The 57,671-nt window shown below is 58.8% G+C and carries 42 protein-coding genes and 1 tRNA gene (2 of these 43 running past the window's edge); 18 read left to right on the plus strand and 25 right to left on the minus strand.

From position 1 onward, the window contains the following. A protein-coding gene (locus ETAA8_RS32270) for a hypothetical protein (protein ID WP_145098922.1) crosses the window boundary here: on the plus strand, window positions 1-1,847 show its 3' portion. Its footprint begins 6,364 nt before the window's first position; 1,847 of the gene's 8,211 nt are visible here — the last part of the coding sequence; its start codon lies off the left edge, out of view; the stop codon is at window positions 1,845-1,847. Window positions 1,848-1,850: 3 nt separating this feature from the next. Here the strand turns inward: ETAA8_RS32270 and ETAA8_RS32275 are convergent, their stop codons facing one another. Further along, window positions 1,851-5,162, minus strand: coding sequence for a PAS domain S-box protein (locus ETAA8_RS32275; protein ID WP_145098926.1), 3,312 nt, complete (start codon window positions 5,160-5,162; stop codon window positions 1,851-1,853). Window positions 5,163-5,313: 151 nt separating this feature from the next. Between ETAA8_RS32275 and ETAA8_RS32280 the strand changes: the two genes are divergently transcribed. Beyond that, window positions 5,314-8,235, plus strand: a complete 2,922-nt coding sequence (locus ETAA8_RS32280; RefSeq protein ID WP_145098929.1) for a c-type cytochrome — start codon at window positions 5,314-5,316, stop codon at window positions 8,233-8,235. Between the two features lie 30 nt (window positions 8,236-8,265). On the opposite strand, the gene ETAA8_RS32285 is transcribed toward ETAA8_RS32280, so the two are convergent. From ETAA8_RS32285 to ETAA8_RS32320, 8 genes are all read right to left on the minus strand, one after another. Continuing rightward, window positions 8,266-9,000 carry a class I SAM-dependent methyltransferase gene (locus tag ETAA8_RS32285; protein WP_145098932.1) on the minus strand — a complete coding sequence of 245 codons (735 nt, stop codon included), beginning with the start codon at window positions 8,998-9,000 and terminating at the stop codon, window positions 8,266-8,268. Window position 9,001: 1 nt separating this feature from the next. After that, window positions 9,002-10,573, minus strand: coding sequence for an arylsulfatase (locus tag ETAA8_RS32290; protein ID WP_202921404.1), 1,572 nt, complete (start codon window positions 10,571-10,573; stop codon window positions 9,002-9,004). A 10-nt stretch (window positions 10,574-10,583) separates the two neighbouring features. Continuing rightward, a complete protein-coding gene (locus ETAA8_RS32295) occupies window positions 10,584-11,735 on the minus strand; it encodes a mechanosensitive ion channel family protein (protein ID WP_145098938.1) in 1,152 nt (383 codons plus the stop codon). Window positions 11,736-11,798: 63 nt separating this feature from the next. After that, window positions 11,799-14,402, minus strand: coding sequence for an alpha/beta hydrolase-fold protein (locus ETAA8_RS32300; RefSeq protein ID WP_145098941.1), 2,604 nt, complete (start codon window positions 14,400-14,402; stop codon window positions 11,799-11,801). Between the two features lie 133 nt (window positions 14,403-14,535). Continuing rightward, on the minus strand, window positions 14,536-15,132 hold the full coding sequence (locus tag ETAA8_RS32305) for a hypothetical protein (protein ID WP_145098944.1): 597 nt from the start codon (window positions 15,130-15,132) through the stop codon (window positions 14,536-14,538). 738 nt (window positions 15,133-15,870) lie between these two features. Beyond that, window positions 15,871-15,944, minus strand: a tRNA-Arg gene (locus tag ETAA8_RS32310). Window positions 15,945-16,075: 131 nt separating this feature from the next. Next, the gene (locus tag ETAA8_RS32315) at window positions 16,076-17,386 is read right to left on the minus strand and encodes a DUF1501 domain-containing protein (protein WP_145098947.1); all 1,311 of its coding nucleotides are present in this window, start codon (window positions 17,384-17,386) and stop codon (window positions 16,076-16,078) included. A 58-nt stretch (window positions 17,387-17,444) separates the two neighbouring features. Beyond that, window positions 17,445-19,160, minus strand: a complete 1,716-nt coding sequence (locus ETAA8_RS32320) for a DUF1553 domain-containing protein (RefSeq protein WP_145098950.1) — start codon at window positions 19,158-19,160, stop codon at window positions 17,445-17,447. 253 nt (window positions 19,161-19,413) lie between these two features. Between ETAA8_RS32320 and ETAA8_RS32325 the strand changes: the two genes are divergently transcribed. Continuing rightward, complete coding sequence (locus ETAA8_RS32325) at window positions 19,414-20,856, plus strand: hypothetical protein (RefSeq protein WP_145098953.1); 1,443 nt, start codon at window positions 19,414-19,416, stop codon at window positions 20,854-20,856. Window positions 20,857-21,193: 337 nt separating this feature from the next. Next, entirely contained in the window at window positions 21,194-23,230 is a 2,037-nt protein-coding gene (locus ETAA8_RS32330) for a sodium:solute symporter family transporter (protein WP_145098956.1), read from the plus strand. Window positions 23,231-23,259: 29 nt separating this feature from the next. Here ETAA8_RS32330 and ETAA8_RS32335 read toward each other — a convergent pair whose 3' ends face one another. After that, window positions 23,260-23,898, minus strand: coding sequence for a hypothetical protein (locus ETAA8_RS32335; RefSeq protein ID WP_145098959.1), 639 nt, complete (start codon window positions 23,896-23,898; stop codon window positions 23,260-23,262). Window positions 23,899-24,162: 264 nt separating this feature from the next. Here ETAA8_RS32335 and ETAA8_RS32340 point away from each other — a divergent pair, with 264 nt between their 5' ends. Beyond that, window positions 24,163-24,900: a metallopeptidase gene (locus tag ETAA8_RS32340; protein ID WP_145098962.1), complete on the plus strand. Its 738-nt coding sequence runs from the start codon at window positions 24,163-24,165 to the stop codon at window positions 24,898-24,900. After that, window positions 24,900-25,913 carry an extracellular solute-binding protein gene (locus tag ETAA8_RS32345; protein WP_145098965.1) on the plus strand — a complete coding sequence of 338 codons (1,014 nt, stop codon included), beginning with the start codon at window positions 24,900-24,902 and terminating at the stop codon, window positions 25,911-25,913. The genes ETAA8_RS32340 and ETAA8_RS32345 overlap by 1 nt, the downstream gene beginning before the upstream one ends. Window positions 25,914-25,931: 18 nt before the next feature. On the opposite strand, the gene ETAA8_RS32350 is transcribed toward ETAA8_RS32345, so the two are convergent. Next, window positions 25,932-26,210 (minus strand): DUF4177 domain-containing protein, encoded by a 279-nt coding sequence (locus ETAA8_RS32350; protein WP_145098968.1) that lies wholly within the window; start codon window positions 26,208-26,210, stop codon window positions 25,932-25,934. Window positions 26,211-26,480: 270 nt separating this feature from the next. Here ETAA8_RS32350 and ETAA8_RS32355 point away from each other — a divergent pair, with 270 nt between their 5' ends. After that, window positions 26,481-26,873 carry a 4Fe-4S binding protein gene (locus tag ETAA8_RS32355; protein WP_145098971.1) on the plus strand — a complete coding sequence of 131 codons (393 nt, stop codon included), beginning with the start codon at window positions 26,481-26,483 and terminating at the stop codon, window positions 26,871-26,873. Between the two features lie 345 nt (window positions 26,874-27,218). Beyond that, window positions 27,219-28,301 carry a hypothetical protein gene (locus ETAA8_RS32360; RefSeq protein WP_145098973.1) on the plus strand — a complete coding sequence of 361 codons (1,083 nt, stop codon included), beginning with the start codon at window positions 27,219-27,221 and terminating at the stop codon, window positions 28,299-28,301. On the opposite strand, the gene ETAA8_RS32365 is transcribed toward ETAA8_RS32360, so the two are convergent. The 4 genes from ETAA8_RS32365 to ETAA8_RS32380 all read right to left on the minus strand — a co-directional run bounded on the left by ETAA8_RS32365 (window position 28,285) and on the right by ETAA8_RS32380 (window position 31,999). After that, the gene (locus ETAA8_RS32365; RefSeq protein WP_145098976.1) at window positions 28,285-28,773 is read right to left on the minus strand and encodes a metallophosphoesterase family protein; all 489 of its coding nucleotides are present in this window, start codon (window positions 28,771-28,773) and stop codon (window positions 28,285-28,287) included. The two genes, ETAA8_RS32360 and ETAA8_RS32365, sit on opposite strands and share 17 nt — an antisense overlap. 29 nt (window positions 28,774-28,802) lie before the next feature. After that, on the minus strand, window positions 28,803-29,150 hold the full coding sequence (locus ETAA8_RS32370; protein ID WP_145098979.1) for a hypothetical protein: 348 nt from the start codon (window positions 29,148-29,150) through the stop codon (window positions 28,803-28,805). A 97-nt stretch (window positions 29,151-29,247) separates the two neighbouring features. After that, window positions 29,248-30,732: an NAD(P)/FAD-dependent oxidoreductase gene (locus ETAA8_RS32375; protein WP_145098982.1), complete on the minus strand. Its 1,485-nt coding sequence runs from the start codon at window positions 30,730-30,732 to the stop codon at window positions 29,248-29,250. Between the two features lie 145 nt (window positions 30,733-30,877). Further along, window positions 30,878-31,999 (minus strand): hypothetical protein, encoded by a 1,122-nt coding sequence (locus ETAA8_RS32380; protein ID WP_145098985.1) that lies wholly within the window; start codon window positions 31,997-31,999, stop codon window positions 30,878-30,880. On the opposite strand from ETAA8_RS32380, the gene ETAA8_RS35085 reads away from it, so the two are divergent. Then, complete coding sequence (locus ETAA8_RS35085) at window positions 31,998-32,165, plus strand: hypothetical protein (protein ID WP_202921405.1); 168 nt, start codon at window positions 31,998-32,000, stop codon at window positions 32,163-32,165. The genes ETAA8_RS32380 and ETAA8_RS35085 overlap by 2 nt on opposite strands. 180 nt (window positions 32,166-32,345) lie before the next feature. Here the strand turns inward: ETAA8_RS35085 and ETAA8_RS32385 are convergent, their stop codons facing one another. Beyond that, window positions 32,346-33,449, minus strand: a complete 1,104-nt coding sequence (locus ETAA8_RS32385; protein ID WP_145098988.1) for a glycosyltransferase — start codon at window positions 33,447-33,449, stop codon at window positions 32,346-32,348. Window positions 33,450-34,035: 586 nt separating this feature from the next. Next, complete coding sequence (locus ETAA8_RS32390) at window positions 34,036-36,978, minus strand: TlpA family protein disulfide reductase (protein ID WP_145098990.1); 2,943 nt, start codon at window positions 36,976-36,978, stop codon at window positions 34,036-34,038. Window positions 36,979-37,501: 523 nt separating this feature from the next. Here ETAA8_RS32390 and metG point away from each other — a divergent pair. Then, the gene (gene metG / locus ETAA8_RS32395; RefSeq protein WP_145098993.1) at window positions 37,502-39,580 is read left to right on the plus strand and encodes a methionine--tRNA ligase; all 2,079 of its coding nucleotides are present in this window, start codon (window positions 37,502-37,504) and stop codon (window positions 39,578-39,580) included. Between the two features lie 25 nt (window positions 39,581-39,605). Here metG and ETAA8_RS32400 read toward each other — a convergent pair whose 3' ends face one another. Next, on the minus strand, window positions 39,606-40,709 hold the full coding sequence (locus ETAA8_RS32400) for a HEAT repeat domain-containing protein (protein WP_145098996.1): 1,104 nt from the start codon (window positions 40,707-40,709) through the stop codon (window positions 39,606-39,608). A 101-nt stretch (window positions 40,710-40,810) separates the two neighbouring features. Between ETAA8_RS32400 and ETAA8_RS32405 the strand changes: the two genes are divergently transcribed. Beyond that, entirely contained in the window at window positions 40,811-41,536 is a 726-nt protein-coding gene (locus ETAA8_RS32405; RefSeq protein ID WP_145098998.1) for a lipoate--protein ligase family protein, read from the plus strand. Window positions 41,537-41,641: 105 nt separating this feature from the next. After that, entirely contained in the window at window positions 41,642-42,166 is a 525-nt protein-coding gene (locus ETAA8_RS32410; RefSeq protein WP_145099002.1) for an adenine phosphoribosyltransferase, read from the plus strand. Window positions 42,167-42,180: 14 nt separating this feature from the next. On the opposite strand, the gene ETAA8_RS32415 is transcribed toward ETAA8_RS32410, so the two are convergent. Continuing rightward, window positions 42,181-43,416, minus strand: a complete 1,236-nt coding sequence (locus ETAA8_RS32415; RefSeq protein WP_145099005.1) for an alpha/beta hydrolase family protein — start codon at window positions 43,414-43,416, stop codon at window positions 42,181-42,183. 213 nt (window positions 43,417-43,629) lie between these two features. On the opposite strand from ETAA8_RS32415, the gene ETAA8_RS32420 reads away from it, so the two are divergent. Further along, window positions 43,630-44,409, plus strand: coding sequence for a hypothetical protein (locus ETAA8_RS32420; RefSeq protein ID WP_145099008.1), 780 nt, complete (start codon window positions 43,630-43,632; stop codon window positions 44,407-44,409). Between the two features lie 104 nt (window positions 44,410-44,513). Further along, window positions 44,514-45,308 carry a thymidylate synthase gene (locus ETAA8_RS32425; protein ID WP_145101160.1) on the plus strand — a complete coding sequence of 265 codons (795 nt, stop codon included), beginning with the start codon at window positions 44,514-44,516 and terminating at the stop codon, window positions 45,306-45,308. A 70-nt stretch (window positions 45,309-45,378) separates the two neighbouring features. Here the strand turns inward: ETAA8_RS32425 and ETAA8_RS32430 are convergent, their stop codons facing one another. Further along, window positions 45,379-46,932, minus strand: coding sequence for a UxaA family hydrolase (locus tag ETAA8_RS32430; protein WP_145099011.1), 1,554 nt, complete (start codon window positions 46,930-46,932; stop codon window positions 45,379-45,381). A 300-nt stretch (window positions 46,933-47,232) separates the two neighbouring features. Continuing rightward, entirely contained in the window at window positions 47,233-48,390 is a 1,158-nt protein-coding gene (locus ETAA8_RS32435; protein ID WP_145099013.1) for an N-acetyltransferase, read from the minus strand. Between the two features lie 302 nt (window positions 48,391-48,692). On the opposite strand from ETAA8_RS32435, the gene ETAA8_RS32440 reads away from it, so the two are divergent. Beyond that, a complete protein-coding gene (locus tag ETAA8_RS32440) occupies window positions 48,693-49,712 on the plus strand; it encodes an NAD-dependent epimerase/dehydratase family protein (protein ID WP_145099016.1) in 1,020 nt (339 codons plus the stop codon). 34 nt (window positions 49,713-49,746) lie between these two features. After that, window positions 49,747-50,769, plus strand: coding sequence for an NAD-dependent epimerase/dehydratase family protein (locus ETAA8_RS32445; RefSeq protein ID WP_145099019.1), 1,023 nt, complete (start codon window positions 49,747-49,749; stop codon window positions 50,767-50,769). Window positions 50,770-50,794: 25 nt separating this feature from the next. On the opposite strand, the gene ETAA8_RS35510 is transcribed toward ETAA8_RS32445, so the two are convergent. Next, complete coding sequence (locus ETAA8_RS35510) at window positions 50,795-53,914, minus strand: amidohydrolase family protein (RefSeq protein ID WP_238397630.1); 3,120 nt, start codon at window positions 53,912-53,914, stop codon at window positions 50,795-50,797. 175 nt (window positions 53,915-54,089) lie between these two features. Between ETAA8_RS35510 and ETAA8_RS32455 the strand changes: the two genes are divergently transcribed. Next, a complete protein-coding gene (locus tag ETAA8_RS32455) occupies window positions 54,090-54,968 on the plus strand; it encodes an RAD55 family ATPase (RefSeq protein ID WP_145099022.1) in 879 nt (292 codons plus the stop codon). 9 nt (window positions 54,969-54,977) lie between these two features. Here ETAA8_RS32455 and ETAA8_RS32460 read toward each other — a convergent pair whose 3' ends face one another. Together ETAA8_RS32460 and ETAA8_RS35090 are read right to left on the minus strand one after the other, a co-directional pair. Then, window positions 54,978-55,634 (minus strand): class I SAM-dependent methyltransferase, encoded by a 657-nt coding sequence (locus ETAA8_RS32460; protein WP_145099025.1) that lies wholly within the window; start codon window positions 55,632-55,634, stop codon window positions 54,978-54,980. A gap of 232 nt (window positions 55,635-55,866) precedes the next feature. Beyond that, complete coding sequence (locus ETAA8_RS35090) at window positions 55,867-56,286, minus strand: hypothetical protein (RefSeq protein ID WP_202921406.1); 420 nt, start codon at window positions 56,284-56,286, stop codon at window positions 55,867-55,869. Window positions 56,287-56,339: 53 nt separating this feature from the next. Here ETAA8_RS35090 and ETAA8_RS32465 point away from each other — a divergent pair, with 53 nt between their 5' ends. Further along, window positions 56,340-57,437, plus strand: a complete 1,098-nt coding sequence (locus tag ETAA8_RS32465; RefSeq protein ID WP_202921407.1) for an FAD:protein FMN transferase — start codon at window positions 56,340-56,342, stop codon at window positions 57,435-57,437. A gap of 47 nt (window positions 57,438-57,484) precedes the next feature. Here ETAA8_RS32465 and ETAA8_RS32470 read toward each other — a convergent pair whose 3' ends face one another. Then, window positions 57,485-57,671 carry the end of an NfeD family protein gene (locus ETAA8_RS32470; RefSeq protein ID WP_202921408.1) on the minus strand. It continues 1,349 nt past the right edge of the window, so only the last 187 of its 1,536 coding nucleotides appear in the window; its start codon lies off the right edge, out of view; its stop codon occupies window positions 57,485-57,487.

The raw sequence follows: 57,671 nt of genomic DNA on the forward strand, positions 1-57,671 counted from the left end.
AGTATCTTGATATCATCCTGCCGCCCAACGCCCGACTCTGGACGGCAGTCGTCAAAGGCCAGCCCGTGAAGCCGGTCGAACATGCTCCCCCAGTTGCCGGCGAGATGCGGATTCCGCTCATCAAAACGCCGACCGGCAGCGGCGATTATCTCGTCGAGATCAAGTACGGCGGCTCGGTCGGCAAGCTATCGACGCTGAGGCCCATTAAGTTCCCGCTCATCAGCACGCGGGGAATCAACATCGAACAGAGCCAGGTGCAACTGCTGCTCCCCGAGTCGTTCAATTGGCCCTACTTCGGCGGCACCATGAAGCAGGTAGCCAGCGAGAACGAACTGGAAGAAGGTTTTCAATCGTATTTTCAGCGGAAGGTGAATGAAGCGAAACAGGCATTGCAAAGCGACGATTTGAACGTGCAGATTCGCGCTCAGGCGAATCTCACTGGCCTGATGCAGACCTGGCAATACAACACCTACTCGCGCAGCGCCAACAACCTGGGTCAGACCAAGTTGGCAATCGACAATTATCAGGAATTGCAGTCTGCCCAGGAAGAAGCGCAGGTTCAGGTGCAGGAGCAACTTGAGGGTCTCGACATTGCCGATAATCGCGGCCGGCTCAACGACGCCTGGATGGATAAGAAGGTTGCCCGCAGCAAAAACGTGGTCACGCAGCTGGGTCGAAATTTCGATCAGAGCCTGCGACCGCAAACAGAATCGTCCGGTCCTGCCGACAGCAAAAAGCAGAGCGAGCTCGCCTACAATCCGCAATTCCTCAAAGGGAACATGCTGGATACCGAAGAATCGAACGAAAAAGCATTGGAGGAAGAAGCGAAGAAGTTCGCCGCCGCCTTGCCAAAAATTCAAAACGGGAAAGAGACCGATCCAGCGACGAAAGCACCAGGCAAGCCCAGCAATGCCCCCGGTCAGCAGCAGCAAGGACGGGTTGTGCGTGGCGGCAAAGGCGTCCCTGCGCCAACCGAAGCCGCACCCGCACCAGTTGTCGTCGAGCTAAAAGACCTCGATGCTAACAAAGCGCTGAAGAATGACGCCGATCAGAACTTCAGCTATCGCTTTGGTAACACGCGCGAACTTGGGCGCCAGTCGGGAGTTCAACCTGGCGACCAGTCGGGTGGAGGCAGGCAAGGCCAGGGACAGTCCGGCAGTTTCAACAACAACGATCAGATGCGCCAGCGGGACAACGCCAATCGCTATCAACAAAAGCTGCAGCAAGATGTGCAAGAGCAAGCAGCCCAGCAGTTGCAATTGCCGAACCAATCCGGGGCTGGGCAGACCTATAACGGACAGCCAAGTCAGCTGGGATCGGTGCTAAATCCGGAAGCGGATCGCCGGAACCAACCAGGCTTTGGTGGTGCGATGCCAGGTGGCGGTGGAATGGGTGGCGGTGGAGTCATCGGCAACGCGATGGCCGGTGAACGCGGAACGATCAACCTGCCAGTGGTCGATGCGTTTGGTGCCAGCGCCGTTTCGGGGCTCGCCAGTTTGGAGATCAAACTTCCCGAGCGCGGCCAGGTGTTTCTCTTCACTACGCCGCGCGGAGCAATCGAAATCACTGCTCAGCCCGTGTCTTGGGACTTGATTCGTCGCTGGTCGAGCCTGGCGATCTTGGCTGCCGTGATTGCCGTGGGCCTGATCGTCTATCGCATCTGCCGGCAACTACCCGTTCGCCGCGCAACCGGAACAATGGCGTTCGCCATTCTGTTGATCCTCGGTGGCCTGCTGAGCATCATCCTGCAGGTCTTGCCCGTGGTCGGCCTGCTCCTGCTGATTGCCGGCATCGTGCTCGTCGTCCGCCGCGCGCTCGATCGGCGAGCTGCGGTGGCTGCTCAGTAAGGACTATTTGTTACCCGTTCTTCCCACCAGCGTGGCCACAGTCGCCATGAGTTCCCGTGGATCAACGGGCTTAGTGATGTGCGTTTGGAAGCCCGCAAGTAGTGCCTGCGTCCGATCTTCAGCCCGTGCGAAGGCCGTGAGCGCAGCTGCGGGCATGGTGATTCCTTGGGCCCGCACCCGGCGCATCAATTCGTAGCCATCGAGTTCGGGCATGCCGATGTCACTCACGATGACATCCGGCGTTGCTGTACCAAGCAATTGCAGGGCTGCTTCACCACTTGGGGCCAGCAGTACTTCGGCCTGGCAATCGGTGAGAATGCGGCGGGCGAGTTCGCGGGCATCGCGCTCGTCATCGACCAGCAGCACCTTCACCCCTTGCAAATTCGGCTGCACCCAAGCAGCCTGACTCTTGACCGCCGCACTCGGTGTTCGCGCGCGGTCTGCTGGCTGCAGCGGTTGCACATCGCGACTCAGCGTGAGCGAAACTGGGAGCAGCACGGTGAAAGTACTGCCGCGACCTTCTCCTTCGCTGGCGACGTGAATGGAACCGCCGTGCAACTCCACCAGTTGCTTGACAATGGCCAGGCCGAGCCCCAGTCCGCTAAAGCTTCGCGAGATCGAAGCATCTGCTTGCCGGAATCGTTCAAAGACGTGCGGCACAAACTCAGGCTGGATGCCAACGCCACTATCGGCCACGCTGATCTCGACATGGCTATCCACACGCCGCAAGATCACTTCGATCTTTCCCGCAGCGGGCGTAAACTTGATCGAGTTACTCAGCAGATTCCAGACGATCTGCTGCAAGCGGTGAGGATCGCCTGCGATTGGCCCCGCGTGACTATCGAGGATGGTGCGCACAACGATTCGTTTCGCCTCGGCACTGTGACGGACGGTATTGATGGCTGCCGTGATGACCGTCGGCAAGTCGACGGTCTGCACATCGAGCCTGATCTTGCCGGAGATAATGCGGCTCATATCGAGCAGGTCGTCGATCAGTTGAGCTTGAATGCGGGCGTTACGCTCGATGGTCGCGAGACCTTCCTTTGCTTCGCTGCCAGCGATATCGGCATGCTGCAAGAGTTGAGCCCAGCCGAGAATAGCGCTCAGTGGGGTTCGCAATTCGTGACTAAGCGTGGCGAGAAACTCGTCCTTCATGCGGCCGGTTCGTTCCGCTTCCGAGCGGGCGGCCCGTTCTGATTCGAGAAGTCGCTGGTTCTGCTCCACGAGCATCCGCTGGTCGTGATTGTCGGTGCAATTGCCGACCCACTCTTTCACCGTGCCATCGGCCAGTAGCACCGGCGCACCGCGAGCAATCACATAGCGATAAACGCCATCGTGCCGCCGCAACCGATATTCGCATTCGTACATCTGTCGAGTCACAATCGCCTCACGCCAAATCCTCGAGGTGCGCTGCTGATCGTCGGGGTGAATCGCGCTCAACCAACCAAAGCCACGGCACCCCTCCCAACTCTGCCCCGTGAAGCCGCACCAAGAGGGATTCTCTCCGACCATATTTCCGTCGGGATCGGTGAGCCAGACCACCGACGAGACCGTATCGACGAACGTGCGATACCGCTGTTCGCTATCGCGATAGTGCCGCGTGACGCGCGCCCGCTCGATCGACTCCCAACAGCGCGTCGCAACCGCCTGCACAATCTGGATTTCATCGTTCGTCCAAACCCGCGGCTGCGTTTGATGCACGGCCATCGCGGCCACGAACTTGCCCGCTTTATGCAGCGGAATGCAAATCACGGCCTGGATTTCCGCAGCGCGATAGGCCGCCACATCGACGGTCGGCACATGGCTATCGATGTCGTACACCACGTACGGCTGATTGCCCTGCATCAACCGGATCGCTTCGGCACCGAAGTCCGAAAACCGCATGCGGCCAACGAGACTTTTGGTGCCGCGGGTGAAATTGCCGGCCAGCAGCATGGCATCCTGGTCCGCCTCAATCTCCGCGTAGGCGCAGCGATCCACGTCGAGGAATTCGCCGAGTAGTTGCGCCGAGGTCGCCATGATCTCATCGGGATTAATCAGCGGACGAACGGTATCGCTCAAGTGCATCAAGAAGCGGAGGCGATCTTCCGCACTCTTTTGCTCGGAAATGTCTTCGACGATTCCCATCAAGCGCAGTAACTGACCGCTGGCATCGAACAGCGGCGACAGTGTCGCCCGCGCCCAGACGATGGTGCCATCGGAGCGGATGTAGCGCTTTTCGAACGAAGCGCGGTGAGCCGTCTTTTCTGCGATTTGCCGAATCGCTTCGATGCCGATTCGTACATCCTCTGGATGCGAGTAGTGCGCGGAAGTAACGCCGACAACTTCTGATGTGTTACGCCCGACGATGCGGCAAAACGTTTCGTTCGTGCGCGTGACCACGCCGAACGTATCGAACTCGACCATGCCGACTGCTGCCTGGTCGAAAATCGCGCGAAACCGGGCTTCGCTCGCGCGGAGAGGTTCCTCCGCTAGTTTTCGCTGCGTGATGTCGCGGGTCGATCCAGCAACCACCACCACTCGCCCGTCGAGATCGAACACCGGACGAAAAATGTATTCGAAGTAACCGGATTCTCCCGCTGCGCCGGTGAACGCGGTTTCGTCGGCGAGCCCTTCCCCAGTGGCAAAGACCTGCTCGATTTGCTGCTGTAGTTTGGCGGCGAGCTCGGGTGGATAATTGAGGTCAAAGAAGTTCTTGCCGACGATCTCTGCGGGGCGCATCGCCAGCAAATCGGCCAGCGGCTTGTTGGCATACAGAAATCGTCCCGCGCGATTGAACGTGTAGGCAAAATCACTGATCGACGAGAGGGTCGTCTCATAGACATTCGCTTGCTGGGCAATCTCGTTGACCAACTGCCGCCGCGATTGTTCGGCCAGATGATGTTGGGTGAGGTCAACGCCGTGGGCAAAGATGCCGGTTACTTGCCCACGCTCATCGCGCAGCGGCTGATAGACCAGGTCAAGCCGAATCTCAACGGGCTGCGCGTCGTCGCGCTGATGCAGAAATGCTTGCAGATTTGTTCCCGAAAAAACTTCTCCGGTGGCATAGACGCGGTCGAGTAGTTCGAAATAGCCTTGCCCGGCCAATTCAGGGAACGCGTCGCGCACCGCGCGGCCAATCAACTGCCGCTGCCCCACGAGCGACCGGTAAGCATCGTTGGCGAGTTCGAAAACATGATCGGGACCGCGCAGTACGGCCATGAACGAAGGGGAGCGGCGGAATACTTCGGCCAGGACTTGATCGTGGTCAACGGCCGTGGGTTGATCGGTACCCACCGCCGGCCACCGGGGAACCTGTGCAGAATCGGGATGCATTACCACCTCAATGACAATCACTGCCCGCAGCCGAATTAGCTCGTTGCTTCGCCTTGCGCCTCGCCACTCGCTAGACTAACAAAAACTCGCAGCCTACTGCAGTCATTGGCGCGAACGAGGGACCAGTTCTACGGCGATAACGGGTATCCGCATGCGTTTGATTCTGCTTTGTTCACTGCTGATAGCAAGTTGCGGGCTGGTAAACCTCAGTCCGAGTGTAACGCTGGCAGCCGAACCGCCGCACTGGATCTGGTCATCTGTTGATCAGCCAGACAAGCCTGTTTTCACACGTCGCCTGCACCTCACCAGTCCGTTTCAGACAGCCCAGCTCCAATTCGCTGCCGACTTTTGCCAGGCCACGGTCGAAATCAATGGCCAGGCGGTTCTGAGCGTCGCACCTTACTGCCAAACGCAATCGCTCGACGTTACGCGCTGGCTCCAGCGCGGCGAAAACGAACTTGTCATTCGCGCCCTGCCTGTCGAAGGCCCGTCAGCAGTCGCGCTATCGCTGGCGGTGCAGCAGCAGAACGAGACAACCTACCTCATTACCGACAAAGAGTGGCAAGCGACTGACCTGGGTGCTGTGTTGCCCGAATTGTGGGGAACGGGCCGCCGCAGCATCGCGCTCTCGCCATTCGAAAACTACGAACAGTGGCAACAAGCGAAGACCGATTCTCCCCACAAAGCGGCTCCCAAATTCTGGACGGTGCCGGGCTTCGAAATTCAGGAACTGCGCGCTGCCAGGCCGGACGAAGGCTCCTGGATCAGCTGCGTTTTCGACTCGCAGGGCAAGTTGCTCATTTCTCGCGAGGATCAAGGACTGTTGCGAATGACGCTGGCCGCTGATCGCCAGTCGATTGCCAACGTAGAGCCCATCCCTTCGACGCTGAAAGAAATTCGCGGACTGGTCCGCGTGGGCGATGACTTGGTTGCCAATGCCAACAACTCCAAAGGAATGTATCGCTTTCAAATCGCCGCTGATGAGACGGTGCAAGCGGAGACCGAACTGCGGCAATTTCCCGGCAACGTTGGCCACGGACGAAACGACCTGGTGGTTGCAACGTTGGACGGCAAGCAAGTCATCTATTCCATCCAAGGGGACTCGGTCGATGTGCCGCGCGAGAACATTCGCGACTACACCTCTCCCCTGACAGAATCGAAGCGGAAAGAACAAAAGCGCGAAGGATTCTTATTGCGCACCGCTCCGCCCGGCAAGAATTGGGAACTACTCTCCGCGGGCCTGCGCAATCCGTATGGCATCGACCTGGATCAAAAGGGTGAACCTTTTACGTTTGATGCCGACAACGAGTTCGACATGGGTATGCCCTGGTATCGTCCCACGCGCATCTTGCATTTGCTTACTGGGGGCGATCATGGCTACCGCGAATCGACCGGCAAGTTTCCGCCGCGCTTTCACGATCAGCCCGACCATACGCCGCCGGTCATCGATATTGGCCGCAGCTCACCGACCTCGGTCATGTTCGGCTATCAGCTGAAGTTTCCGCAGCCGTATCGTCAAGCGCTCTTCGCGCTCGACTGGACTTACGGCCGTGTGATCGTCGTGCATCTCGCCCCGCGCGGTGCAACTTGGCGCGCCGCGACCGAGCTCTTTTTGCAAGGGCGACCACTCAACGTCACCGATGTCACTGCGGGATCTGATGGCGATATGTACCTGATCACTGGCGGCCGCAAGACGCAGTCGGCCCTTTATCGAGTGCGGTTTGTTGGCAAGCAAGCGAATGCGGCGATCGAATTGGGTGCGCACGAAGAGGAAGCGAGAAAGTTCTCGCACGAGCAGCGCCAGAAGTTCGCTTCGCTACTGCATCCCGACAAGGCCTCGCCAGCGGGAGCGCCGCGCGACGTCGTCGCTCCGCCGGAAATGGCGAGTGCCGATCCCCTCGTCCGCCAGGCTGCTCGTCTGGCTTATGAAACACACTATTTTGACCCCAACGGCAAACCTATTCGAACGCCGGAGACTCTGCCCGATTTGCTCGCCGCCGCCCGCACAAGACGGCCGGATGACGTGCCGAGAATTCTCGAACGTGTGAAACTCTGGAAGTGGCAGGAGAGCGATCTCTCGTCGCAATTTATCTGGGTGCGGATCGTACAACTCTGCCACGAGACCAGCCCGGACGCAGTCGAATCTCGCAAAGTCGATCTACTCAGTCCGCTGCTTGTTCTCTGCCGGGAACTTGAGGCTTCAACCACCAAGGAGGTGGCTCCCGAAGGAACCAGCGACGAACTGCGCCGCCGCGTGGCACTCTTGATGGGGGAACTGGGGTCCAAGTCACTGCCCGCCTTCGCTGCCCGCACCTTACTCAACAGCAGCGTGCAGGAGGACCAACTGGCCGGCTTGCTAGCGCTGCGCAACGCGCGCGAGGGATGGACGCCGGAGACGCGGCGCAGCGAACTGGTCGCATTGAACAACGTCTCGCGGATGGTCGGCGGCGCAGGCTTACCTCCGTTCGAGAAATGGCTCCGGCCGCAGATTCTCGCCACCCTCAGCGAGGAAGAGAATAAGGCCTTTGCCGACTTGCTGGAGCCACAGCCCGTTACGGTGGAGCCTTTGCCACCACCGCGCAAGCATCTGCAGAAATGGACCCTGCCGGAACTAGTGAGTGTTTACGAAGACGATGCTTCGCTGGGAGATGCCAAGCTGGGCGCAGTGATTTTTCGCGATGCTCTCTGCGTTCGTTGCCATCGCGTTGGCCTGCGCGGTGCTGCCGTGGGCCCCGAGCTAACGCAAGTCAGCCGGCGATTCAGTCGCCGCGATATGCTCGAGTCGATTCTGTCGCCGAATCTCTCGGTGGCCGAGAACTATCGCATGGAAACCATTCTCACCGAAGATGGCAAGGTGCACAGCGGTCGTGTGGTTGCAGAAGGTGACTACCGCTCCGAGAAGCTGGTACTCAATACCGATCCGTTGCGGCCCGAGTTAATCATCGAGATCGACAAAAAGCAAATCACCGATCATCGTGCTACGCAAACCTCTCCCATGCCCAGCGGACTGCTCGACAGCTTTACCCGCGATGAGATTCGCCACCTGCTCGCATACTTGTTGGCTGGGCAATAGCGCCGACGCGATCGCTGAACATCGAAGAAGTCACGACTTGCTGATTCCAGGGTGAATCCAGGCCGAGAATCCCGCGATGCCGTAGTTGGGAAAGTCGTAGCGCCGGTGCAGCACGCGGACCATTCCCTGGCCGGTCGTTTGCAGGGCCGCTTCCACGCCCGGAAAGTGCTCATCGTGGTCGTCCATGATGAACAGCGCCGGCCCCGTTAGGCGTCGGCGAAAGTAGCGCAGTTCCATTTCGACTGCTTCCTGAGAATGGTCGCCATCGAGATGCACGATGCGAAATCGCCCGGGGTGCGTGAGCAAATCGGCCCGCACAAACGTCGCCGAGTCCATCAGGTAATGGCAAAAATTGATCTGCCTCTCTTCCGCCAGTTGCGTAAGCTTTGTCAGCGTGTGGCGGACAACAGGCCAGTTGCCGTAGTCCTGTACCACGTAGGACTGCGAGGGAAGTCCGTAGGGATCAATCGAGACGTGAAAACTTTCGGCAGCAGCCACGCACAGAAGTGGCCCGGCCGTTCCACCCTGATAGACGCCGGTCTCAATCGAACCGCCAGCCGGAAGTACGCGGGAGGTTGCCACGATCAAGCGAGCGAAGTCGTCTACTTTCGGGCAACCTTCCCAATCTGAAATCAAACTTCGCGCGCGGCATTCCTGCAACAACGAACTGGCCTCGCGCGCGACGTCTGGCAGTTCACTGGCGGCGAGAACTCGCTCCGCATATTCGGCGGGCTCAACCAAAGGTAGATTTTGCGAAGACGACATCTTAATCGGCTCCCACTCGGTGGCGCCAGGCTTCAAAACGGCGCGCCAGTTCGGTCACTCGCAACGGTTCTTGTGCGGCGCGGTCGACGGTTTCAGTTCCATCCGCCGCCAGGTCAAACAGCTCCCAAGGTCCGCCAGTCCGCGGCCTGATGGCCTTCCACGATCCGCTTCGAATCGCATGGTGCTGCGGCAGACTCCAGCACAGATCCTTGTACGTGGCGCGCTGGCGACCGGCGAAGATGGGCAACAGGCTCTGACCTTCGACCGGCAACGGCTTGCGGGCTTTGAACTCGGCCGGGTAACTGGCATTGGCGATGTCGAGGAATGTCGCCATGAAGTCGAACACGTGGCCTGGTTGGTCGGTAATTGAATCGTGCTTGCGCACGACTTTGGGCCAACGAACAACCAGCGGTGTGCGGATCCCTCCTTCGTAGCCTTGCAATTTTGTGCCACGCAGCGGCGTATTGCTGGCGTTGGCCCAAGCCAGTCCGTAACCAGCGAAGGTGTTGTGGGCGCCTGGAAGATTGCCGGGCCCGCTCCCCGGCAAAATCGCCACGCCGTCCTTTCGCCATTGATTGTTCGGCGAATTGGTGTTGAAACCGAAGCCAGCCTTGCTTGGAACGAGTCCGCCGTCCGGCGCGGCCCCGTTGTCAGATAAGAACATCACGAGCGTGTTGTCTTCTTTGCCGGCAGCTTTCAGTTTTTGCAGAATTCGGCCAACACCGCGATCGATGCCTGCGACCTGCGCTGCATAGACGGCCATTCGCTCTGCTTGCCAATCTGGGAGAGGTTCTGTCTCCCAGTCGCGAATGCCCGGTAGTCGCGCGGCCAGGTTCCAGCCGGCAGGAACCAAGCCTGCGCGTTGCTGAGCCTCGAATCGCTGGGCGCGGACCTGATCCCAACCCAACTTTCGGTAACGTTCGCGAAAGCGAGCAACTTCTGCTTTCCGCGCATGCAGCGGCCAGTGCGGAGCCAGGTGGGCAACGTACAAAAAGAACGGCTTGTCTTTTGCGAGTGCCTCGTCCAAGAATATGTCCGCATGATCGTTCAAGGCCTCGGTTAGATAGAAGTCCTTCGGCAGTTCCACACGCTGGCGATCGAGGTAGTAGGGATTCCCTTGCACTTCGTGAAAGTAGCTGATCTTTGCCTGGCACATGGGACCAAAGAAGCGATCGAAGCCACGATCGAGCGGTGAATCGAGGCTTTGCCATTTGCCCACCATCATCGTTTGATAGTCGGCCTGCTGCAGTACTTCGCCCAAGGTCAGGCACTTATTGAAGTCCATCGGTTCATTCCACCGATCGCCCCGATGCCCCAATTGCTGGCAATAGAGCCCCGTCAGCAGCGAAGCTCGCGTCGGTCCGCAGATGGCGTTGTTATAGAACTGCGTGAACCGCAGACCAGCGCGGGCCAAGGAGTCGATATGCGGAGTTTCCATCTCGCCGCCATAACAGCCGATGTCCGACCAGCCGAGATCATCGGCCAAAACCAAGATGATGTTGGGAGATGGTTCTGCGGCCGCTGCTGCAGCGACGAACCAGACCAATGTCAGCAGCAAGAAGGATGTTCGCATTGCGAGGCCCTTAAAGGATGAGTTTCGCGGGCGTCTCTTTGCTTTGGCTGGCGGTGTCATTCGCGCTCGCGGGTTTGTCGTTCTCGTCGGTCTCTTGAGGCTCAATAAAGATGGTCTGGGTCGGGTAGGCGAATTCGATTCCTTCGTCGGCGAATTTCTGAAACAGCCAGAGGTTAATCTTCTGCTGAATGTCCATGTACAGGTTGAAGTCGGGCGAGAGGACGAAGTAAACCACTTCGAAATCCAGCGATGACGGACCAAAGCCTTTGAAGTGTGCCCGGTCGAAACGTACGGGCTCTTGATCCTCGACTACTTTTCGGAGCAGACCAGAGATCGCGGCCAACTTGTCGGGGGGTGTTTGATAAGTGACGCCAATGGCGAACACGATGCGGCGCTCCTGCATCCGTTTGCAGTTGCGAATTCGGCTCTTGAGCAAGTCGGCATTGGAAATGATGATCTGCTCGCCGGCGAGGCTCCGCAGGTGCGTGGTCTTGATGCCGATCTTTTCGACCGTTCCCATCTGCTCGCCGACAATGATGAAGTCGCCGAGCACAAAGGGCTTGTCGAGCACGATCGCCAGCGAGCCGAAGAGGTCGCCCAGGATGTTCTGCGCGGCCAAGGCCACGGCAATGCCACCAATGCCCAGGCCGGTGACGAGCGCGCTGACGTCGATCCCCAAATTTTGCAGCACCAGCAAGCCAACGATCGTCCACAGGCCCAACCGGCCGAGAAAGCCGAGTGTGGTGACAGTCGTCACACTGGCGGCATCGGTTTGCAACCGCCGGTGCGAGTAGCCCTTGATCACCAACGTCAGCAAAGCATTGCCGGTTAGTGCCGCCTGCAGCAGTACGGCCACGATGGCGAGCGTATTAAGAATCGTCATCGTTTTGGGCGGCAGCGCCAGGAGCAGCGAGCCCACATACAACGAGATCTCCAGCAAGAACCAGAGCCTCACGCTCCGCACCGCCTCGACCAGCAGTTCGCCGGTGTCGGTGGCATATCGTTCGTTCAGTTGCTTTAGCCGACTCGCGAGAATGGCCTGGATCAACTTGAGCAAGACAAACAGTCCGAGCGCCACGGCTATTGCCAGCCCCCAGTGCTGCAAAGCATTGCCGTAGAACGGGCGTTCCATTAGCTGAAGCAGCTTCTCCCAACTGATCATCGCGATATCTTTCTAGATGCCCTGCTCCTGGCTCACTCCGCCGGCCAGCGATCCCTCACCGCGTTAATCCAACTTCAGCTTGCGGCGGAAGACCTTGTCGCCATTAGTGACGTAGAGGTACGAGTGCTTAGGTCCAGCCAACGTGCAACTGGTAAGGGGCTGTGTCTCGGTTGGTTTGGGAAGCACGCCGCATTGCCGGCCAGTGGGGTCGAACACTTGTACCCCCAGGGCTGATGTGACGTAATACCGGCCCGCTTTATCGACGGCCATGCCGTCGCCGCGCGAGGCAGCTTGATAGGGGGGCGGCTCATTGAACTTGAATTCACCCTTGGGATCGATTGGCAGACGCATCGTCATCGTGGGCATCTTGGCATCGAGCGTGCCATCGGCGTTAGTGCGGAACGTCCACGTATGCTCGCCCCCCGAGTCGGAAACGGCCAGCGTGCCGCCATCGTTCGAGAGAGCGATGCCATTGGGGCGAGTGATCCCTTCATCGACGGCCGTGACCTTGCCTGTCTTGAGGTTGATCTGCGTCACGCGCTGGAGCTTGGTTTCGGTGATGTAGACATAACCGTCAGCAGTGACCGCCAAATCATTCGGCACAACGTTGGTTGCCACTTCCTTGATGGCACCCGATTTCGGATCGAGCGAAATCACGCGGCTCTTGGCCCCTTGGCAGCCATACAGCAAACCATCGGGGCCGAACTTCAGGCCGCTGACGGCTTCTTTGGCGATTTCGACGCGCGTGCCATCCGCAGCGCTCACCTTATAGACAGCTGGCGCTTTCATATCGGAGAAGTAAAAGTTTCCTTCAGCGTCAGCACAGGGAGCATCGGCGAAGCCAAGACCCTCGGCGACAGGTTGCCAGGTTTCGCCGGGCACTAGCAGCTTAAGCAGAGTTAAGTCGCCACCCAGATCGCCGCGAGTATCGATGACTGGACTGGCCTTCTCTTTTCGCCATAGCCACTTGAGGGCCTCGGGAAAGAGCGCGCCGCCATGGTCAGAGTTATGGGCATAACCTTCGGCCCAATCGAAGCGGACGTCGTAGCCCATGTATTGCAACGACGAGGCCATCAGCCGGTTCGACCACGGCCAACTGCCGAAGGCGTTATCGACGTCGCCGCTGGTATCGGCGAGATAGACCCGCAGCGGTTTTGGATCGGTCTTGCGCACGAGGGATGGATAGACATTACCGCCGCGCAAATTCGTAAAGCTCCCCACTGTGGAGAGGACTTTGCGAAACGCGTGGGGTCGCTCCCAGGCAACGGTGAAGGAGCAAATGCCGCCCGAACTGGCACCCCCAATGGCCCGCAGTTCGGGATCTTTCGAAATGTTGTAGCGATTCTCGACTTCCGGCAAGATCTCTTCGAGCAAGAAGCGGGAATAGCGATCGCCGAGACTATCGTATTCGAAACTGCGGTTCGACGCCTTCCAGCGATTCTCCGGTTTTCCCTTCGATTCGTCGTGCCCTGGGTTGATGAAAACCGCAATGGTCGGCGGCATGTCTCCGCGCGCGATGAGGTTGTCGAACACGATGGGGACGCGCCAGCGGCCCTTCACATCGCGATAGGTATGGCCATCTTGAAACACCATCAACGCGGCCGGTTCGTCTTTCTTGTACTGCGCTGGAACATAGATGGCCCACTCCCGTTTCGTATTCGGGAAAACCTTCGATTCCCACGGGGTCATTTCTTCGACAACACCCTTCGGCACGTCGTCGCGCTCAATCGCGTCGGCATGCGGTTTCCAAGGATCAGGCTTAGTTGCTGGGGGCGGAGATGCCACGGCGACTTGCTTTTCTTCCGACCACAGCCAGCGCAGGGCTTCCGGGAGCAGTTCGCCACCGGGGCCGCCGCTATGGCCGCCGCCAGTCATGACAAAGCGATGCTCGTAACCTGCAAACCGCAGCGCGGCAGCAAGGTCTTCGTTGGCGAGAGGCCAATTGCCGAAGAGGTTATTCAGGTCGTCTTTGCCGTCTTGCAAGTAGATCTTGAGCGGCTTCGGCGCGCTCTTGGTTTTGCGAACCAGGCCGGGATAGGCCCAGCCACCGCGGATGTTCGTGAAACTGCCAATGTGGCTCAACACTTTGCCGAACTGATCGGGCTTCTCCCAAGCTGCGGTGAAGGCACAGATTCCGCCCGAAGAGATGCCGCACACCGCCCGCTGCTTGGGGTCGTTCGAGACATTCAGTCCCTTGAGTGCGACGGGCAAGAACTCGTCGACGAGAAATCGAGCATAGCGGTCGCCGAGCGAGTCGTATTCGAACGAGCGGTTGCTGCGATCCTTGGCTCCGGGCTTCAGCGCCGGGACGGTGCCGGGACTCACGAAGACGGCGATCGTTACAGGCATCGCCTTTTGATGAATCAAGTTGTCAAACACCACCGGCACGCGAAACGCCCCGTCTACTTTGGCGTAGCCGTTGCCATCCATGAACACCATCAGGCTTGCTGGCTTGTCGGCCGAGTATTGCGCGGGAACATACACGCTGTAATCGCGGCGCGTGCCGGGAAACAACTGGCTTTCGGCGAACGTGCCGGCAGTGACTTTGCCTTGCGGAACGCCCGGCTGCACCTGACGGTCAGCCTGGTTCGCGTTCGGCGCGTCTGCGGCATGCAGCGCGATCGAGAGCACAATCCACGAAACAAGAAACAGGAAAGAGGTTTTCATGGCGGCGGCTGAAGCTTTCAGGTTGGCGAATGGTAGGTAATTCGTGCCTGAATGATCCTTCAGCCGCCAGTGCATTGCAAGCTCCTGACGGGGACGCAAGCGGGTAACGAATGCCTGCACTCAGCCACCTACCTCATCCGTTGTGAACCGCCGTCGAAGCCCAATCGCTGTAGAGTGGATCGTTCTTGATGGCCGTTGTCAGACCGGCAACGTCTGCACCAGTCAGGTGGATGGTTTCGCAGCCGCTCCAGCGCTTGGCCATTACTGCTTCAAGCTTCGACTGAATGGACTCGACGGCCTGATAATCGGGCTTCGCCTGGTTGCTCGGCGAGTTCCCCTTGGCGGCGATGATGTAGATCGCCTGTGCGATGTAGGCGATCGTTTCGTCTTGCAGCACCGTGATGCCGCCAGCCTTGTTGTTGTTCATGTCGCGGCCGTTGTACAGGCAATCGAGCAGGGCATGCGTGCATTCGTGAATCAGCAGAGCCTTCTCATCGAAGTAGGTCTCGCCGTAACTGCCGTCGCTGGCCGTAATCGTGTTCGTGGCCGCGTTGTAGGTCGCGGTATTGCTCAAGTTCGAATCGACTGCACATTTGATTGTGTTGTTGTCCACCATGCTGGCCACGTAGTAGTAGCCGATCGGCGAGACCATCCGATTCGCGAAGGTAAAGTTGATCCATTTGACAGGTGAGGAAGCCAGCGCTTCGATCACGTTCTTCTTGAGCCCCATGGCAGGTTCTCCGGGTGAAAAGTGAGGAACTAGTTACGAAAAGAATCAGCTGCACCCGCGCGGACGGACTGTCACACCAGGAGTTGTTCCCAAGAACGAGTTCCCAGCGTAGGGCCGGTGCGAAGTGCGGTTACGAGATAAGACTTGACTGGAAAACTTGCCAGCCCCGCGAATGCGGCAGCTGTTTGGATGAGTCGTTCAAGTTCCAGTTTCATTTGGACCTAGTAGTCCGACCCGCGATCTTTGTCAGGCTGCCTCTGTTGGTTAACCGAGCCGCTTGTGGCCGCCGAACTTTTCGGCCGGCGATTTCGCAGCTCACCCGCGCAAGCGCGTGGGTTAACCAAATGCGGAAGCCTGAAACTGAGCGATAGATCAGCTACCAGTACTAACGGCGTACAAATTCGCAGGTTGTTACGCGTCCATTGAGAAAGACCGAGCGCCACCCGGTGAGAGTTGTGCGGGCTTTGGCCGCAGTCCGTGCCGAAGATAACGGTCTTAGCGGTTGAGCTTTTCCATCCTAAACGTTCAACAACACCGTCGATAGTTGAACACGAATCGCTCGGAAACCCGTGAATGGCGCTAGGTACTGTTCAACTATCGACCCCTTAGTTGAACACCCCTCTCTTTTGGGGTTCGCGACATGTCGGTACCGGAAGATCGCTGGTTGCCGAGGCTGCTTAGATCAACTGACGACCAGCAGGTGCGCTAACTGGAGCGCGCGGCAAGCGTTAGAAAGAGTATTCCCGACAGGGTTCGAACCTGTAACCTTCGCCTTCGGAGGGCGACGCTCTATCCAATTGCGCTACGGGAACTTGGGTAGCAAGAACGTGAGTATATCGTCTGCAACGGCCCGTCCTCAAGGTGACGGCTGTCGGTTGTGGCGGAATTGGCGGCAAGGTTCACAACCTTGCCGACTGCTATCTGCCACAGGAGGACACCGCCATCAGGCGAGAAGTTCGCGGATGACTTTGCCTTGGCTGAGGGCCATGGGGCGGCCGATGGGGGTTTCGAGTTCCTGCTTATAGTCGATGCCAAAGGCGTGCAGGATGGTGGCGTGTACGTCTTCGACGTGTCGTGGATCGCTTACGTCTTGCAGCCGATTCTTATCGTCCAGCTTGGGCTGCGGGGCGGTTTCGCCGATCACGCGCCCGCCGGCAATGCCGCCGCCGGCCAGAGCCATACTAAAGCCGTGCGGCCAGTGATCGCGACCGCCGAGCCCGTTCATTTTCGGTGTACGACCAAATTCGCCAGCCCACAGAATCATGGTGCGGTCGAACAGCTTGCGCTCGCGCAGGTGTTTGATGAGCGAGGCGAAGGCTGGGTCGAGCGTGGTGTTCAGCTGCTTGCAGAACTCATGATTATTCGCGTGCGAGTCCCAGCTATCCAAACGAATCTCGACGCAGCGGACACCAACTTCGACGAGTTGCAGCGCCGCAAGGCAGCAGCGGCCAAACGGCGTTTCGCCAAACTCCTGCCGCAATGCTTCGGGCGCTTTGCTCACATCGAACGCCGCCAATTGTTCGGACGACATCATCCGCCGCGCTGCTTCCACACTGCTCTGATGCAACGTGCGACCTTGATCGAGATTCTTCATTCGCCCGCGAGCGAACTGACCTTCGACCAGAGCCAGGTCTTTTAGACGCTGATCGAAGCGGGGCTGGGCAACGCGCGTCTTCACGTCCGGCACGGGCCCGAGTGGATCTTGCGACTTGAACGCATCGAATTGATCCCCCAGATAGCCGCCGCGGGCGGCCCAGATGTTCGGCAGCAGCGAGATGTGACGCGGAATCTCGATGTTGTCTTGCGTTTGATGACAAAGCACCGCGCCCAGCGACGGATGGACGAGTGTCGGGTCGGGACGATAGCCATTCTTTACGTAGTACGTGGCGCGCTCGTGGTCCCCTTCTTTGCTGACGACCGAACGGACGAGCGAAATCGATTCCATCTGCTCGGCAACCAGCGGCAGACCGTTGCCAATTTCAATTCCCTTTACCGCTGTGGGAATGCTCAAGCTGCCGGCCGCGATATCGGTCTTGGGATGCGGATCGAAGGTTTCCAGCTGACTCGGGCCACCTTGCATCCAGAGCACAATCAGCGAACGGGGCGTGCTGCCGCGCGGTTCACTTTCTGCCGCGCGGGCCAATTTCTCGGCCAGAGGCGTCAAGAATGAGATGCCCGATAGGCCCAGCGCCTGCAGCGCGCCGCGCCGCGAAAAGTGAGAGGCTGAGTTACAGAATCCCGGTGAGTTTTGCATGTTTAATTCCCGCTCGCTTTCCTTACTCCGCACTCGGCAATCCGCATTCCGCACGTCACTAGTGGTTCCACGAAAACTCAGTGCTATTCACCAGCACCCAGTACAGATCTTCCAGCACCCGCCGGCGGAAGTCGCCGCGGGCTGCTTCCAGGCGAGGGACAAACACCGCTTTCTCTTCCGCAGTCGCGCGGCGCGTGAGCACTGCCAGATAAGCCGCGTCGATGGCTGACTCCGCTCGCGGCGTGACCGTGACAATCCGCGTCGCAGCATTGGCAACGATGTTCTCGCTCGTCCGCTCATTGACGAGTTCCCCATTCATCAGCAGCAGGCGCTGGGGAATCGTGCCGCCTCGATCGCTGAATTCATCTTCGCCCAAGTCACCATAGCGACGGACAAATTCGCGGGTCTGATCGTTCTTGGCCAACAACCAAATGATGTGCGCATTCTGCTCGTCGAGCGTATTGAGCGACGACGATTGAATCATGGCCCCGGCCATTTGCTGCGGTTGCAAACGCGAGAGTGGAAAAGCAGCCCAGGCCGCTTCGTGATCGGCGGTGATCTCAAAATCGGCGTGGCTGGCTCGTTGAAAAGCATCGCTGGCCGCGATGAGGCGAATCAACCGCTGCAGATCGTGACCGTGCTGCACAAAATCGTCGGCCAATGTTTCAAGTGCTGGCGGATAAGTGCCGTGCAGCGGAATTTCGTCGATGGGTTCAACCAGTGGCCGACCACAAACGATGGCCCACATGCGGTTCACCATCGCGCGGGCAAATGGCTTGTTCTGCGGATGAGTCACCCACTGCGCCAGTTGCTCGCGACGAGTTCCCGAGCCCGTTAACAAATCTGCACCATAGGGGACAGCGACCGGAACGGTTTCTTCCTTCTCCGCTTTCAAATACTTGAAGCGATAGACATCCCCCGTGTCTTGCACGCCCGAGAGCCCCAGTTTGGCAGGAGCAAAAAAGGCGGCCAGCTGATGAAAGTCGGCTTGCTTGCTGGAGCGCGCAGCCCCTTCATCCCCCAGGAAATTAGTGCCGAGGTTATCGTCGTGGCATTGCAGGCAATCGATTCGCAAGGCGAGGAAGGCCCGCACCGTGCGCGCGGCCAGACGGACTTCGTCGGGCTGACCTTGATTATTTTCGGTGCACGTGTGGGTGATGAAGTTGAGTTCGGGCTTGCTGGTCCAGATGCCGTTGCCGCCGATCATCTTCTGGACGATTTCGTTATAAGGCTGGGCTTGCAGCAGTTGATCGCTGAGCCAGCTGACGAACCGCCGGCGGCGATAAAGCGCCACGGGACCGTCGTCGGTGCCGACATAAACCCGGGCCAGCCGTTCGCCGACATAATCGCCAAAGCGACGATCTTCGAGCAGGCGCGACGTCCACCATTCCAGCCGTTCATTCTCCGGCAAACGCTCCAACTCGCGAATTTCTTCCAGCGAAGGGATTGTCCCCGTCAAACCAAGCGATAGCCGCCGCGCGAGCGTCAAACTATCGGCTGGCGGGGTGACTTCCAGATTTTTCTGTTCCCAAGATTCCCGAAACTCGGCGTTGATCTTGCTCAGCGCCAGCTGCCAGTCGTTGGTTGCCTGTGTGTTTGCTGGTTCAGCAGAACTGCTGGCAGAGGCGGAAGCATTCCGGACGACGGGCTGGCCAAAGCGGTTGGGCTGAAAGGTACGGGGAGTAGCGATGCGATCTTGCAGCAGGATGTTCGCTGCCAGCGCGCCGAGCCCCAGCAGGCAGACGGCGGCAAATAGTAAATTGCGTGCCCACATGGCTGGCCTCGATCGCGGCAAAACAGTGAGGGTCAAAACCGGCCACGCTGGCAATTCGCCCCCGCATTTTCCCAACCGGTGAAACGAAAGGTGGTTTCGACTGGTATTTCTGGGTGGCTGTCACTTATCGTGACCATTACGAGCCCGCGTGACAACAGAGATTACCTGACAGCTGGCTGGTAAGTTTCGCCCGGCAATCGGCAGACATCAACTTTGGGCAATCCTTCTGGACGGCAGGCCGCGAGCACTGTGCATGTCGATTAAATCTCCACTTCCGCCTGAATCTCGCCCGGCGATAGCAAACCCGGTCAGCAGTACGCTCTTCGCAGCCGAAGCGGTCGACGCCCAGACCCCGGTCGTCCCCTTTCTGGCCGAAGATGCGAGCCAGCCGCGACTGCCGACGGACTTGGTAATGGCCGAAATGGTCGACGAATGGTCGACGTTACCCCCCGCCCAAAGCTGGCCGGTAAAAGCCTGGCGGCTATTGTGCTTTACGCTTGCCTGGCTGTTTGGGCTGGCCAGTTTGATCGGCTGCCTGGCTGCTGTCAGCGTCGTACCACTCCTGCAATTCGCGAGTCTCGGTTACCTGCTCGAAGCCAGCGGCCGCGTTACCCGCAGCGGTAAGCTGCGCGATGGCTTCATCGATATTCGCCGCTTCGCCCGAATCGGCAGCCTGGTCGCTGGCACCTGGATCATGCTGCTGCCGATTCGGTTTATCGCGGGCCTCACTCGCGATGCCGAAGCCATCCCTGGCAATCCCGCGGCACCCGTTTGGCGAATCGCCCTGACGATCTGCACCGTACTTATGGTCGGGCACATTCTGCTGGCCTGGTATAGCGGCGGCAAATTGCGGCACTTCTTCTGGCCGCTCCTGGCGCCGTTTCAACTCGGGCAACGTTTGCTCAACAGCGGGCTGGTCGCGCCGGCCATGCGCCGCCTGCTCAAACCGTGGTGGCCTACGCTATACGAAGATCTGTTCACGCCCCTGCCGTGGACGAGTTGGTTTCCGCCGGCCATTTTGTGGGCCGGGCTGTGGCGCGGACGAATGTATGTGGAAGCACGCGATGCGGTGTGGGACTTCGTCGTCGGCCTGCAACTGCCCCACTACTTCTGGCTCGGTCTGCGCGGCTTCATTGGGGCCCTGCTGTGGCTCGCCATTCCCATCACCATGCTGACGGCGGGAACCGCCCAGCCCAAGCCTGTGGCGATTCTCGTCGGTTGGGCAGGAGCGCTGCTACTGGCCGCTGTGCTCCTTTATCTCCCCTTTCTGCAGGCACATTTTGCGGCCGAGAATCGCTTCTCGGCCATGTTTGCTTGGCGTGAAGTTCGCCAGCAGTTTCGCCGCGCTCCACTCATCTTTTGGTTCTCGCTATTGGCAACGCTAGCCTTCGCGCTGCCACTCTATCTGCTCAAGATCGAGCCGCCGCCGCGCCCACTGCTTTGGACGCTCAGCGTGTTCTTCATTCTGTTCATCTACCCCGCGCGCTTGTTCACCGGTTGGGCGCTGGGCTATGCCCGTCGTCGCGAAAAGCCCAGCTGGTTCATCCTGCGACTCTGTTCGCGGTTCGCAGCCATTCCCGTGGTGCTGCTGTTCGTGCTGATCGTCTTCTTTACGCAGTACACCAGTTGGAACGGAGTCGCGAGCCTGTTCGAGCAACATGCCTTCTTGGTGCCGGTGCCGTTCCTGGGAATGTGACCCGCTTGCCGTTTGAACACCGCAGCAGACTTGAGCCTTGACGAGGGCCTATCTTTCTCGTCGGGGAGGTCTTAGGTACGAAGGTCAGGTCGTGTTTGCGCAGTTGCAGAGTTGATTGCCGCCGAGAACCTGGTGAAGACCAAAGTCTGGATCGTCAGCTGCATGGACGTGCTCGTGGCCATTGCTGCGGACGCAAGGGCCAGTGACTGACAGGCCGTCAGCTGCAATCTCAAATCTGCGATCTGCAATTCTTCCCGTTGCTTGTCACACCCGTGCAGGGTATCAAAGGGGCCGCTAATCGCATTCTCCTTTGTTCCTTCTTGCCGCGGAGTCGCGCGTGCCCGATTCGATCCTGCTGCTGGCGAATTTGAATTGGCTCGATTACGGCATGCTTGTCGCTTATTTCGCAGCCATGCTGGGGCTGGGGTTCTATTTCAGCGGCGAGCAGAAGACGACGGAAGACTACTTTCTCGGCGGTCGGGCATTCAGCTGGTTTCCGCTGGGCATCTCGCTGATGGCCACGCTGATCTCAGCCATGTCGTACACCGGACTCCCCGGCCAATCGTACGATCACGGCCTGCTGGTGCTGATTCATCCCCTCAGTATTTGGATCGGGCTGCCGATTATTGTTGGTGTGGTCGTTCCCATTTATCGTGGGCTGAAACTCGACAGCGTGTACGAATACTTGGAGATGCGTTTCGACTCCCGCGTCCGCTTGCTCGCTAGCGGACTGTTCGTGGTCTGGCGGCTGCTGTGGCTCGGCGGTGTGATCTATGCTCCCAGCAAGTTGCTGATTCTCGCCGCGGGCTGGAACATTCCCGATTGGCCGCTGCTGCTATTGCTGGGCTTCGTCACGACCATTTACACCGTGCTGGGTGGGATGAAGGCGGTCATCTGGAGCGACGTCATCCAAGGGCTGATGATGCTTGGCGGCGTCGTGATTGTGATTCTCGCCGTCTGGCTGCAAGTCGATGGTGGCCCGGCGCGCGTGACCGAAGTTTCTTACAGCCTCGGTCGACTCGACTTCGACGACTTCAAATTCAGCTGGGGCGATCAATGGTCGATCTGGGCCGCGTTGCCCCACTGGGTCCTGGCGATGCTCTCGTTTTATATCGCCGATCAGATCACCGCCCAGCGCTTTCTGAGCGCCAAGAGTGTGATCGCGGCCCGCAATTCGTTTTTGCTCAATACGCTCGCACTTTCGCTGTTGCTACCGGGCCTGGTTTACATCGGGCTCTGTCTGCTCACCTTCTATCACGACAATCCGCAACAACTGCGGCCCGAGTGGGTGGCGAATGTCGACGGCCAAACTCGCAAGTCGATCACTGCCGAAGCGACCCGCGATCCCGACAAACTGCGCACCAGCAGTGTAAGCGGCCAGCAGGAAGTCGACCCGACAGTTGGCAGGCCGCTCCTCAATTGGCGGAGCAAGGACGACGCCATTACGCCGGCCAACGTGCATCGCCTCGTCAAGCAGGGAAAGTTGCTCGAGCCGAATTCCAAAGAGCCGTTGACGGATGCCGACGAACTGCTCGATCCCGATACGGGTGAAGTACTGATCGAAAAGCTGGCGATGCGCAGAGCGCCGGCTGCGTCGGCCATCGGCACGAATGATCCCAAACTGCGCCCCGAAGTGGTTTTGAATAAGCGAGCCGCCGAAGAGATCTTGCCCCGCTTCATCTCCACACGACTCGGCTGGGGCGTGGCGGGCCTGATCGTTGCAGCACTCTTGGCGGCGTCCATGTCATCGATCGACTCCGGACTCAACTCGCTCTGTTCACTCCTGATTATCGATATGCATCGGCGCTACGGCGTCGGGCGACGATGGCTGGCCAATCGGCTGCAGAAGCCAGTCAGCCAGTTGAATGAAGAAGACGAACTGAAGCTCGCACAACCACTAACGCTCATCGTTGGTGTGGCGGCGACCCTCTTCTCGCTCATCATCGCGCAAATTGGCGATGTCTTCGCAATTATGGTCGCGGTGGTGAACACTTTCGGCGCGCCGCTGCTGGCCGTTTATCTGCTCGGCATGTTCACTCGCCGTTGCACCAGTGCTGCCGCATTCTGGTCACTCGCCATCGGCACCCTCTTTACCGTGACGCTGGTCGCCTTCAACCAGTTCGAGTTTCTCCGCCCGCTGTGGCCCCTAAGCGTGCGGTTCCACGACATTTGGACGGTTACGTTCGGTACCGTTTTCACGCTTGTGCTCGGCTATGTGCTGAGCTTCGTGCTGGGTCAACCCAAGTCGAAGACGGAACTGAAAGGTCTGGTCGCCGGCTGCGGCACACTGGGCGTGCGTGCCACCGACGAAGAGATGACCATCATCAGCGGACCGGAAGAAGCAGTCCGCTGGAAAGGAAAGCCGCGCCAGTGAGCCATTTTCTTCGTTTGCAGAAAACCGCGTTAACGGTCAACCGCTCGTAAGCCGCCCAGCAAACCGCCTGCATTGTGGTGCATCTCACCGGTGGCAGTGATCACCAGGCATTGGAGCGGTGCGAAATAGACAATCGTGCCCGGTCCGCCGTTGGTATCCCAAAAATCGGGATTGATCGTCCGCTCGATCAAATCGACCAACTCTTGCCCGTTGTCATCGATCTGCGCTCGCCCGCCCCGCGCCAGCAGCGCGCTCGGTCCGCCCAATGAACTATCCACCAGGTTCAACGTCAGCGCCAGGCTATCGCTGGCCGCAAGGAGATCGGGATCCGTTCCCACTTGCGGAGCTTTCACCTTCCGCTCGCGCGCAAGTTGATTCTTCAGATCGGCTTGTACCTTTTTCAGGCGAGCCCAAGCTTGCACGCGATAGCCCTTCATTGCCTCCGCATATTCGTGCCGCGGATCGCGCAGGATCTCGTGATGCAGCTGGCATAGCCGCCGCGTGAGCTTCGCCCGCTCGGCTGCGTCTTTGGTCAGCGCCTCGCTCTTGAGCAAGACACTCAGTTCATTCTGAATTTCGTGAAATGGGCGCTTCCCCGCCGCGGCGTCTTGCCCCGACGAACCATCCCCCGCGCAGGCAACCAGACAAAGAACAAAAGAAACCAGCATGGCCAAAGCCTCCTCGGCGAGCGCCCCAGATTGCCCGCCGGGTTCAAGATACCACGCTGGTGGGATCCGATCCAAGAGAAAGGCCGGATGCTCGCGGGGCCAATCTGAATGACCGGACTAATTCCTCAAATTGGCCCACTACCCGCATTCTCAAGGCAAATTGAGATCGGCCCCTGGTTCGACTATGTTGAGTCAACGTCTTCAGTTTACGTTGCCAGCACCAAGTCTCTTTGTCGGACCCATCCCGTGATTAGAATCCTGCCGTTGAACTGGTTGTTATCGACGTGTCTGACGACCTGTTTGCTTCTTGCTAACCTGGCCGGGGCTGCTGACGCAAACGATTCTGCCGCCAAACAACTGACGCCCGCCGGTACGCATCGCATTGAAACGATCGAAGGCTGGACTGTTCAGGTGGATACATCGTTCGACAAGGAAGACAATCGCGACCTGCGCGAGAACACGCTGCGGGTCGTGGCCAATCAGCTGTATCACTTAAAAACGCTGCTGGCTCCAGAGATGGTTGCCGAGTTGCAGAAGATTCCGATTCGCCTCGACGTGCATAACGAAAAACTTGTGCAGGCTCAGTACCATCCCTCGGCAGGCTGGCTCAAGGCCAATGGCCATCCGGCCGAGTGTACCAGGGTCGTCCATATTCCGCGGGCTAAGTATTTTCTCGATCGCAAACACCAATCGCACCAACCGTACGTGCTGCTGCACGAGTTGGCTCACGCCTATCACGACCAAGTTCTCACCTTCGAGCATCCGGCCATCATCGCGGCTTACGACCGGGCGAAAAAGGCAGAACTGTACGACAAAATTCTGCTCATCAACGGCAAAGAAACCAAGCACTATGCCATGACGAATCACAAGGAGTTCTTTGCCGAGATGACGGAATGCTATCTGGGCACGAACGACTTCTTTCCCTTTGTCAGCGGGGAATTGAAGAAGCACGACGAAGAAACCTTTCGCCTGCTCGAAGGAATTTGGGGGAAGTTGCCTTGATGTTCTTTTCGCGAATCGGTTGTCTCTTCTTCTTCAGCGCACTGGCGGGCTGTCAGCCGTCGCAGCCCGAAGTGGTCGTTTACTCCGCGCTCGATCGTGAATTCTCGGAGCCTGTCCTGAAAGAATTCACCAGGCAAACCAACATCAAAGCGCTCGCCAAATACGACCTGGAAAGTACCAAGACCGTTGGTTTGACGCAGGCCATCATCGGCGAAGTGCCGCGACCGCGGTGCGATATTTTTTGGAACAACGAAATCCTGAATACGCTGCGACTCGAAGAGCGCGGACTCCTCGACGCTTATCATTCGCCCCAAGCCTCGCATTATCCCGAGCAGTTTCGCTCGCTCAGTGGCACCTGGCATGGCTTTGCCGCGCGGGCGCGGGTCATCATCGTGAATATCGATCTGGTCGACGCTGTGGACTTTCCCACGTCGATCTACGACCTGACCAAGCCACAATACCGGGGGCGCACCGCCATCGCCAAGCCTCTCTTCGGCACCACCGCCACACATGCGGCCTGCCTGTTCGCTGTGCTGGGTGACGACAAAGCGAAGGCCTATTTCAATGCCCTGCGCGAAAACCAGGTGCAAGTCCTCGGCGGCAACAAGCAGGTTGCCGAAGCAGTGGCGGCGGGCAGCCTGGCCTTCGGGCTGACCGATACCGACGATGCCATCATCGAGATGGAAAAAGGGAGCCGCGTCGCGATCATCTATCCCGACCGCAACGACGATCAACTCGGCACCCTCTTCATTCCCAACACGCTCGCCATCATCAAGGGCGCGCCTCACCCGGCCGAAGCGAAGCGGTTGGTCGACTACCTGCTCAGTCCCGCTGTTGAAGAAGCCCTGGCCAATGGAGACAGCGCCCAAATCCCTTTGAACAGGCAAGTGAAGATCATCCCCCGCGTCGAAACTCCCGGAACAGTCAAAGCCATGCCCGTCGACTTCGCGGCAGCTGCCAAAAAATGGGATTCCACGGCCAAGTACATCCACGAGCAGTTTCTAGCGCCGTAAGGAATGTGTGCGGCCACTTTACGAACTCGGTTCGACCCAAGTCACTTCGCTCGGTTCCAGCTTCAGCCACTTCTTCTCAGCTGGTGGTACCGGTGGCGTGGCCGTTCGTTTGAAGACGGCGATCATCTGGTTGGTGTCGCCGCCGTAGCGGTTGAAACCGACGACGCTGACCAGTTCCCAGCCTTGGGCACCCCAGTGATTCAGGGCGGTAGTGAACGCCTCCTGCTTCAACTCGTGCGGGCTGAAGAAACCAACGGGGCAGTCGAAGGCAAGTGTCTGATACTCGTAGGTCTGCATCCGGGCACCTAGGTGATAGTTGATAAGTGCCAGTTATTCGCCATTCCGCTGCTCAAATTGGTCTATAGAAATTCCGGCAATCTTCTCTAATCGGAATTGCCAGTTGGCGAGTGACGGGCGGGCTCCTATAATCACGATAAGTAGGTTTGTGAAATTTCTCACAGTTGCCCGGCTGACGACTCGCGCGAGTCACCGCCTGGGCCGCTGCTGGCTAATAAATCATCGCACCCAAGGCCTTGCCCAGCAAGGACTTCCGCGAAGAGGACTGTTATGGCCAAACAAGGGCCCCGCAAGAAGCTTCCCAAAGAGCTCGCGGTCATCACCGCCGACAACTGCACCGGGTGCGAATCGTGCCTGGAGGTTTGTCCCGTCGACTGCATCACGCTTATTGAGCTCCATCACGGCGTGAAAGGGAACCAATCCTTCTGCCAGATCGATCTCGAGCGCTGCGTGGGTTGCGAGGTCTGCGTCCACATTCCCGGCAAGAAAACGAACCCCTACGAACTGAAAGTCTGCCCCTGGGACGCCATCGAGATGGTTCCCACCGAACAGGTCGCGCTCCACGTCGCCCAATCGGGCGGCCCCCCCGAGTACATCGTTTCCAACTGGGACCGCCTCGTCGGCACCGCGCAGCACCTGGCCGAACTGAAGGCCAGTTCTTAGGCGTTTTCACGTAGGCCAGTCATTCCATGACTCGCGCATCTTGTGCGGTCAAAACGTCTGGCCTATTAATCAGTTCACTCAGTCATGGAATGACTGAGCTACGATTAACTCGCCGCGTGAGATACCACGCGTAGATGGCGAGTCCCAGGCAACTTAGCCAGCCCAAGTGCCATTCTGACGAAACGCCAAGAAGTTCTACTTGCTCGCGAATAACTGGCATTCTGCTTCCAGGCCCCGCGAGCCAATGCGATTAGTACCGATCCTAATTCTGCCGCCTTTAGCACCGCGATTCACTGCGACAAGAACAATCCGCTCGGCACGCGACGAATTCGACTTGCCACGTCCGTGCAACGCCTTTCGGTCTATTGCTTGATTGGCGGTAGCTTCATTCTCGCGCTGCATTTCGCTGTGCAGCATGCGATGCCGCGACCGATGGCACCGGAAGCTCCCTATGTGTTCGTGGGACTGTTCGGCATTTGTCCCGCGCTGCTGTGGTTGTGGGTCACTTCCTATGTTCTGGTAATCGATGAACGAGGCGTCTCCCGCTTCAGGCTTTGGTGCTGGAAGTCTCTCTGGACCTGGGAAGCATTCCGCAGTGGAAAGATTGTCTTCGATGGCGTGCAAGGTCATTTCATCTGGCGCGAACGGCCCCTTTGGGATCGCTGGCTGCCACTTGCTTTTTCACAAGCAGACTCCGATCTCCTCCTGGAAACGACTCGGCAACTGATGCCCGAGGAAGCGTGGCTTCCTAACCTCGCCACCAGGATTACCCTTCCCCACCCGGAGAAGATCAAACTCCGTCTGTTTCTGACCGACGTTCAGGTGACACGCCTCGGTTACCAGGTCTTGGGAGGCAACCAATCTCCAAAATCGTGGAGCGATGTCACGGAGTTTCGTGTGGAGCGGACCAATCTCGGACGCGATAGCTCCTATCGAATTAAAATCACCTTACCGGTGGGGCGACCTCTCTCGGGGCTGATGACTGTCCTCTGGCTTGAAGCAGACAAGCCACTGTGTCCGTCGTCAGCGCCATCCGAGGAATGGCTGATTCATCTGCAGTCACTCGTTCCACCGCACCTATGGAAGTACTTTCGCACTGATGGGAAACTGCAAAGCCGCGAGGAAGGGGAGTTTCGACTAGCACGCGATTATCGGGAACTGCGTTCGTGTTGGCAAATGTTTCTTTTGGTTTTGGCCGCGTTCACTGCTATGGCAGTGACCTTTGTTCCGAAAATGATTGATTTGTGGAACACTCCCTACATGCCTTTGATTTGGAAATTGATTGGCGTTGCAGTCCCAGCCCTTTATCTGCTAACACTTCCGCTGCTGATGCTTGGACTAAGTTACTTCAGACGCCAGCAATTATTGCTGCAAATGGCGCAGACTCGGCAGGAAATGGCCGCCTTGCCTGCTAGTCACGAACCCTAATGAATTGCAACTCTCCCGTCACGGGATCCAAGATCGCGACCGTGTATTCATCCGCGCGATGCAATGCGCCGGGACAAATCCGGCGAACACCATCTTGTTGCCGAACGACTGGAAAGTGGAGATGGCCCGAGAGGAGATAGTCGGGCTTTGTGGCAAGGAGGCGGCGCACGTCGATGTGGGTATGACCGTGCGCGACAGCGATCCGTTTGCCATCCAGTTCGATTTCAGCACCCCAGCCCAACGAGATGCCTTGTGCCGCGGCGATTGCCCGCTCTAAATGGGGCACCATATCGGCGTCGTGATTGCCAAACGTGAAATAGCACGGCATGATCGCGATGCACGGAATCAACTCGGGCTCGGAAATATCGCCGCAGTGAATCAACACCTCCGCGCCGTGAGCTTGCAACAACTCTGCCGCCCGCCGCGCTCGCGCAAACTCGTTGTGCGTGTCTGAAAGGATGCCGATTTTCACGCAGCGTTCCTTGGGGCACTATCAATCGCTTACGAAGTCATCTTACTCCGCCGCGTGAGATACCACGCGTAGATGGCGACGATGGCGAGGCCGAACAGGCCGCCGACAACAAGTCCTTGGGTAGCGCCCATGACCATGGCAACCCGCAAAATCATCTCAGGAGACGCCGCGCTCAGACGGCTGATGACACTTCGATAATAGTCAGGAACAAAGACCGCGATCATCAGGCCGACGAGCGCCCCAAGCACCATTCCGCCGCCGGACGTGAGCAGCACGTATTGCGTGGCGATCCAGAGCGTGAGTTCGGGCTTGGTAGTTGTTGACGGTGCTGCTTCTTCGGTGGCGCGAGGTGATTCGTAGGGGTTATTGGCGTTCATGCAAGTTGAAGATCTTTTCAGCCTCGCCCCTCACCAAAACCTCTCCCCGAGAGTACACAAGGAGAGGGAGTGAAGATCGTGGATGACAGTAAGAAGACTACCCCACGCCATCGCGCTTGGCCAAGCGCCGGGCGAGGGAAGCGCCGCTGTTGAGGCCACCTTCCATGTAGCCGACGAATTTGTAGCAGGTGTGTTCGCCAGCGAAGTGCAGTCGGCCCAGCCCTTTGTAGTAGGTGGGGCCGATGGCGGTGACCTGGCCAGGAGCGGGGAACGAGTAGCCCGCTTTGGTCCATTGGTCTTTGGGCCAGGCCATCATGCGCGTCGAGGTGACGTTCTCGGGATAAGCGGGATAGATCTTGGTCAGTTCCGCTTTGTAAGCGGCCTCGCGCGCATCCCCTTCGCGGGCCAGCGAGCGGCGGGCTTGATTGGCGCCCGAGAAGGCGACGAACACTTCTCCCGGCGGTGGGTCGGGCTGGTTGTCGGTTCCCTCCCAGGTTTGGCTCACGTCGCCATCGGCCAGCGAGTACTGCGAATGCTTCGTTTCGAGCCAGAAGCGACTCTTCACAACCGAGAGGTGTTTGCAGGCGATCCCCATTTGCGTGCGGATGTTGCTGGGCAGTTCGGGCGAAAAGGTGATGCGGTCCCAGGTCGACGGCGGCGCGGCGAGCACGACATCGTCGCACTCGATGGTGCGGCCATCGGCGCAGGTGACGATCGCGCGGTCTTCTTTCAAGGCCACGTTTTCGACCGGCAGCTTGAGACGAATCCGATCGGCACCGACCATTTCGGCCAGGCGCAGTGCCAGCTGTTGATTACCACCTTGGCAGCGGTGCGTTTCGCTCTTATCCCAATAGTCTTGCCCGCCGCCACCCTTGATGGCCGTGAGCATGCCTAGCTTGCTGGCCTGAGCATTGTCGACGGCGTTGTCGGAAGCAAGTTGAATATCGATGGCTAAGCGCGACAGATCCGAGACTTCGAGCCCCTTGATCCAGTCGGCCAGATTCTGCTTATCGAGCGCGATCGCGTCGGGACTCTTCCAGGGCTCGTCGGCATCGATCTTGTCGGCCGCTTCATTGAGCGAAGTAAACGCAGCTTCCATTTCTTCGTAGATTTTTTCGACCTCTTCTTCGCTGCGAAGCTTGCCCATCAGGTGGACGGGATAAGCGAGCGTTTCGTCGTCGGTCATTTCGATCAGTTCGAGTTCGAACTGCTTGGCATAGCGGACCCACGTCGGATGATTCTCGCCAATCAGTTCGCCGCCCCCTTCGCACCACTTCTTGTCGACCATGTCTTTGAACGTCAGGACGCGGCCGCCGAGACGATCGCGCGCTTCGACAACAGTCACCTTGTAACCCGCAGCATGCAGTTCGTGCGCGCAGGCCAGCCCAGAATAACCAGCGCCGATCACCACCACTCGCTTGGCACCCACTGCTTGAGCAGCGCGCGATTGATTCGCAAAGCGCTCACTAAGGAAGAGACCCGCGGTGGAGGCGAGCGTGGCTTGCAAAAAGCGGCGACGCTCTTCCTGAGTAGGACGACCATGATAGCGGCGACGGAGACGAGCAAAGAAAGAGTTGGACATAGCAGGATTATTCCCGAGAGCTGTGTGAGCGAGAAAAGACGAAAATTCGGGAGGGCGAAGCTCCTGCTGAGCCGTAGTCTCATGGAGACTCCGCGGCTCGGCGGGAGCCTCGCCCTCCCATCGTTCGATGTGACGACGTAGCAAACTACTCGTCGTTGATCGGGCCGGTGCCAATCAGCCAGAGCTTAAAGAAGTTGACGATTTGCGTCTTGGTCAACTTGTTCGAGTTGAGAGCGTACGTGACCTTGCTCGACGCAGGCGTTTCTTCGCCCGAGATGAACTTGTCTTCGTAGCTGATCTTGCCCGTCAAGCACGGCAACGAATCGTCGACGGCGAAGAACGCGTCTTCGTCGCTCAGCTTGTCGAAGGCGGCAGCTTCGGTGGTGTCCTTGGCTTGCTTGGCTTCGTTCCAGCGCAGGTTGAATTGATACTCCCCCTTGCCGTTGGTCTTGCGGTTTTCGTCTTCGACCCACTTCACCGAGCCGGTGACGATGTCTTCCACTTCCTTGCCGTTGAAGTTGTAGCGGAAGCGAATGCCATCGGTCAGCCAGTTGCCCGTTTCGTAGTCGAAGTCCAAGCGGCCGTTGACCACGGTGCGCGGATAGTTGCCAGCTGGGCCCTTGGCCAGTTCCAAGTCGACAAACTTCATTGGATCGATCTTGGCGACCTTGATCTCAAACGTCTTGTTGCCGACGAGTCGCTTGTAGGTGTACGAAGCGAGCCCTTCGTCCTTCTTGCTCTTGCCGATCAACTTGCCACCGAACTTGTCGGTGAAGGCGGGCTGTTGGCCAATGGCGTCGATGGCAATGCGCAGCGGGCTTTCGAGCGAAGCGCCGCCGGAGATTTCGAACGCACCGGTGGCGGTGTTGATCGGCACGGTGCCGACCCACTTGCCGACGTTGCGACGCTCGTCAAGATTGCGCGGATTGCGCACGGCCAGGTTGATGTCGAAGCCAAGTTCCGCCTTTTGCTTTTGGCTGCGGATGATCTTGGTGAACAAGTCGGGCTGGCGCGTGATCTTGCCGCTGAACTCGGTCGTTTTGGCGACCGTCAGCTTGAGGATGTAAGTGTCTTTGGCCCCGAGCGCGGACGAACCGTCAGCATAGGTGCCGGCCGTATCAAGTTCAGTTCTGGTCTTGAAATCGATTTCCATCGTGCCGGCGATAACACCGGTTTCACTGAGGGTCTGCTCTTGTGCCTGCGCGGTAACGGCCAGCGCGAGTCCGGCGATCACAGCCCAGCAACGAGTGACGTGAAGCAGCTTCATGTTCCAGTTCCCTTCCAAAAAGTTGGTCTCAATCCAGCGCGCCGAATATAAGGCCCACCCTGATAGGGTGCAACGGCAGGCTGTGCAGCGGGTCGCGATGCGCAGCGAAGAAGGGATTCGTGGAATGGAGCGGTTGCTTGGAAAAAATCTGCACATCTTCTTATAAGAAACGCGACGCGTGAGCGAGGAGAGCGCGGTGGCGCAGATGAAGCGTGGTCGCCTGTTGGATCGTTTTGTGCGGTTCGAGTGGTCCTAGCGATAACAAACGCGCCACCGGAGAATTGGAGCGCTGGCAGCCGCGTCGCTCTCCTCGCTGACGCTTCGGGTTTCCTCAATACGAAGAACATCAGTCGACAATTTGCTCGTAGAGCGCGGCGTGACGGCCGACCATCTGTTCTACGGAGAACTGGTCGAGCACGCGCTGGCGGCCCGCTGCGCCCAGCTTGTGGGCGAGGTCGCGATCTTCGAGTAATTGCTGCGCACGCTGGGCGAAAGTGCCACGGTCGCCAACATCGACCAAAAAGCCCGTTTCTTCGTGTACGACCAGGTCGCGATTGCCGGGAATATCGCTGGCGACAATTGGCAAGCCGGCGCTCATCCCTTCCAGAATGGCGTTCGACTGTCCCTCGTATCCGCTGGCCAGCCAGAGCAAGTCGAGATGCGGCAGCAGTTGCGGCACGTCATTCCGCTCGCCGAGAAAATGAACTTTGTTCACAACATTCGCTTGCCGCGCGTAGCGTTCGAGTCGCCACCGCTGCGGACCATCGCCGATCACCAGCATGTGAACGTCGTCGCGAATACATTGCAGCAAGTCGGTGGCCCAGATCAAATCTTTCACGCGCTTTTGCGGCCACAGCCGACCAATCGCGCCGATCAGCCGGGTCTCGGGCGGTAGTTTGAGTTGCGCTAACAATGCTTCGCGCGGCATTGTCGCGGTGGGAGTGAACGGACGAATGCCATTGGGAATGACGACGAACTTCTCGATCGGCAGACCCTGCTCGGCGTAGAACTCCTGCACGCCGGTGCTATTGGTAATGATCCGCTCGGTTCGCTTGGCCAGAACGCGATCGATGGAGAGTTGCACTTTGCCCTTCCACGGATCGACGCACCGCTCGCTGGCGAGAATGTGCTTGATGTCGCACGAGATGGCCGCTTGCCGACCGTAGGCATTCGCGGCAAAGAGCCAGGTCTGCACAATATCGGGTTGGAGGCGTTTGATCTCTTTCCGCAGCCGCCAATAGGCGAACGGGTCAATCTTCCAGCGCTTATCGATGAACGAGAGGGGGATCTCAGCCTCGCGCAGTTTCTCTTCCAGTGGGCCGGTGTGTGTCAACACGCACACGTGTACGTCAAAGCGATCGCGCGGCAAGCCAGTGGCCAGCAGGGCCAGTTGCTTCTCGGCGCCGCCGCGGACAAGCGTGGGAATGATCTGCAGGATGCGAATAGTCACGCGCCAGTCCGTTACGCGAAGCTGTGAATCAAGAAGTCGTCATTCATTACTATAGTTACCTGATCGGGCGCTGCGGAGGATGATCGCGCCAGCTATGGCAGCGGTGCGGCGTAAAATTCTGCGGGACAATCGATTGGATTGCGGCCGTAACTGCGATGGCGATAACGGTCCACTTCTGAGCGTTCGAGCCCAGTAAGTTTTGGGTAGTCTTCCGCAATGCGGTACGCATGCCAAGCCCTCAGAGTCCTGCCTTCGTCGCGAGCGTGAAGGTCATACCAAATTGATTCAGTTTGCGGCCAGTGAACGGCATACGGGAACGAGGCATAGGGTTCGTAAGGGCTCATACACCATAGAGCCTGGCAATCGCTGCATCGCTGCAACGAAATCCAATTGCCATCCTGAACTGTAAGCAATTTTGGTTGCCGAGTGGATCCGAAAAGCACCCACAGATTTCGAATGGGAGCTTCGCAATTGGTACACAATGGGGAAATTGGACACGCCTTAAACTGCGAGGTTACTCAATGTCGTCACAATTCATCGACACTAAAAGGAACATAACTTCGCACGACGAAAGTTGTCGTATGTGCTATTTGGCGAGCAGTTTTTCCGCTTGGGGCGCGAGGGCGGCAATGTTGTGAGCCACGGCGACGACATTCCCTTGTTGATCGACGAGCATCATCGTCGGAATGCCGCGCACACCGTACTTGGTGGCGAGTTCGCCCGCTTCTTCGCCAGCCAATGTTTCCCAGGGGATTTCGTTCTCTTCGAGGTAAGTGGCGAGTGCTTCCTCATCTTTGTCGACGCTCACACCAACCACCTCGAAGCCTTTGTCCTTCAGCTTTTCACGCAAGGCTTTGACGTTGGGCATCTCTTTGCGACAGGGGCCGCACCAGGTGGCCCAGAAGTCGACGATCACCACTTTGCCGCGATACTTTTCCCAGGCGAAGGGAGTTCCATCCGCAAGATTCCCAACGAGTTCCAGCGGCTTGCCGACCAGGTCCGATTCCTTGGTCTCGGGCTTTTGCGCGAGCTTCTTGCCATAGCGGGCCAATTCTTTACTGCTGCTTTTGGCGAACAGGGTGCCGAACTCGGTGAAGTGCTTTTCGCGAGCATCGCCGTCGGCCAGTTTGTTGATTAGTTCCACGGTGCCCGAGGCCATCCGCAAATGCTTGGCGGCTAACTTCTCTTTTCCATAGTAGGCTTGCAACTCGGGAAGCAGCTTCGCGCACTCTTCGGGTGTTAGGGCAGCAGCATCGAGCACTTTTCGTTCTTGCAGATAGAAGGCCGTCTCGCGAGCGACGCGCGGGCGAGTATCGTCCTTCAGCGCGGCAACAAACTCCTTTAGCTGCTCATCGGCGATGGCGTCGTCGTTGCAGGCCGCGGTGTGCAGGATCGCGAGCTTGTTTTCGATGGCCAGGAGTTGTTCCGATTCTTTCGCCCCCTTGTCGGCGAGGATGCGATCGCAGGCATCGACGATGGCCGCCGTGAAGCCTGGTCGCGCTTGAATCGTCTTGGGCTTATCAAGCATTCGCAGCAGCCAATCGGTCAGCTGCGTGCTGGTGAGGTCCGGCTTCGCCAGGTAGGCATTCGGCTCGGGCGGCGTTGCGGCGGCATCCTTCACTTCGGCCGCTTCTTCCGCCAAGAACGAATGATTCGCCAGCGCTGACCAGGCGGTGGCCAATTGCCGATCGAGCTTACGGAGCCAAGAGCCCCCTTCGTTCTTCGCCGGGGTAGCTGGCTTCGCGGGTGTCTCTGCCGGTGGTTCTGGAGTTGTGGGGGGCGCTTCGAGCGGTGGAGTGGGGAACGCCCGCGGAATAGTTGGATTCTCGATGACGGCAGGCTTGATTGAGAAGTCGGGCACTTCTTTCAACCCGAGCAGTTCCTTCAAGCGACCACCCACCCGTTCAGGATCGAGCCGGAAGTGGAAGATCGAATCGATATTCCCTTCCTTGTTCACCAGGACATAGAAGGGAATCGATTGCAGCCCGAATTGCTGGGCCAGCGAGGTTGCATGCCAATCTTCGATCTTCTTCCCGGCGACCACTTCGGGCGAGAGGTAATTCGGGAACGGTACCATCTTCTTTTGATACTTGAAGAAGGCTTCGATTCGCGCGAGGTCGACATCCAGATCCAGGCCGATTACTTCCAGCCCTTGGGCCCGCAGATCCTCATGCAGTTTGCGGAGGACGGGCATTTCTTCCATGGAGGGGGGCGAGAAGGTGCCCCATAAATTGACGAGCAGGACCTTGCCTTTGTAATCGGCCAGGTCGAACTTCTTGCCTTCAACCGTAACAGCATCGGCCGCGAAGGGTTGGCCGACGAGTGCATATCGCTTGCGACCGCCGGTGATGATCTCTGCCAGTTGCTTGGTCACTTCGTCGTTCTCGTGCCCGCTGTAAGCGGTTTCGAGCATCGCGTACATCTTCTCGACCAATGCCGACTTGCCGAGCAATTCGAACCGCATGATTACGTCGAGGACCGGGGCGATGAAGATGGGGTTCGGGTTCTTGTCTTTGAACAGCCCCTGCAACTTGGCGAGCAGTTGGTCTTCGGCCCCTTCCTTTTTGTCGTACACATCGTTGAGCATGCTGGGCACATTCAACTCGGTGACGTTGGCCGAATCGAGCAGGCTCTTGGCGGCGTCGCTTAATTCCTTCATTTCGTTGTCTTGGTACGAAGCGGCAATCATCCGCATGCCCTTGGCAGCGGCATCGCTTTCGCCACGCTCGCTTAGGAATTGACAGACGCGCGTCGAGACCATGAACACCTGCTGATCGCCACCATCTTTCTCCAGCAGATCTTCGATCCCCTTGAGCACGACGGCCGTGTCTACTTTTTCGTTGGCCTGCAGCTTGGCGATCATGTCGGTATTGAAGAGCATCAAGCGGCCGGTGCGGGCCATTTCGGCATTCGGATGCTTGCTTAATTCTTCGGCGAACAGGGTCATCCGCGTGGGGGCCGAGGGGTCGCGCAATTCGGCCAGGGCGACGAGGGCCTGCGTGGCTTCGCTGAGAGCGAACTGATCGAGCTTGGGATGCTTGTTCAGCGTCAACAGTCTGCGGGAGAGTTCGACGATGATCTGCTGCGACTTCACCAGGTTGGCGAGTTGCTCTTCCTGCGTGTTGCCCGGCGGTTCGGTACTTTTCAACTGATTGATCGCTTCGACCAGCTGAGCAGCTTCGCCGCTGAGGGTGAGCGAACCGTCTTTATCTTCGGCGACGCCATTGGCGGGCAGGGCGGGAGGTGTTGTCGGGGGCTGGCCGACGGGCGGTGTTCCTTCGCCGGGGGGCGTCAGGGGTGGTTGCGTGATGGGTGCGGCGGGCTGTTCGGGCACGGCACCTTGCGGCGGTGTTGCCGGGGGCATGCCACCTTTTTCGCCCGAGTCGTCGCTGACCTTGAACTTCGAGTTTTTCGCGGTCACCGGGGCGTCGTCGGTGTTGCAGCCGGTCATGACGAGCCCAGCCCCGAACAGGCCCAGCGAGACCGCGACCGAGAGAAACCGGGCGAGAAGCGAAGAACGAATAACCATCACTGCACCTGAGCAAGCCAGCGGAATATGCCGCGACAAAGCGTCGCCACGCCGGAATTCTAGCGCAAGCGGGCGAAATAAGCATCCCCGAATCGGCTGCTAGCGGGGGATTGCGGCGAGCAGCGAAGGGCTGGGGTCGGCGGTCTGGCGCGAGCCAATCGCCACGATTTTTGTCGGCTCGCAATTCACCGAAGACGGTTGATTTCAATTCGAGTTACGTCACGAACCGCGGCGCGCACGCCAACGGGCGCCTGTTGATAAATGCCGGGAGTTTTTCAACACTGCCTGCGATATTCCCCGGGAACGGCACAAAGTAGTGTTGAAAAATTCGACCCTTAATCAACGTTGAGGATGATTTCGACGATTGCCTGGGCCGCGCGTCGTGAACGTAAGTCATCCAGGCGGGCTTCAGCGGTGAACCTCACCGTCGCGGCGTGCCTCCCTCATTTCCAGTGGCTCCGTTACAATGTTTCGCTTCTCCTAGGATCTGACTTTCGCCCGCGCAACTCCCGAAAGACCACTTGTGGCCGCTTCGAACTCCCCCAGCCCGAAACGCATCCTGGTCACGTCGGCCCTGCCGTACGCCAACGGGCCAATCCACATTGGCCACCTGGTCGAGTACATCCAGACCGATATCTGGGTCCGCTACCAGAAACTGCAAGGCCGCCGCTGCATCTACGTTTGCGCCGACGATACCCACGGCACGGCGATCATGATCAGTGCCCGCAAGGCCGGCATTTCCGAAGAGCAGTTCATTGCCAAGGTGAGTGAAGAACACCAGCGCGATTTTGCCGGCTTTCAAATCGAGTTCGATAACTACGGCAGCACCAACAGCCCCGAGAACCGCGAACTTTGCGGCATCTTTTGGACGAAGTTGCGAGCAGCGGGGCTGGTGAAAGAAAAGAGCGTCGATCAACTCTACGACACCACTGCTGGTACCTTCCTCGCCGATCGCTTTGTGAAGGGAACTTGCCCCGTCTGTAAATCGCCGAACCAGTACGGCGACAATTGCGATAAGTGCAGCTCGACCTATACTCCCGCGGACTTGATCGACCCCGTCAGCACGCTCAGCGGCACCAAGCCTGAAGTGCGCAGTGCTTCGCATTCGTTTGTGGAACTCGAAAAACTGCACGGCTTTTTGACGGAGTGGACGCAATCGGGCGAGCATCTGCAGACCGAAGTCGCGAACTATTTGAAGGGACACTTTCTCGGCGAAGAACTGCGCGATTGGGACGTCAGCCGTCCCTCGCCTTATTTCGGCTTCGAGATTCCCGATTCGCCGGGCAACTATTGGTACGTCTGGTTCGATGCTCCCATCGGTTACATCGCCAGCACCTGGCAATGGTGCAAGATTCATGGCGAGCAGTTGCCTGACTGGTGGCAATCGCCCGAAACCGAAGTCCATCACTTCATCGGCAAAGACATCACTTATTTCCATACGCTCTTTTGGCCCGGCATGCTCAAGACGGCGGGTTACAACCTGCCCGAGAAGGTTCACATTCACGGCTTCTTGACTGTGGGTGGCGAAAAGATGAGCAAGAGCAAAGGGACGTTCATCCGCGCGGCGACGTTTCTCAAGCATCTCGATCCCGCTGCGCTGCGGTACTACTACGCGAGCAAGCTCGGCCCCCGCTTGGACGATCTCGATCTCAATCCGGATGAGTTCGTCGACAAGGTCAACAGCGACCTCGTCGGCAAGGTGGTGAATCTGGCCAGCCGGACGGCGAAGTTCCTGCAAGCGACTGGGCTGTCGGAAAAATACCCCGACGACGGCGGGCTTCTCGCACAAGGTGCTGCAGCAGGGACTGCGATTGCCGACGCTTATCAAAATTGCGACTTCGCCCGCGCGACACGCTTGATCATGGAACTGGCCGATCGAGCGAATCCGTATATCGATGCCCAAGCGCCGTGGAAACTCGCCAAGGATCCTGCCAAGGCCAGCGAAGTTCGCGATGTCTGCACCGTCGGACTGAATCTGTTCCGGCAATTGGTTGTCTACCTCGCTCCGATCCTGCCCAAGCTGGCCGAAGAATCGGGCAAGCTATTGAACGATCCGATCACCAGTTGGCAGCAGGCGCAGCAGCCATTGGTGGGCACTCCCATTCAAACTTACGCACACCTCTTCAAACGAGTTGAGAAGAAAGACATCGACGCCATGATCGAAGAAGAAAAAGCCGCGGCTGCCGCTGCGGAACCAGCCCCCGTCCATACCGCCCCGACTGCGAACCCCGCTGACTCGGGCGCAGCGCTCGAAGCTGAGCCGCTGCTGACGGAGCAAATCTCGATCGACGACTTCACCAAGGTCGATCTCCGCGTGGCCCGCGTGCTCGAAGCGAGCGAAGTTCCCGAAGCGAAGAAGCTCCTCAAGCTCAAATTGAGCATGGGGGGCGGTGTTGAGCGGCAAGTCTTCGCCGGCATCAAGGCTGCCTACAAGCCCGAGCAACTCGTCGGCCGGCTGGTCATCATGGTCGCCAACCTGGCTCCCCGACAAATGAAGTTCGGCCTGAGCGAAGGGATGGTCACCGCTTGCGGACCCGGCGGTGCCGAAGTCTTCCTCCTCGCGCTCGATGAAGGTGCCGTCCCTGGCATGCGCGTGCATTAGAGCTCGCCGGCTAATGAGCGGGAGCCTAGCCCCGCTTCTCTAAGCGGCGGTAGGCTTCGGTGGCGAGATTTTGGACCTTGGTGCGGTCGGACTTAAGCTGTTCGAGCGGATCGGTGCTCAGGTCTTTGAGGGCCTGAATGAGCGGCTGCATGTCAGCCTGGGGGTTGTGTTCGGCGAGGGCCATCGTCCCTTGCACGCCGGCCACGAGCACCGCGATGCGCTTGCGATCTTTGTCGGCAGCTGTGGTTTCGTCCTTGGCGGCCTGCGGATTGTCGGCCGCGAGCATTTCCTTCAGCACGCGGGTGGCCGCTTCGTCCCCTTGGCGGCACAGGCCGGTGGCCGCGTTGTAGCGGGCCGATGAATAAGGATCGTTGAGCATCAGGGTGAGGCGATCGCGGGCTTTTTCGCCCCCGATGACGCCCAGCGTGAAGGCCGCCACGGCACGCACTTCGGAGCGGGGCTGGTACTCGCCGTCAGCTGACTTGGGCGTGGGAACGGCCGAGTCTTCGACCGCGCGAGAAGCTTCTAACACGGCTTGCACCACCTTGTCGTCCTTGCGCAGCTCTTCTGCACCCACGTTGCGGGCCAGCGTGGCGAGACCTTCGAGGGCACTCAAGCGAACGGAAACTTCGAGCGGGTCTTTTTCTTCGTTTGCTAGCCGGGCGAGGAGCGGGGCACCATCGAGCACATTGAACGAACCAATCGCGCGGCAGAGGAACATGCGGCGCTTGATGCGCAGGACGTCCCCTTTGTCGTTGCCGCCGTGCAACGGATGGGCGAGGTCGGACTCGACCAGGCTGACCAGTTCTTTCGCCAGGCTGCTATCGCGGCGGAGTTCGTCGTAGCGCGGGTCGGGACTGCGGAGAACTTCGGCCAGGGTGTAACCGCTCTGCCAGCTGACATCGGTACCACGGCGCAGTTCTTCGACCAGCTTTTTGGGGTCGTCGCGACCCGCCTGAGCGAGCCAACTGAACGACAGCCACAACAGGACAACGATCGAAACGATGGCCAGCGGAATGAGGAACAGCTGCATAATGAATGCAGCAGTGGGTGCTTCGACCGGGGGGAGGTGATCGGTGGGCCGCTTGGCTTCGACCGGCTGGGGGTCGGCGGCATCGGGCGAAGACATGCACAAAACTCCGGAAAACAAACGCGCTGGCACCTACTTCAGTGGAACAATTCAGTTTAGGCTCAGCGGCTAGGGGCTAATAGGGGGAGGTTTTGCTGCGGATGCTGTTGCTCGACCTGACATTGCCGACAGCGGCCGAGAATCTGGCACTCGACGAAGCGCTGCTGGACTCGGTCGACGAGCAGCCCGCTGCGCCCGAGTTACTCCGCCTGTGGGAATGCCCGCAAACGGCAGTCGTGCTCGGCAGGTCGTGCCGGGCAGCGGAGGAAGTCGACCTCGCTGCGTGCGAGCAGGCAGATATTCCGGTGCTGCGGCGAACTTCGGGCGGCGGAACGGTGCTCATCGGTCCTGGCTGCCTGATGTTCTCGCTGCGACTCAGCTATCTCGCGCGGCCCCACTTTCGCCTGCTCGACCAGGCCCATCACGAAGTGCTAACCACCGTCGCAGCTGCGGTGAACTCGGTAATCCCGAATGGGCGGATCGAACCGCGGGGCACAAGTGACCTGGCCATTGGCGAAACGAAGGTCTCGGGGAACAGTTTGCGCTGCAAGCGGAACTTCCTCCTCTATCACGGCACACTTCTCTACGATTTCGATCTGACCTTGGTTCAGCAATTGCTCCACCCACCACCACGACAGCCCGAATATCGCCACCAGCGCCCGCATCGCGACTTCGTCACCAACCTGTCTGCCGATCCGCTGCAATTACGCTCTGCACTTGCCCACCATTGGCAAGCCACCAAACCCACCAGCGATTGGCCCCAGGAACTGACCGCGCGATTAGAACGGCAGCGGTACGGTCGAGCGGAATGGAACTTGGAACGCTAATGGAAGGGACTGCACCCCGTACAAGGGACGAGAACGGTTGCGTATATTTGGGAAATCGCTATTCGGTTTATTTGAACCATCGACCTTCGCAGCAACGAACCAATCATGAACGCAGCAGCTGACCTGAAGAGCTACATCCGCGACATTCCCGACTTTCCCAAGCCGGGAATCATGTTTCGCGATATCACGCCGCTGCTGGCCTCAGCCGGTGCCTTTCGCTCGGCGATTGATCGGCTGGCAGATCAGTATCGAGACGCACGAATCGACGTGATTGTCGCCGCCGAAGCGCGGGGCTTTATCTTCGCCGCGCCATTGGCCTTGGCGCTGGGCGCGGGATTTGTGCCGATTCGCAAGCCCGGCAAATTGCCGTTCGATAAGCACTCGTTCAATTACGAATTGGAGTATGGTTCCGACACGCTCGAAATGCACGTCGACGGTTTGCAAGCGGGCCAGCGCGTGCTGGTGATCGATGACTTGCTGGCCACCGGTGGCACCGTTCGCGCGTGCGCTCAATTGGTCGAGCGCTGCGGCGGCACCATCGTGGGCTGTGCCTTCGCCATCGAACTGCTCGCACTCAATGGCCGGAAGATCATTGAGCCCTACGAAGTCTTCAGCCTGTTGCAGTACTAAGCGACGGTCGACGACTACTTCACCACAACGCGCGTGCTGACGATCGCACCGCGGTCGTCGGTGACGGTCAGAAACCAGACAGCGGCATCGCCGGGGAGTGCCGGAGCGATGATCTGATCGCCATCGATCTTGGCAGGAACGCTTTTCCAGGTCCGTTTGTTGATCGGCCCGCCGTCAGTCGAGTAATGCACCGCAGCCTCTTTAAGCCCGGTCGCGTGTTCGCAGTGGGCGGTTACCTGCTTGCCATCGAGCTTGGGATCGGCCAGCTTCGGCAGCGCTTTGCCGCCGATCAGGTGCTGGTCGATGAACAGGCCAATCTCCTGCGGCAGCCAGCCGGGGGGATGGCCGTGCGGCATGTTCACTGTCATGCGCATTTGCTTTTCGCCCGGCACCGCGTCGTAGCTCTTCATGTAGCTATCGATGGGGTAGGCGAAGTCGTTGGTGCCGTTGACGAACAGAATCGGCATGCTGACGGCGGGCAGATATTGCTTCGGATCCCACAACTGCGTCCAACGCGTGCTTTGCTCGTCGGTCATCTTTTTCATGCGATCGGTCCAGGCACTGTTCTCCTGCAAGAACCCGCAGCCATACACGGGCACGGCTGCCTTGAAGCGGTTGTCGACACCCGAGACGATGCACGTGAGATAGCCGCCCCAGCTAATACCGGTGACGCCGGTCTTCTCGGCATCGACTTCCGGAAAACTGCGAATCAGCGAGTGGGCACGAATGACCGCGGCCACCGCGTGATAGGGCCACTGCTCACCGGGCTCCTTTAGCACGCTGCCAAACTTCTCTTCATCACCCTGATTCGGCCCGCCATCCGCCAGGCGCGTGCGATTGGCCTGCTGATGAGCGTTCTTTCCTTCCATCGGTTGATGCCCGGCCAGGTCCATGGCAATCGCGGCATAGCCACGCTTGGCCCACAACTCGGCCCATTCGCGAAACGCCGTTCCGCCGCCGCCATGTACCAGCACCATTGCGGGAAACTTCTGGTCGCTCCGTGCATTCGTCAGCGTATTGGGCGAAGCATAGTAAGCGAACACCCGCGTCGGCTTCCCGCCGTATGGCTCGCTTTCATAAAAGAGCGACCGCACGGGCTCCGTTTCGCTCACCCACTCAAACTTCGGTGCTTCGTTCAGCTTTTTCAGATCCCACGGCGAAGTGGCCGGCAGCTTGCCGGGTTCTGCGAGTGCTGGAGAAACTGAAGCGACAAACAGGTAAAGGAAGCAGGCGGAGAGGACTTGTTTCATCGCAAAGTTCTCGGTGGGAACGGCAAATTTGGAAGAGCGAAGAAGCTTATCTGTAACGGAACATTCGGGCCGTTACAATCACTTGCTTCAGCCCACTCGCAATGTTTCCCTTGCAGACGAAGGAGATCAGCCATCGAGGACAACCCCCAGCCACTGCCGACTCCGAACTCGTCGGCTGAGCACGATTTGGGGCCGTTGTTTTTCGAACGCCGAATGACGCAAGCAGACTTGCAGCAGGCCCTCATTGCTTTGGCGATTGCTGCCGCCGGATGTGTGTTCGTGGTGGTGATGGCTGCTACCGATCCCAATACGATGCCGGGAGTCTCAAAGGCGGAGATTGCCCTCCACTCGAGTTGGATGTTGGGAGTTGCGTGGCTGGTTTTTGCCGCGATCGTCTATGGATCGTGGTTTACGGTGGTCCGTGTCTACACGGCCGGGATCGTCCGCACCACGTTGCTGGGCACCACATCGCTGCACGACCGCGATGTGGAACGGATGTCCTACAGTGCCGTCGACAAGTACACCCAAAATGGTATCTATCGTTACACAACCTACTCGCTGATGTTAAAGCCGTTTGCGGTAGCGAGGGGCAAACCGATCTCGTTCACTCTCACCTGCGATCTTCCTGGTGATCGACGCATGGAAGTGCTACGCGACCGAATCGCGGCGCGGATCGCAGCGAACATGATCGAAACACTGCAGGTAGCGGGCGAGGTTGAGTGGATCAAGGGGATCACCATTAAGTCGGCGGGGGTCGAATCTCGGCAAGTTGGAGTCACCCGATTCATTTCCTGGCCGGTGCTGGGCGTGCAGTCGGATAGCGTCTGGATGTATCTATTCGACATCAATCACTCGGTGGCTCTGATGCGATTGAACACGGTTAGTCTCAACTTCTTTCCTGGCTGGCAAGTCGTAGCCGAGAAAATACGGCAACAGCAGCCAGCGCAACCTGGACCACCGCCCACAGGCGGGGATAAGTTCTCACTGAACTGAAGTTGGCTACAGGAACTTCCAGACGAGTGAATGCGTTAGAATACGTTTCGTCTGGTTTGTTTGCTCTGCACTCTGCCCCGCGAACTATTTCGTCCGCCCGCGACATGCAAAACTATCTCGACCTCTTAAAGCTCATTCTCGATCGTGGTACGGCGAAGACCGATCGCACGGGGACCGGCACGCTGAGCATTTTTGGGCACCAGATGCGGTTCGATCTGGCTGCCGGCTTTCCGCTGGTGACGACGAAAAAGTTGCACTTGCGGTCGATCATCCACGAACTGCTTTGGTTCCTCAAAGGCGAGACAAACATCGCCTATCTGAAGGAAAACAAGGTCCGCATTTGGGACGAATGGGCCAGCGAGACTGGCGAACTCGGGCCCGTGTATGGCCATCAGTGGCGCAGCTGGCCGACGGCCGATGGTGGGCAGATCGATCAGATTTCGCAGGTCGTCGAGCAGATCAAAAAGAATCCCGATTCTCGCCGCTTGATTGTCAGCGCGTGGAACGTGGGGCAGATTCCGCAGATGGCGTTGCCGCCGTGCCATTTACTCTTTCAGTTTTACGTCGCCGACGGCCGCTTGAGTTGCCAGCTTTATCAGCGGTCGGCCGACGTCTTTCTCGGCGTGCCGTTCAACATCGCCTCGTATGCGCTGCTAACGATGATGGTCGCGCAGGTCACTGGCCTCGGTCTCGGCGATTTCGTTCACACCTTCGGTGACACGCACCTCTACAGCAATCACCTGGAGCAAGCCAGGCTGCAACTAACGCGCGAGCCACGCCCGCTGCCGACGATGACGTTGAATCCGGCGGTGAAGTCGATCTTCGATTTCAAGTACGATGATTTTCAGCTAGTAAATTACGAACCGCATCCGCATATTGCAGCGCCGGTGGCTGTTTAGGAAATGCAGAAGTAAGAACGCAGAATGAAAGGCAGAAAAAGAACGCCAGCACTCGAGCTTCATTCTGCATTTACAGAGTCGGCCCAATCTGCCAGGGCACGAACTCTTCATCGCCATAGCCCAGCAATTCACTCTTCGTCTTCTCACCACTCGCGACGCTGATGATCTTTTCGAAGATCTCGCGGCCAACTTCATCGACACTCTTGCCGTTGAGGATTTCGCCGGCGTTGATGTCCATGTCGTCGATCATTCGTTCGTACATCGGCGTGTTGCTGGCGACTTTGATCGAAGGGACCGGCTTGCAGCCGAAGCAACTACCGCGGCCGGTGGTGAAGACAATCATGTTGCAACCGCCAGCAACAAGGCCAGTGACACTGGGCGGGTCGAAGCCGGGTGTGTCCATCACGCAGAAGCCCTTGGCCGTAATGGGCTCCGCGTATTGATAGACCTCCGAGAGCGCGGTCGTGCCTGCTTTGGCCACCGCGCCGAGTGATTTCTCGGCGATGGTGGTGAGACCACCTTCCTTGTTGCCGACCGACGGATTGTTATCGATCTCCACTCCATACAAGCTGGTGTGCCAGAGCCACCACTTGATCCGTTCGAGCAGTTTGTCGGCCACTTCGACGGATTTCGCCCGCCGTGTGAGCAAGTGCTCGGCGCCGTAGATCTCGGTTGTTTCGGCCAACACACTGGTGCCACCCGCGGCGACGAGCATATCGGAAGCAACGCCAAGCGCCGGATTGCAAGTGACGCCGCTGTTGCCGTCACTGCCGCCGCAATTGGTGCCGAGAATGATCTCGCTGATGGGAATCGGCTCGCGGCGAACGTCGTTTCCTTGCGGCAGCAGTTCAGCCAGCGCTTTAATGCCCGCTTCGACGGTCTTCGCAGTCCCCCCCAGATCTTGCATCGAGAGAATCGGCGGCAACTTGCGGTTTCCTTTGCCGTCGAGCGAGATCAGTTTTTGCGAATCGAGCAAATAGCCAATTGGCGCGTTTTCGCAGCCCAGGCCGATGATTAAAAACCCACCGATGTTCGGATGCCGCGCGGCTCCGGCCAATGTGCGGGCCAGAATCTCGTGCTGCAGACCGCCGTACTGCAGCCCGCAGCCGCCGCCATGGCGAAAGGCAATCACGCCGTCGATGTTGGGGTAATCCTTGAGCACTTGCTTATCGAACTTCTCGGCGATGTAGCGCGAGACGGTCGACGAGCAATTGACCGACGAAATAATGCCGATGTAGTTGCGAGTTCCAGCGCGGCCATCTTTGCGGCGATAGCCTTGAAACGTCCGTCCCGTGATCGGCGGCAAGTCGGCAGGAATTTCCTGAGCCTTCGCATAGTCGCGAACGAAGTCGCCGTTGTGCAGATTGTGGCTGTGAATCCAATCGCCCGGTTCGGCGGCAGATGTTGTCGAGCCGATGATCTGGCCATACTTCAGCACGAGAGCGCCCTCAGCGATCGGCACCAAGGCGATCTTGTGGCCGATCTTGATCGACTGAGCGAGCGTGATCGTGCGCCCCGCAACTTGCAACTGTTCGCCGGCGTCCAGGTGCCGCGCGGCGACGACGATGTTGTCTTCGGGATGCAAATGCACGACATCGGCACGGCGGCCGGCGGTCACGATCATGATGTTCCTAACGACCAGTAGCTAGCGATTGGGTGGGCTGGCAAATCAAAGGCGGGTGCGTCTCAACGCTACCAACAGCCGGGTTATGCGTCAATTCGGCGGAGGGGAGAGTTGTTGATTTAGCCGCTGCCGGGGCGGATCATCGAACGTCGCCTGGCTCAGCAGCACGGCTTGCTGGGGGTGTTGAAAAAGTCGCGAACTTATTCAACACCAGCATGCGTAACTCTCGGGATTCCCGCGCGTGAGTGTTGATAAAGTCGGGGACTTTTTCAACGAGTACGATGAATTCGGAGTGCCGCTTTACGCGGAAGCAATTGCCGGGGCAGGTGCATCAGCAATGGGCAGGTCGAAAATTCGGTAGTTCTTGACGATCTTCGCGCCGCCGCGCTTGAGCGTCTTGTAGCTGAGATGGTTGCTTTCGAGTACCCAGCTGAACTCGGCGTCGGTCGCGCCCCACTCACGCACACTGGGGAGCAAGTGGGCCAGCACGACAAGACCGAGGCCCCATTTTTGATATTCGGGAAGCACGTTGGTGCTGATGACGCGGATTCGCTTGATCGCCCGCTTGTTGTACAGCAGCTTGATGAACCCAAAGGGAAACAGCCGGCCATCGATGGCCTTAATCCGCGGGTTGTAATCGAGCATGGCGAATGATGAGCCGACCGGCTTGCCGTCGACCTCGACAACAGCAGTCATCTCGGGAACGATCAGCATTTTGAGCGACTTGGCGGCATGAGTAACCTCGGCGTCGGACATGGGAGCAAAGCCCCAAGTTCCCACCAGTGACTGGTTATACAGTTGCAAGAACAGACGCACGTCCTCATCGAATTTCGCGGGGTTCAGCCGGCGCATTTTCACCTGGAAGCGCTCGCGTACTTCACGGGCGATGTAAGCCACCTTCTCGTCCATCGTGTCGACCATGCTGATGTGGCCCCAAAAGGCCGCCAGATCTTCGACCTTGGCAAAGCCATAGTTCTCGATCAGCCGCTGATAGTAGGGCGGGTTGTGCGTCATCATGAACGTCGGCGGCGTATCGAACCCTTCGATCAGCAGCCCGCATTCGTGATTGAGCGAAGGGTTTACCGGCCCGCGCATCACCGTCATTCCGCGCTGCGTGAGCCAGGTGCGGGCGGCATCGAAGAGGGCGCGCGAGACGTCCAAGTCGTCGATTGCTTCGAAGAAGCCGAAGAAGCCGACAGTGTCGCCTTGCGTGCGATTGTGCGCACGATTGACGATTGCGGCGACCCGCCCCACGGGCTGGTCACTTTGCCAGGCGACAAAGGTTTGGATTTCCGCATCGTTGTAAAAGGGATGATGAATGTAGTTCACCATCTCCTTCTGGTTTTGACGCAGCGGCGGAACCCAGTTGGGATAGGCCGAGTTAATGAGCCAAGGTAAGTGCAGGAACGCTTTACGCTCGCGACTGGTTTCGGCCGGCTTAACAACAATAGGTGCCATGATCGTCCGTGAGTTTAACCGGGTAGTGACGCGGCGTTGACCGGGTGGCGACCGCAACATCAAAAAGAGGGGGATCGCAACACGAGGAAACGTGAAAAGTGGAAATTCTGCTCTGGCCATTTTTGGCCAAATTGCAATGATACGAATTACAGCGAAGCTGCTGGCATGATACCCCATACCGCTCCGGTCAGGGACAGCAGTTTACGCCCCTTGCTGAGTCGCTTCTAAAGCACTCGTTCAGCAACAGTGGCGCTTGGGCTAGACTGCGTGAAAGCGCATGCTCTCACGACGAGATCAATGGAATGAAATACCTTATCACCGGCGCTACGGGCCTGATCGGGAACAACACCGTTCGACAGTTGCTCGCCCAAGGTGAGCAGGTTCGCGTTCTCACGCGCCAAAAAACACCGCTCGTGGAGTTGGACGGGCTGAATGTTGAAATCTGCCACGGCGATATTCGCGATGCCGCAAGCGTGCAAACTGCGGTTCGGAATGTCGACTGCGTGATTCATGCCGCCGCCCACGTCCAAGTGGGCTGGACGCAGCAGAAACTGCATCAACAGGTGAATGTGGAAGGGACGCGCAATGTGGCGGCTGCTGCATGCGGCCAAAAAGTGCGTCTCGTCCACATTTCGACCATCAACACACTCGGACTAGGTTCGTTGGCGAACCCCGCCAACGAAGAAACCGGTCAGCCCGGTCTGGTTCCCTGTCACTATGCCACGTCGAAGGCCGATGCCGAGAAGGTGGTGCAGCAATTCATCGACCGCGGCCTCGATGCCGTCATCGTCCATCCCTCGTTCTCATTAGGGCCCTGGGACTGGAAACCCTCTTCCGGGCGCATGTTCCTGGCTGTGAATCGCGGCACTGTGGTTGCCCCCTCCGGGGCCTATAACGTTTCTGACGTTCGTGACGTTTCTGCGGGGATTGCCGCAGCGGCAAAACTTGCCCCCACGGGCAGACGATACATTCTAGGTGGACATAACCTGTCTTACCTGGATGCCTGGCGAGCCTTTGCCCAAGCTTCGGGCAAGGTGGGGCCACGTTTTCGTCTCGGTCCCATCGCCCGCTGTGTTGCTAGCGTCGGGACTGACCTGTGGACTCGCTACACAGGAATCGAAGGGGGAGTAAACTCTGCTTCGCTAGGCATCGGTTCGCAAGAAACATGCTTCTCCAGTCAGCGGGCGGAGAAAGAATTGGGCTACCGAATTCGCAACTTAAAAGAAACAGTTACTGATGCCTGGAATTGGTTTTGCGAGCACGGTTACGTCGATCACCACCGTTCCCATGTGGGACGAGCGGCCGCTAGCTTTCTTCCCTAGTTTCCGCACAGTCGGGGCGGTTTAAGGTCGCTCCATGACTGAAGTGCTCGTTACCGGCGGCAATGGTTTCATTGGCCGCAACCTGATCGAAACGCTGCTGTTTCGTGGTCACCGAGTACGCTGCCTCGTGCGCAATCCACAGGCCAGCATTATCTTGAAGGACCTGGGGGCCGATTTGATCCAGGGGGATCTCAGCGACGCGGCTTCCATTCACGCGGCCGTCGCCGGCACCGAGGTGGTCTATCACCTGGCCGGGCTCACTGCTGCTGTCGATCCCGAAGATCTGCTGCGAGCTAATCGCGATGGAACCGGCATCGTCGCCGACGCTATCGCCGCGCAGCCCAATCCACCGACGCTGCTGCTGGTCTCTTCGGTGGCTGCTTCGGGTCCCGCCACGCGAGGTCAGGTCCGCATCGAGGCCGATCCACCCTCCCCCGTTTCAAATTACGGCAAAAGCAAACTTGCTGGCGAGCAGGCAGCCCTGGCCCGTGCAGCGAAGATACCGCTGACCATCGTCCGTCCTGGCGTGGTTTTCGGCCCGCACGACCGCGCGGTCCTGACGGCGCTCAAAACGATTCAGCGGTTCCGCATGCACCCGGTTCCCGGTTGGCACAATCCACCCTTGTCGTGGATTTATGTGGCCGACCTGGTGGAACTGCTGATGAAAGCCGTCGCCCACGGGGAGCGTGTCCCCGCCAGCGCGGCGCACGCGGACTACTCGCCACAAGGTTGTTACTTTGGCGTCGTCCAAGAGCATCCGACCTATGCCGAATTCGGCGACATGACGCGCTACGTCTTACATCGCCCCTACATGCCGATTATCCACTGCCCCGGCGCAATCTCCTGGTTCGCAGCTTCGGTAAACGAAACCCTCTCGCGCTTTAAGAAGAAGCCCGACGTCTTCAATCGCGATAAGATTCGCGAAGCCCTCGTCGATTCCTGGGCTTGCTCACACGAAAAGGCCCACCATCAATTGGGCTTTGTACCCGCGGCCACGTTGCAAGAACGCTTGAACGAAACCATTGCCTGGTACCGTTCCAAACGCTGGTTGTGGTAAACGCAGAATAAGAAAAACAAAGACCTCATTCTGCCTTCTGCAGTCTTCGTTCTGCATTCCCCTGCCCGCGGCTATGTTGACAGTATTCGTCTTCACGCGGCCACAGGTCGGCTTCGTTGACGGTCTTTTCGCCCGACTTGGCTTTGCTTTCGCCCGAGGCCAGAATCTTGCCAATGATGGCCGCCCGCAGTTGCTCATCGGTCTTACGTTGTGCGGCGTCTTGGGCGCGATCGAAATATTTGCGGCCGTCGATCCAGGTTTCCTCACAACGGGCGAGCGTCGATAAGGGGGGGCCATTCCAGACGACAAAGTCGGCGTCTTTGCCCACTTCGAGCGAGCCCACCTGCTTGTCGATTCGGAGTTGCTTGGCCGGATTGAGCGTGACGAACTTCAGCGCTTCGGTCTCGGGAATGCCGCCGTACTTCACGGCTTTGGCCGCTTCATGATTCAAGTGCCGCGCAAGTTCGCGATCGTCCGAGTTGAACGAAACGTTCACGCCTGCCTGGTACATCAGCAGGCCGTTGTAAGGAATGGCATCCAGCACTTCAAACTTATAGCCCCACCAGTCGGAGAACGACGAACCCGCGGCACCATGCCGCGCGATAGCATCGGCCACTTTGTAGCCTTCCAGAATGTGCTGCAGCGTGGCGATTTTCACCCCGTGCGTTTCGCACACGCGCAGCAGCGCCAGGATTTCATCCTGCCGATAGCTGTGGCAATGGACGAGTCGCGAACCTTCGAGCACTTCGACGAGCGCGTCGAGTTCCAAGTCGCGCCGCGGCGGCAGACCTTCGTGATTTAGTTTCCACTGCGCATGTTGCCGGCGATAATCGCGGGCCGAGACCATGGCGTCTTCCAAAATCTGTTCGACTCCCATCCGCGACTGCGGATATCGCTTCGTGTAGCGCTCGCCCCAGTTGCTTTGCTTCACGTTTTCGCCCAGCGCGAACTTGATGCCGAGCGCGGCACCTGCGAACTTCAGCCCCGCGCTGTCGCTCCCCCAGCGGAGCTTAATCACTTGGTTCTGGCCGCCGATCGGATTGGCACTGCCATGCAGAATGTTCGACGAAGTGACACCACCCGCCAGCTGTCGATAGATGTTAATGTCGTTGGCGTCGATGAAATCGCCGATCCGCACTTCAGCGGTGATTGCCTGCCCCGCTTCGTTGATGCCGCCGTCGGTCGCCATGTGCGAATGGCAGTCGATGATGCCGGGTGAAATGTGCTTCCCTTTGGCATCGATGACGAGCGCGTTTTGTGGAATCTCAAGATCGGTACCGACCGCGGCAATTTTCCCTGCGCGAATAAGCAGCATGCCATTCTCAATGACGGCAGGCTCGGCCGCGGTCCAGAGCTTGGCGTTCTTAATCACAACCACCGCGGGCTGGGGAGGTAATTCACTCCGTCCCAAGTCGCCAAGCGGAAAATTGACTTTCGAAATGGCGGCGAGATCCTTCTTCTCTTCCTTAACGCCCTTGTCTTCGGCGGTAGTTGGCTCTCCGGGAACATCGGTGGATGTTCGTTTGCCGGTCAGCTTCGAGCGCGAACCATCGGCCCAGATCACTTCGCCGGCAATCTCAAGTTCGTCTGTCTTCGCAGAAATCACTCCGGTGCCGCGCGCGGTGCCAGTTTGGTCGAGCAGTTTACCCTCAAATGAGAACTCGACGACCGAATCGCGCACACTCAGCGACTTTAGTTTTTCAGCCTTATCAAGTTTGTCCGCCCGCGCGAGCTCCTCGCTGAGGGACCAACGGCCCGTTGGCTTGGCAGCGGTTCCTTGCAGGGCGAGATGAATCCGCGCGAACTTGTCGGGCTGATCGCTGAATTCGAACTGCCACAGCCCGCGAACATCGGTACGAACCGGTTCGACCAGTTCGAACCGCTCGCCTTCGACCCAAGTTTCGAGCACTTTCGTTTTGCCCGCAAAAATGTCGCCATCAGTCACAATCAAGCAGGCTAGTTTGCCCGGCTCGATCGTTCCCAATGAACGCTCGAGTCCGAGCAATTGGGCTGGCGTGGTGGTGAGCGCTTTGAGCGCGCTCTCCGCAGAAAGTCCGCGTTCGACCGCGCGGCGCACTGCGGGGAGAAACTCGGTGACGTCTTTCAGTCCGAATGCCGTGAGCGCGAGAGGAACTCCGGCTGCATCGAGCCGGGCAGGATTTTCGGGCGCGAGATCCCAGTGCATCAATTGTTCGAGCGATACATCGAGCGCGGCAGCTACCGTCTCGACATTCGGCGGCGCTGGGAATGTCACAGGCACGATTACCGTGCGGCCACTCTGCTTGATGAGATCGACGCGGCGATATTCCCGCCCCACGCCGCGCACGGCTAACCGCAGCCCGAATTCACGGGCGAAGTCATCGGCCCGCAGCAAGAACTGTTCATCGCTGGCGTCGGCAATGACCAATTGTTCCCCCTCCACGACCGGCGCGAGGGCAGCGAAGCTGCGCGAGGCATCGATGCGCGGCAGCAAGGGATTCGCTGCGGAGGCAGCTGTCGCCTGGCGATGCCACTGGGCATCGAGCATCGTTTGCCGAGCGAGGGCCACGGCGCCCATCGGCGAGTTCGGGAATTCATCGCGATTCACACCATAGGGTACGGTCAGGCGCAGATGCTGCGCGGCCCGCGACTTGGCAATGGTGGGACGTTGGGCATCCCCTTGCAGGACGACCGTACTTTGTCCCTTGATGACGCCCCCTTCAGGCGCGACCAGCCGGGCGGTGATTCCCTGCCCGCGATACTTGGCATGCACCGCTTCATCAGCTGTGTAGTACGCGGCCATTTCGAGTTCAGGAGTAACGCGGCGGCTCCAATGCCGATTGGAGTTCGGCAACTTGTCGACCGGAATCGCCTGCTCGCTGAAAGCGTCAATGAAGCCAGCGTAGAGCGTTTTGCCTTTCAGATTCCAAATGTGGGCTTCGGGCGGGATCGTCACCTTTTCGCCGACGGCCACGATGACTCCATCGCGCACGAGGACTGTGCCAGCTTCCAGTACCGTGCCGGGTTGCGAGATAATCTTCGCACCGACGAGCGCGTGAACGCGCGGCGTGCGATCGCGGAGCCCGGCCACTGGTTCGATGTTGGGCGGGGCTGCCAGCACGGTCGTGACGGTCAAGCAGAGGGTGGCGAACCACGGGAGGCGCATGGTGTCATCTCGATGGAAGGGAATGCAGGCAGATTCTCTCTCTGCCGAGCCTAATCGGCGGCGCTGCGGATCGAAAGCCTGCGAGCCCGATTTTAGGCCCCCGACGAATCGCCCGGGCTGAGTTATCATGGGTGCTCTACTGTTCCCGACGATGTGAATTACAAAGGGTGTTCCGTTGAAGCAGCGACAAACGACTGGCGTGGATGGGCTCGACGAGTTGCTGGGGGGCGGGCTGCTGCCAGGAACATTAACGGTCGTCGTCGGGGCGACGGGCATCGGCAAGACGCAACTCGGGCTGCAGTTTGCCAATGCGGGCCTGACGCAAGAAAAGAAGCGCGGCGTGATCTTCGATTGCAGCTCGCGCGGCGATTCGCAGAACCACAGCGATTACACCGAGCGGATGTTCGATCATCGCTTGCCGGTGTTCGACGCCGATCAGCCCATCGATCTCGAGCATTTCTTTGCGGCGAATCAGAACTTTGGCGAATACCTGCACGTGTTCGATTACACGGGGCAGCGAGTGACCCGCAAGGATCTCGACTGGGACGACTGGCGCAACTGGCAAGCGCACTTGAATGCCCGTCTGCGGGCTGCAATCGCCTTTCTCTACGGCAACCTGGTGCAAGGTTCGCGACGGATTGTGGTCGATGGCATTGAGCCCGTCGATCGCCCCGGCGAGTCGATCCAGTTCCACTTGTTCGAATACGTCTATCACCAAGTGCTGCGGAAAGATCCCGAGTGGGTGGCTCGCGACCTGTTTCGCGAACACTATCGCCGCAATGCCGAAGCAGCGGCCCAGCACCTCTACAATCCGCAGGGGGTCGGCTGCTTGTTGCTGGTCACGTCGCACGAGACGATGCTCGACGACCTGATCAGCCGTCCGCTAGCCGAGGGCGACGTCCTCTCGAATGCCAATACGCTGATTTACATGGGCAAGACGCGCAACGGTGACCGCATGGGGCGGTCCATCTTTGTTGCCAAGCACCGCGGCAGCGCGTGCGACGAGCGAATTGTGCCGTACACAATCGACGACCGCGGCGTGCATGTTGGCTAGGTGAGTGTTCTAAGCTTTGACGGCCATGAACGACTTCGTCAGGCCGGCGACTCGCTCGTCGATCAATTGTGCGTCCGGGAACATGGCCGCGAATTCGCGCCGGCTGAGAAGTTGAATCTCGCGGGCGTAGCCGATGGCTTCTGCCTCGGTCTTGGCCTTGGGAAACCAGCCTAGCTGAAAGCGGCGCAGGAGAAACACCTTTGTCCGCTCGGGCAAGAACTGAAAGCCCGGGAAGAGGAAGTGGGGCTCGATGGGGAAATAGCGGTTGGGCGTTTGCACAAAGTAGCGCTGGCCAACGCGACGAATTTCGTCAGCCATCCGTTGTTGATCGGCGGGACCACCCACGTGTTCGATCACGCTGTTCGAAAAGACGAGATCGAATTCGCCAGTACCGAATTGCGACAGGTCGCGAGCATCGCCGACGATCCACTTGAATCTCTCATCGGGAGTCTCGGCGGGGAAAATATTGAGGACAGTGAACTGCAGATCGTCGCGCTCGGCCAGGTCCATCGTTTTCCAAAAGACATCGGTACCGCCGACATCCAGAATTCGCAGCGGCTTCGGCGCGGCATCGATCACCGCCATCAAGTGTGCGAGTCGTTTGCGGCGAGCCTTGTAGGCGAACGATTGCTTGTTCTGAAAATCAGCTTGCGCGGTGGTGGACATGATAGTTCGCTGCGGGCCAAGGATGGATGTCTGTTGCCGGAATCGACACCCTAAACCTAGCCCGCAATGGCCTCAGAGGCGGGTTCTGTGGCGGCGCACAAAGCACAGCAATTGACGCGATTGGCCGCACCGTGAGTGGCAGAATCGGCAACACCGTCACAAGCGGAAAGTGGGGACGACGTCACGGCGAAGCAGCAGGCCTGCGAGTGTCTCACGCCCCTTCCACGAGCGATTAACCAAGCGATTCGACGATCCGCCCATAGCTCCACATCACGACGAGCGCACAGGTCCCGATGAGGAGCGCGGTCCAAGCGAGAACTGCGAACGACAGCAAAATCTTGCTGCGAGTCGAGAATGCTTTGCTCTGCCAGAGCCAATGCAGCCCTAGCGCGCCGGTCACAAAAAAAAGAACGCTCAGCAGCAGCCAAGGGTTGTCGCGAATCTCGCGCCAGGAGGCACCGGGATTGGTTGCCGTGTGGTGATCCTCGCCAGCCGAAACGCTTTCCTCCGCGGGCAGAGCGGCGACGGCCTCTTCCCCCTCAGCCCCATTTTCGACAACAGCATCCAGCGGTTCATCGGGCATGTTGGCTTCGTCGCGGTGGCTGGGAAGTTCGGCGGGTACCTGGCAGCCACCAATATGTTCGACGGGCACCGTGGTGGGAACCCGGGGGCAGGCCGCCGACAGGAGGTTACAATAAGGCAAGTATGAGCCCACCGAATGACAAATCCTCGCGCCGCGACTTTTTGGCCGGCCGCAGTGCGCGCGAAGTGCTGGTGAAGTTAGCTGCCGAGACGAAGCCAGCTCCCAAGCAGGTGGCGGCAGCGCCGGTGGAACAGCGGCCAGCTCGTCCGCTGCTGCATGTCAGCCGCGAGGCGATGGCCTGCGAGTTCGAGATCTTCTTCGATCCGGTGCGATATCCCAGCGGCACCGATGTCTCAGTCGTCGCGCTCGACCTGATTACCGCGCTCGAGGATCAACTGACTATTTATCGCGAGACCAGCGAAGTCAGCAGACTCAATGCAATCGCGTCGTTCCGGCCCGTGGCAGTCGAAATTGGGTTGTTCGAACTGCTGCAGCGAGCCAAGGAATTGTCCCAGCAGACAGGCGGGGCGTTCGACGTTACCGCCGGACAGTTGAGCAAAACGTGGGGCTTCTTTCGTCGCGAGGGTCGCTTTCCGACACCAGCAGAAATCGCTGAGGCTCTGGCCTTGGTGGGAAGCGACAGTTTGGAACTGAACGCTGCCGGGCAGTCGGTTCAATTCATGAAGCCCGGGATGGAACTAAACTTCGGCGCGATCGGCAAGGGATATGCGCTCGATCGAGCGGCCGATCTGCTGGCCGAGAAAGGACTCTGCGATTGCATGTTGCACGGCGGCAACAGCAGCGTGCTCGCGCGCGGGTCGCGCGAAGAAGGTGCCGATCACTGGACCGTGGCCCTGAAACATCCACTCAAGCCCAACGAGCGACTCGGTGAGTTTTTCCTCCGCAATCAGGCGTTGGGAACTTCCGGCAGTGGCTCGCAGTATTTTCATCATGCCGGCAAACGCTACGGGCATATCATCGACCCGCGCACCGGCTGGCCCGCCGAAGCTGTGCTCTCCAGCACCGTCATCGCGCCGACGGCTGCCGAAGCCGATGCGCTGGCGACGGCCTTGTATGTGATGTCGCTCAGCGAAGCTGAAGCGTTTGCGAAAGTGCGGCCCGATGTCGCGGTGCTCTTGATCACGCACGGCAAACATCCGGGAGCAATCGAGCTCCATCCGTTCAATCTGCCGGCTGACGCGTGGCGCAACGTGGGATAGACTGCCAGGCTTGTCGAGTGCAAACACGAGGATGACAGGCTGGAAGCCTATCCCACGTATTCTTCAACGACGATGCGGCCGTAGCCGATTTCGACAACGCGAACGTCGACGTTCACACCGATGACATCGCCTGTGGAGACGACATCGACGCGCTCGCCGTCGATGATCGCGCGGCCGCTGGGGCGCAAGATGGTCGTCGTTCTGCCAATCGCGCCGACCGCCACCTTCTTGGCA

Source organism: Anatilimnocola aggregata, assembly GCF_007747655.1.
Lineage (GTDB): Bacteria > Planctomycetota > Planctomycetia > Pirellulales > Pirellulaceae > Anatilimnocola > Anatilimnocola aggregata.

Coding starts and splice junctions, on each gene's coding strand:
- ETAA8_RS32275 (WP_145098926.1), bottom strand. CDS start 5,162: ATGCATCCCGATTCTGCACAGGTTCCCCGGTGGCCGGCGGTGGGTACC.
- ETAA8_RS32280 (WP_145098929.1), top strand. CDS start 5,314: ATGCGTTTGATTCTGCTTTGTTCACTGCTGATAGCAAGTTGCGGGCTG.
- ETAA8_RS32285 (WP_145098932.1), bottom strand. CDS start 9,000: ATGTCGTCTTCGCAAAATCTACCTTTGGTTGAGCCCGCCGAATATGCG.
- ETAA8_RS32290 (WP_202921404.1), bottom strand. CDS start 10,573: ATGCGAACATCCTTCTTGCTGCTGACATTGGTCTGGTTCGTCGCTGCA.
- ETAA8_RS32295 (WP_145098938.1), bottom strand. CDS start 11,735: ATGATCAGTTGGGAGAAGCTGCTTCAGCTAATGGAACGCCCGTTCTAC.
- ETAA8_RS32300 (WP_145098941.1), bottom strand. CDS start 14,402: ATGAAAACCTCTTTCCTGTTTCTTGTTTCGTGGATTGTGCTCTCGATC.
- ETAA8_RS32305 (WP_145098944.1), bottom strand. CDS start 15,132: ATGGGGCTCAAGAAGAACGTGATCGAAGCGCTGGCTTCCTCACCTGTC.
- ETAA8_RS32315 (WP_145098947.1), bottom strand. CDS start 17,386: ATGCAAAACTCACCGGGATTCTGTAACTCAGCCTCTCACTTTTCGCGG.
- ETAA8_RS32320 (WP_145098950.1), bottom strand. CDS start 19,160: ATGTGGGCACGCAATTTACTATTTGCCGCCGTCTGCCTGCTGGGGCTC.
- ETAA8_RS32325 (WP_145098953.1), top strand. CDS start 19,414: ATGTCGATTAAATCTCCACTTCCGCCTGAATCTCGCCCGGCGATAGCA.
- ETAA8_RS32335 (WP_145098959.1), bottom strand. CDS start 23,898: ATGCTGGTTTCTTTTGTTCTTTGTCTGGTTGCCTGCGCGGGGGATGGT.
- ETAA8_RS32345 (WP_145098965.1), top strand. CDS start 24,900: ATGTTCTTTTCGCGAATCGGTTGTCTCTTCTTCTTCAGCGCACTGGCG.
- ETAA8_RS32350 (WP_145098968.1), bottom strand. CDS start 26,210: ATGCAGACCTACGAGTATCAGACACTTGCCTTCGACTGCCCCGTTGGT.
- ETAA8_RS32355 (WP_145098971.1), top strand. CDS start 26,481: ATGGCCAAACAAGGGCCCCGCAAGAAGCTTCCCAAAGAGCTCGCGGTC.
- ETAA8_RS32370 (WP_145098979.1), bottom strand. CDS start 29,150: ATGAACGCCAATAACCCCTACGAATCACCTCGCGCCACCGAAGAAGCA.
- ETAA8_RS32375 (WP_145098982.1), bottom strand. CDS start 30,732: ATGTCCAACTCTTTCTTTGCTCGTCTCCGTCGCCGCTATCATGGTCGT.
- ETAA8_RS35085 (WP_202921405.1), top strand. CDS start 31,998: ATGTTCCAGTTCCCTTCCAAAAAGTTGGTCTCAATCCAGCGCGCCGAA.
- ETAA8_RS32380 (WP_145098985.1), bottom strand. CDS start 31,999: ATGAAGCTGCTTCACGTCACTCGTTGCTGGGCTGTGATCGCCGGACTC.
- ETAA8_RS32390 (WP_145098990.1), bottom strand. CDS start 36,978: ATGGTTATTCGTTCTTCGCTTCTCGCCCGGTTTCTCTCGGTCGCGGTC.
- ETAA8_RS32400 (WP_145098996.1), bottom strand. CDS start 40,709: ATGTCTTCGCCCGATGCCGCCGACCCCCAGCCGGTCGAAGCCAAGCGG.
- ETAA8_RS32405 (WP_145098998.1), top strand. CDS start 40,811: ATGCTGTTGCTCGACCTGACATTGCCGACAGCGGCCGAGAATCTGGCA.
- ETAA8_RS32410 (WP_145099002.1), top strand. CDS start 41,642: ATGAACGCAGCAGCTGACCTGAAGAGCTACATCCGCGACATTCCCGAC.
- ETAA8_RS32415 (WP_145099005.1), bottom strand. CDS start 43,416: ATGAAACAAGTCCTCTCCGCCTGCTTCCTTTACCTGTTTGTCGCTTCA.
- ETAA8_RS32420 (WP_145099008.1), top strand. CDS start 43,630: ATGACGCAAGCAGACTTGCAGCAGGCCCTCATTGCTTTGGCGATTGCT.
- ETAA8_RS32425 (WP_145101160.1), top strand. CDS start 44,514: ATGCAAAACTATCTCGACCTCTTAAAGCTCATTCTCGATCGTGGTACG.
- ETAA8_RS32430 (WP_145099011.1), bottom strand. CDS start 46,932: ATGATCGTGACCGCCGGCCGCCGTGCCGATGTCGTGCATTTGCATCCC.
- ETAA8_RS32435 (WP_145099013.1), bottom strand. CDS start 48,390: ATGGCACCTATTGTTGTTAAGCCGGCCGAAACCAGTCGCGAGCGTAAA.
- ETAA8_RS32440 (WP_145099016.1), top strand. CDS start 48,693: ATGAAATACCTTATCACCGGCGCTACGGGCCTGATCGGGAACAACACC.
- ETAA8_RS32445 (WP_145099019.1), top strand. CDS start 49,747: ATGACTGAAGTGCTCGTTACCGGCGGCAATGGTTTCATTGGCCGCAAC.
- ETAA8_RS35510 (WP_238397630.1), bottom strand. CDS start 53,914: ATGCGCCTCCCGTGGTTCGCCACCCTCTGCTTGACCGTCACGACCGTG.
- ETAA8_RS32460 (WP_145099025.1), bottom strand. CDS start 55,634: ATGTCCACCACCGCGCAAGCTGATTTTCAGAACAAGCAATCGTTCGCC.
- ETAA8_RS32465 (WP_202921407.1), top strand. CDS start 56,340: ATGAGCCCACCGAATGACAAATCCTCGCGCCGCGACTTTTTGGCCGGC.